This is a genomic window from Streptomyces sp. NPDC056161 (genome assembly GCF_042268025.1).
In the GTDB taxonomy this organism is placed as follows: Bacteria; Actinomycetota; Actinomycetes; order Streptomycetales; family Streptomycetaceae; genus Streptomyces.
In genome coordinates this window covers 1-47,304 of sequence record NZ_JBHJUV010000067.1, presented here as the reverse complement: position 1 = coordinate 47,304, position 47,304 = coordinate 1, and the positions used below count along the sequence as shown (strand labels likewise).

The window sequence follows — 47,304 nt, the reverse complement described above, 5'->3', positions numbered from 1 at the left end:
GCCGCCGATCCGCAGGGCGGCGGCACGGGCGGCGGTGACAGCGCCACGGGCGGCGGCACCGTGCTCGCGAAGACCTCCGAGATCCCGGAGGGCGGCGGCAAGATCTTCAAGGACCGGGGCGTGGTGGTCACGCAGCCGACGGCGGGGCGGTTCAAGGCGTTCTCGTCGCAGTGCACCCACCAGGGGTGCGCGGTGGGCAGCGTCTCCGCCGGCGCGATCGTCTGCCCGTGTCACGGCAGTGAGTTCTCCGTCACGGACGGCGCGGTGCGGCGCGGCCCCGCCACCCAGCCGCTGCCGGCCCAGGACATCACCGTGTCCGGGGACGAGATCACGCTCGCGTGAGGCTCAGCCGCCACGGCGCGGCCCTCTGAGGCAGCCGAGCACCTCGTCGGTGGTCACGACCGTGGCGACCAGCGCGAGGGTGTTGCGGATCATCGCGGGGGTGTAGTCGGCGGGCACCCCCGCGATCGCGTCGGCGGGCACGACGGCGGTGTAGCCGCGGTTCACCGCGTCGAACACCGCGTTGGGGATCGCGACGTTCGCCGAGACACCGGTGACGACCAGGGTGCGGCACCCCAGGTTGCGCAGCAGCGCGTCCACGTCGGTGCCCTGGACGGGCGAGAGGCCGTGCAGCCGTCGTACGACGATGTCCTGCTCGGCCACCTCGATCGGGGGCGCGACACGCACCGCGGTGGTACCGGACAGCTGCTGGACGGGGAGCCGTTCGGCCGCGCGGAACAGCCGGGCGTTGCGGCTGGCTCCCCGTCCGTCCGGGCGGCGTTCGGCGACGGCGTGGATCACCTGGACACCGCTGTCGTGCGCGGCGGCGACCAGCCGGGCGACGTTGCCGAGGGCACCCGACGAACGGGCCTGCGCGGCGAGTTCGGGCAGCGCGCTGCCGGGTCCCACGACGCCCTGCTGGCACTCCACGGTGAGCAGCACGGTGACCGTGGGATCGAGGAGTTCACGGAGCCGGTCGTGCGACGGCACGACGCCCCCTTTCGCTCGGGTGCGGGGCGGGCGAGACTAACCAGCATTGCCCGAGAGGGGAAGAAGGGGGCCGTATGACTGTCGCGCAGCGCCGGGGCCGGAGAATCATGATGACGCCCGGTGAACTGGACGGGTTCCTCGCCGGCCAGCGCACCTGCCGGGTCGCCACCGTCTCCGCGGACGGCGCACCGCATGTGAGCGTGCTCTGGTTCGCCTGGGACGGCACCTCGTTGTGGCTGTACTCGGTGGTGCGCAGCAAACGGTGGTCCGATCTGCGCCGCGATCCGCGGGTGGCGGTCGTGGTGGACGCGGGCGAGGAGTACGGGCAGCTGCGCGGCGTCGAGCTGTCCGGCACCGTGGAGTTCGTCGGCGAGGCCCCGCGCACCGGCGAGCTGTGCGCCGAACTCGACACCCCGGAAATCCTGTTCGCCCGCAAGAACTTCGGCCTCGACGAGATGCCGTACGACGGCCGGCACGCGTGGATGCGGCTGACCCCGCGGAAGATCGTCTCCTGGGACTTCCGCAAGATGGGCTCGGCGTAGGACCGGGCGGGGCGCCGGGCGCGTCATTCAGGTGCGGAAACCCGGTGCGGACAGCGGGTGCGTGGAATCGGGTGCGGTTCCCCGTGGGCCCTGAGGGGTTCAGCGTGCCGTCCGAGGGTTCACCGCACCGTCTCCGCCGCCGTGCGCAGCGCCTCCACCGCCGCCCGGATCGACGGCCGACGGTCGGCGTCGGCCCGCCAGACGACGTACACATGACGGCGTACGCGCTGCTTGAGCGGGATGGTGACGACCCCGGGCGGTACCGGGTGGCGGCCCAGGCGCGGCACGACGCACACGCCCAACCCGGCGGAAACCAGGCTCAGTTGGGTGTGCGTCTCGGCCGCACGGTGACCGAGGATCGGTTCGACACCGCGCGAGCGCAGCGTGAACATCAGCCACTCGTGGCAGAACTCGCCCGTGCCCCAGGTGATCCACTCGTCACCGGCGAACTCCCCGAGGTCCACCTCCGTGCGCCCCGCGTGCCGGTGTTCCGCGTGGACCGCGACATCGGCGGGGTCGTCCAGCAGGGGCGCCTTCACCAGCCCGTCCGGTAGCGGCATCGGCTTGTTGTACCAGTCGAGGACGACGGCCAGGTCGAGGTCGCCCCGCACCACCCCGGCGACGCCGCCCTCCGGTTCCAGCTCGCACGAGCGGATCCGCAGCGATGGGTGCCGGGCGCGCAGGGCCGCGAAGGCGGTGGGAAACAGACCGCGGGCGGCGGTCGGAAAGGCGGACAGCCGGAGTTCGCCGACCACCTGCCCGCGGTGCGCCTCCAGGTCGGACTGGGCCAGCTCCACCTGGGAGAGGATGCGTGCCGCGTGCTCGGTGAGCAGCCGCCCCGCGTCGGTGAGGCGCACGCCCCGCCCGTTCTTGGCGAGGAGTTGCTGCCCGACCTCCCGTTCCAGCTTGCCGAGTTGCTGGGAGACGGCGGACGTGGTGACGTGCAGCGCCTCGGCCGCCCCGCTGACCGAGCCGTGCCGGGCGAGGGCGTCGAGGGTGCGCAGGCGCTCCAGGTTCAACATGTAAGCAAGACTAAGAGGTATCTGGTGAGAAATCTCGATTGTGCTACGAGGTCGGGTACCGCATCGTTGCGTCCATGACCGCCGTCACCACCCAGCGCGCCGAGGCCCGGCCCGCCTCCGCCGCCCGTGCCCGCCTCGACTGGCGCCTCCGGTTCGGCGCCCTGTCACTGATCTGGGGCTTCAGCTTCCTGTTGATCAAGGTGGGCACGGACGGGTACGCGCCTTTCCAGGTCACGCTGGGCCGGCTGGTGTTCGGTACGGCGGTGCTCGTGGCGGCGATGGCGGTGAAGCGGGAGGGGCTGCCGCGCGGAGCGCGCGTCTGGGCGCATCTGACCGTCTCCGCGTTCCTGCTGAACGCCCTGCCCTTCTCCCTGTTCGCCTACGCGGAGCTGACCATTCCGTCCACCCTGGCGGGCATCTGCAACGCCACCTCGCCCCTGTGGGGCATGGCCCTGTCGCTGGTCGCGCTCTCCGAGGACCGCCCGACGCGGCTGCGGGTCGCGGGGCTCGGCCTCGGTTTCCTCGGCGTGCTGACGGTCCTCGGTGCCTGGCAGGGCTTCCACGGGCTCGACGCGACGGGCACGGCGCTGGCCCTGCTGGCCTCGCTCAGCTATCCCGTCGGCTGGATCCACGTCCGTCGCACGCTGGCCGGGACGGGCCACTCGCACCTGTCGATGACGGGCGCGCAGTTGTCCCTGGCCACCGTGCAACTGGCCGTCGTCACACCCCTGTTCACGTCCTTGCCCGGCCGCTTCCCGGTGGTCCCGCTGCTCGCCGTCGCCGCCCTGGGCGCGCTCGGCACGGGCCTGGCCGTCCTCCTCCAGTACGGCCTGGTCGCCGAGGTCGGCCCCACGACGGCCCAGATGGTCACCTACTTCATCCCGGTCATCGCGACCGCCGCGGGCGTGGCGGTCCTGGGCGAGTCGTTGAGCTGGACGACACCGGTGGGGGCGGTGATCGTACTGGCGGGCGCGGCCCTCACCCAGGCACGCCCGGGATCCCGCACCGTCCCTGATCCTTGAGCGCGCCCCTGATGGGCCTCGGGCCCGCCGCTTCCCGGGCCGTCCGGACGCGGCTTTCGGAGCGCTAGACGTAACTCCGGGAGGGCGCCGGTGCCAGGGCCGCCGCGACGGCGTCCGCCAGGGGGACGGTCTCCTCCGCGGTGAGGGTGGAGACGGTGATGCGGATGGCCGGCGGCGCGGCGAGGCGGAAGGGGGCGCCGGGAGCGACGGCCCAGCCCGCGTGCAGCAGCCGGGCGACCGCGCCGGTCTCGTCGGGGACGGGGATCCAGACGTTCATGCCGCTGCGCCCGTGGGCACGGATGCCGCGTTCCGCGAGGGCGCCGATCAGCGGGTCCCGGCGGGCCCGGTAGGCCGCCGCCACCGCGGGTCCGTCCACCGCGCCGTCCGTCCACAGCCGGACCACGGCCCGCTGCAACAGGCGGCTGACCCAGCCGGGCCCCAGCCGCTGCCTGCCCACCACCCGGTCGACGGTGACCGGGTCACCGGTGAGGACGGCGAGCCGCAGGTCCGGGCCGTACGCCTTGGCCACCGAGCGGACGAAGGCCCAGTGGTGGGTGCCGCCGGCGAGGGGGTGCGGCGGCAGATCGACGATGCCGTGGCCGTGGTCGTCCTCGATCAGCAGCGTCCGGGGGTGCGCGCGCAGCACGGAGCGCAGGGCACGCGCGCGTGCGGCGCTCACCGCGGCGCCGGTGGGGTTCTGCGCGCGGTCCGTGACGATCAGCGCACGCGCGCCGGACTCCAGGGCGTTGCGCAGGTCACCGACGAGCGGCCCGTCGTCGTCGACGCCCACGGGGACCGTGCGCAGGCCGAGCGCGGGCATCAGGTCCAGGGTCCGGCCCCAGCCGGGATCCTCCACGGCGACCGCGTCACCGGGTCTGAGGTGGGCGGCGAGGACCCGTTCGACGGCGTCCAGCGAACCGGACGCCACGGCGAGCGGGCCGTCGGGCACCCCGTCGGCGTCGAGTTCGCCGCGTGCGATCCGGGCCAGGGCGGGCTCCACCGGCTCGGCGCCGTACAGGACGGGATCCCCGTCCCCGGCCTCCGCCACCGCCGCCAGGGCGGGCGCGAGCGGCGGCAGCAGCGCGGGGTCGGGATTGCCGCTGGACAGGTCGCGCACTCCGGGCCCCACGGTGACGTGCAGTTGCTCACGCCCGGTCGTGGCCGGCTTGGGCCGGATCCGGCTGCCCCGGCGCCCGGCGGTCTCGATGACGCCGCGCTCGCGCAGGGTGCGGTAGGCGGCGGCCACCGTGTTCGGATTGACGCCCAGACGGACCGCCAACTCCCGCATGGGCGGCAGCAGTTGCCCCGGCTCCAGGCGGCCGTCCCCCACCGCGCGCTCGACGCTCGTCGCGATCTCCGCTGCGCCGCGGCCTTCGATCGGATATTCTCCTAGCACAAACAACATTATGCACTAGTGCAATGGAGACTGCTCATGCAGGGGCCCCAGCAGACACCGTCGCAACCCGCCGCCTACCCCTCGACCGAGCGCACCGTACCGACGCGTTCCGCGGACCGCGCGTCGTACGACCGCGACGTGGTGCACGCGATACTCGACGAGGGTTACGTCTGCCACCTCGGCTTCGTCCGTGACGGCGCGCCGGTGGTGCTGCCGACGCTGTACGCCAGGGTCGGTGAGCGGCTCTACGTCCACGGCTCCACCGGATCACGCCCGCTGCGGATGACCGGGCAGGCCGATCCCGGGCTTGAGGTCTGCCTGACGGTGACCCACGTGGACGGCCTGGTGCTGGCCCGGTCCGCCTTCCACCACTCGATCAACTACCGCTCCGTGGTGGTGCACGGCACCGCCCACGAGGTCACGGACCCCGAGGAGCGGCGCCTGGCCCTGGACGCGCTGGTCGACCACGTCGTCCCGGGCCGCGCCGCCGACTCCCGGCCCGCCAACAGGAAGGAACTGGCCGCCACCGCGGTGATCCGGCTCGACCTGGACGAGGTCTCCGCCAAGTTCCGCACCGGCGGCGCGAACGACGAGCCCGAGGACCTGGCCCTGCCGCACTGGGCGGGCGTCGTACCGCTGCGCAAGGGCTACGCCGCCCCGGTCCCCGACGCGGGCCTCGCCCCCGGCACGGAACTCCCCGGCTACCTCAAGGCCCTGTGATGCTGATCCACCCCTGGGACGCGCCGCACGACGACACCGAATGGCAGACCTGGCTGGCCACGCACGACTTCGGCCACCTGGCCGTCAACGGCCTGCCCGGCGAGCCGCCCGCCGTCCAGCCGCTGCACTTCGCCTACGACGCCGAGCGCGCCGAGGTCGTCACCCACCTCGCCCGCCCGAACCCCCTGTGGGCCGCGCTGGACGCCGATCCCCAGGTGCTGCTGAGCGTGGTCGACGACTATGTCTACGTCCCCGGCCCCTGGCAGGCCGCCCCGGGCACCGCGGCCGAGCACGGCGTCCCGACCAGCTTCTACGCAGCCGTCCAACTCCGCTGCACGGCCCATGTGGTGGACGATCCCGCCGAGAAGGCCGACCTCCTCAACCGCCAGCTCGCCCACTTCCAGCCCGCGGGCGGCTCGGCCCGTGCGACGCCGGCCGGGCCGCCGTACGGCAGGATGCTGCCCGGCATCCGCGGACTGCGGCTCGAAGTGACCGGCGTGCGGGCCAAGTTCAAGTACGCGGGCCAGAAACCCGAGGAGGTCCAGGAGCGGATCGCCTCGGGACTCGGGCAACGGCGCGGCCCGCGCGACGGGGCGGCACAGGAGCACCTGATGCGTCGGCGGAGCACCTGATGCGTCGGCGGAGCGGCTGAGCCCCGGCGGGAGACCGGCTTCCCGGGGGAGACCGTGCCGCCGCCGGCACCCGCGAACCCCGCGCGGGAAGCCGGCGAGGACGGGAGGACGGCGACTCGGCCTGGGCCGGAGAACGGGCGGGTGTCCGGGAGGGCCGCCGGGGACGTGGCGTGGAGGTGGTCCACACCCGGCCGCGGTCCGGGGCCCGGACACAGCCCCGGCGCACCGGGACGATCCGGCGGCCGGGACGGTCCCGCGGCCGGACCGACGCCCGGCACGGTCCACGGCTGACACGGACCGACGCCCGGCACGCCCTGCGCCCGGCACGGACCGACACCCGACACCCGACACCCGACACCCGACACCCGACACCCGACACCCGACACCCGACAGCGTCCGACGGCCGACAGCGTCCGACGGCCGGGGCAGGCCCGCGTCCGGGTGCACCCCGGCCCCGAGGCGTCCCGGCCGCTGGACACCACCCCGGCCCCGGAGCACGACGGCAAGAGGCTCAGGCCAACGCCGGTTCGCCCTCCGTGCGGCGGGCGCTCCGTGCCTCCGCCGCCGCGAGGCCGCCGACCGAGCCCAGCATCAGGAGGGTGCCCGCCACCGTGGCCGCCGTCAGGTGCTCGCCGAGCAGCGTGACCGCGAGGACCGCCGCGCTCACCGGCTCCAGCAGCATGATCACGGAGACGGTGGCCGACCGCACCACGGCGGCACCCGCGAAGTAGAGGGCGTACGCGAGCGCCGTGGGTATCGCCGCGATGTAGACCAGCAGCCACAGGACCCGCGTGGGATGCGCGGTGTGCGGGACCAGGCCGTCCGCCAGGGCGAACGGCAGCAGGCACAGACTGGTGACCGCGAACGCCCACACGGTCGTACCGGAGGTGTCCGCGCCGCCGTGGCGGCCCCACCAGCGGGTGAGCAGGGTCATGGCGGAGTAGCCCGCCGCCGAGGCCAGCGCGAACAGCACCCCCGAGGGGCGTACGGTCGCGCCGGTGCTGCCGATCGTGAGCACGGTCAGCCCGGCGAGCGCCCCGACGACGGCGGCGGCCCCGGCGCGGCCCAGCCGCTCCCCCAGCGCGAACCGGGCGCCGAGGGCGATGAGGACGGGCCCGGCGCCCAGCGTGACGACGGTCGCCACGGCGAGCCCGGTGGCGGCCACGGCCGCGAAGTACGCAGTCTGGAAGACGGCCAGGCCGAGGCCGGTCGCGACCGCTTTCACGGCCTTGCGGCCGAGCGGTTCGGCGGCGGCCGGACGACGGGCGCCGCGGCGCAGCAGCCGCCCGGCGAGCAGCAGCACGAGACCGACCGCGCAGCGCCAGAAGGACAGGGTGACGGCGCCCATGTCACTGGTCCGGTAGACCAGGGAGGCGGCGGCACCCGCGGTGCCCCAGGCGGCACCGGCGACGGTCAGGTAGAGCAGGCCACGCCCGACGGGCAGGCCGAAGGAAGGGTTCGACACGAATCTTCTCCGCAGAGGTGCAGAAGTACGGGAGGCGACCCGCTCAGGCGGGGCGCGCGGACTTCATCTGCGGGCAGCACCGTCCGGCCCGGCGTGGTGCCGGGCCTGGTCCCGGAGGCCCGCCTCAGGCGGCCGGAGGCGGAAGGACGAGTGCGTTCGTCTGCATGTGCGGCACCCTACGCGGCCGTTCGCCGGACGGACAACTCGCGTTCCCCGCCCCCGCCCGCCACGGGCTCGGCGACGCCCCTGGCGGGCGTCGACGACTGCGCGATGAACGCGCCGACCAGCACGACCGAGCCACCGGCCAACTGCGGCAGCGACAGGTGCTCACCGAGCAGCACCCAGGCGAGCACGGTCGCGACGACCGCTTCGAGACAGGCCACGACCCCGGCGATCGGCGGGGAGAGCCGGCGCACGGACAGCACACCGGTGATGTACGCGACGACCGTGGCGACCAGGACGATCCAGGCGAGCAGCGCGATCGCCGGCACCGTGCCGCCGTTCATCCGCGCGCTGCCGGTGAGCACCGACCAGTGAATGGTCCAGGGGCGGGCGACCGCGGTGAGGACGACGGCGCCGACGAGGAGGCCGTACGCGATGACGCCGAGTGGATCCGGCGCCTCGGTGCCCGCGTCGCTGCCCTGGTCGGACAGGACGAAGTAGCCGACCTGGCAGCAGGCGGCGCCCAGGGCCAGCAGCAGTCCGAGGGCGTCGAAGCTCAGGCCCGACCACACCTCGACCACGCAGGCGAGGCCGACGGCCGCGAGGACCACCCCGAGCGCGGCGGCCCGGGTAACCGGCCGCCGCTGCACGAACCGCACCCAGCCGAGCACCAGGGCGGGGGCGAGGTACTCGATGAGCAGCGCGACACCGACCGGGATACGGGAGAGCGCGGCGAAGTAGCAAGCCTGGACACCGGCCACGGCGAGCAGCCCGAATCCCGCGAGCAGTCCCGGGCGGCGGCGCAGCAGCGCGCGATGGCGCACGGCGAGCGGCAGCATCACGGCGGCGGCACCGGCCACCCGCAGCCACACCACGTGCAGTGGATCGAGTCCCGCCTCGATCAGCGGCTTCGCCGCGACACCCGACCCGCCGAAGGCGAGCGCCGAACCGAGCGCGAGGCCGAGGCCGACGCCCTTCCCATGACCGCCCGGTCCGCTCTCAGAGGTACGCACCGGGCCATGATGACAGGCGGCGACATGACCGTCACCCCCGTTGACACCTGTCTCACCGAGTGGACGGAGTCAGTAGCGCCGCACAGGTCGCCACCGCCCGCTCCGCGCGCGGCGCGCGTCCCCTACCTTCGTGATTCGACAGTCCCGCACGCCCTGGCCGCCCGCCCGGCGTGCGCCGCCCGCCCCGTGCGCCCGGCGGGTCGCCCAGGCTCAGCAGGGCGTCCCGCCGCCGGCCGCGTACCTCCCCGAGCGGCCGTCGATCCGCGCGAACAGGCCGGGCACGTCGACCCCGGCGCGGCCGAGCACCTCGACGGCCCGGGACTGCGGGTCCGCGACGATGGCCGCGAGCAGGTCGGTGCAGTCGGCCCGGCCGGCGCCCCGGAGGACTGCGCGGGCGACGGCGGACCGCATGGCGGCCGCGGCCAGCGGCGACCAGCCGGCCGCCTCCTTCGCGTCGACACCTCTCAGCTCCTGGCCGTGCAGGTCCGGGCCCTTGAGGTCCCTTCCGGTCAGTTCCGGACCCGTCAGTTCCGCGGCGCGCACCACGGCGATCGGGCCCGAGTCCTCCACGGAGTTCTGCCAGCGCAGGCCGTAGCCGATGCTGCGCTGCACGAGGTAGCCGAACAGGCGGGCGTTCTGCGGGACGTCGCCGACGACGGCGCGCACGTCCGGGTCGGACTCCAGCAGCGAGTGCAGCAGATGGGCGGTGTCGACCTGCCGGTCCCCGTCCCGGACGGCTCTCCGGCGGGCACCGGCGACCACCGCCGCCAGTTCGGCACTGAGTCCGGCATCGCCGCCCGCGCGGTCTGCGCCCTGGTCGTGGGCGGGCTGGCGGGGAACACGGGGTTGCACATCCCCTACCCCATCAGTCCCGTGGGCCCGGGGCATCCCCGGTGGGGAGCATTTCTGCGTCCCACACAAAGTGGACGCCGTCGGCCGGAATCTCCTCCTTACGGAGGAGATCAGGCCGTTTTACCCGCGGGGGCGCGCGTCGCCTTGCCCCGCGCCCGGAAGGAAACCGCCGGCGCGCCGCGGCACGTCCACAGGAACGTGGAGAGCGGGTGCTGGCTGGTGGCCCTGCCGGCGATCGACGGCAGGCAGTACGTCTACCGGGTGTACGCCCCGGCGGACGCGCTGCCCGCCGACCTGTTCTGGGACGCGTGGCACTGCCACGACGAGAGCAGGTTTCCGCGCGCGTGGGACCTGTTCGACGCGGCGGTGATACGGCGGGTGGGCTGACCGGGGGGCCGATGCCGACCCGGACCAGCCCAGCCACCCTGGGCTCCGTAGGCCCAGGTTTTCCTTGGGCCCCTTGGACTTCCTTGGCTCCTTGGACTTCCTTGGGCCCCTTGGTCCCCTGGGCCCCTTGGTGGCCTCCTGGGCGGGGGCACGGCCTCCGCATTTCCTGACGGTTCATCAGTATTGAATGTTTGCGGCCCTGCGGCTACGTTCCGCGACACCGTAGCCCGACACGAAGGGGTGGTCGCATGGCCGAAGTCAGCGCGGAGGCACGCATCCAGGCACCGGCCGAAAAGGTGTGGGCCCGGCTCACGGACTGGCCGGCCTACGGAGAGTGGAACGCCACCCACACCAACTTCCCCAAGGGCGGCCCCGCGCCCCTGACGGTGGGCGGGACCTTCCAGGAGAACATGAAGCTGATGGGCTTCCCGGCGGAGGTCGAGTGGACCATCGAGGAACTGGAACCGGCCCGGGTGCTCGCCATCCGCGGCAAGGGCCCGATGGCGGTGACCGTCGCGACCCGCTACACGCTCACCCCCGAGGGCGAGGCCACGACGGTCCGCATCGACGGCGAGTTCACCGGCGCCGCCGTCTCACTGATGGCCGGCAAGCTGAAGGATTCGGCGACCGCCGCCCTGAACGAGTCGCTGCGCAAGCTGGAGGGACTGCTGAACTGAGCGGCCGGGCGAACGCGCGGAAGGCGCCCCGCGGAGTGTTCCGCGAGGCGCCTTCCCGGCTGTCCGGAGCGCACACCCGAGCCTTCCGGCCGCGAGCGCCGCACGCCCGCGGCGGCTCACCGCCCCGGACCTCGGACCGCCCCGGCGCTCAGCGCCCAGCGCCCGGCACTCGGCGCCCGCCGGTGCCCGGCGCTCAGCGCTCGTCCTCGTCGGCGAGGATCAGGTACAGCCGCTTGCGGGTCTCGTTGATGAGGGACAGCGCCTTCTCGCGCTGCTCCTTGCTGCCGGACCTCCACACCTGGCCGAACGCCTCCATCAGCCCGAAGCCGGCCTGCCGGATCTCACCGAGCGCCTCCCAGTCGACTCCGCGCGACGCCTCCTCCCAGGGGGCGTCGGGCCCCTCGTCGGCCGCGGCGCGACCGGTCCCGGTGAGCGAGAACAGCTTCTTGCCACCCTCGCTCTCGCTGGTGATCAGCCCCTCGTCCTCCAGCAACTGAAGGGTGGGGTAGACCGAACCGGGGCTCGGCTTCCAGGCCCCGCCGCTGCGCTCGGCGATCTCCTGGATCATCTCGTATCCATGCATCGGCCGATCCTTGAGCAGGGCCAGGATCGAGGCCCGTACGTCGCCGCGCCGGGCCCTGCCGCGCGGTCCGCCACGCCCTCGTGGGTCCCAGGGCCCAGGTCCGAAACCGGGTCCGCCGGGCCCGAAGGGGCCGAAGGCCGCCCGCCGCCCGTCGAAGCCGCCCCAGCGGTGCCGGGAAGGGCCGTCCTGCCGATGTCCGCGCTCGAATCCGTGGGTACGCATCGCCCACACTCCATTCCATCATTGATCTGTCGCGATACCTCAACGATATATCGCTACAGTCGCTACGGCAACCCTTCTTCGGCCTCGCCGCCATCCGCCGGTCCGGGATCGGGATCGGGATCGGGTCCGGGATCGGGTCCGGGATCGGGATCGGGGCCAGGAATCGCGGATTGGCCTTGGCCCACCGGGCGCCCGAGCCCCTAGCGTCGGCGCATGCGCATCCGAATCGTCGACGCCTTCACCGACCGCCCCTTCGCGGGCAACCCGGCCGGAGTCATGCTCCTCGACGCCTTCCCCGGGGACGACCGGCTCCAGGACATCGCCAGGGAGGTCAATCACGCCGAAACGGCCTTCGCCCACCGGCTGCCCGAGGGCGGCCCGGCCGACTGGGCCCTGCGCTGGTTCACCCCGGTCACCGAGGTCGCGCTGTGCGGCCACGCCACGCTCGCCACTGCCCACGTCCTGCAGACCACCGGCGCCCACGACGGACCGGTGCGCTTCGAGACCCGCAGCGGCGTGCTCGTCGCGACGCCCGGCGCTGACGGTTCGATCACCCTGGACTTCCCGACCGCCCCGCTGACGCCCGTCTCGGTACCGGCCGGGGTGGCCGCGGCACTGGGTGCCGAGCCGGTCGCGGCGTTCGACACCGGTCCGCAGGTCGGCGACCTGCTGCTGGAGCTGGCCGACGAGCAGACCGTCCGGGGCCTCTCCCCCGACCACAAGGCGCTGGCCGCCCATGCGGCGCGGGGCATCATCGCCACGGCGCGCGCCGCGGATCCGGCCCCCGGCTACGACTTCGTCTCCCGCGGCTTCTTCCCGAACGTGGGCATCGACGAGGACCCGGTCACCGGCAGCGCGCACACCGCCCTCGCCCCCCACTGGTCGGCACGCCTGGGCCGCCCCGACCTCACCGGCCTCCAGGCATCCCGGCGCTCCGGGACGGTCCGTACCGGGCTGCGCGGCGAACGCACGCTGCTCACCGGTCGCGCGGTCACCGTCATCGACGGCGAGCTGCTGGTCTGAGGTCCGCGCACGGGGGCGTACGAGGCGGGATACGCCCCCATCCGGACCGGTTCACGCCGTGGGCAGCCACCCCACCTTGCCCGCGAGCAGCGCGTATCCCACGAACGCTCCGATGTCGAGCAGGGAGTGCGCCACCACCAGGGGCCCGACCCGGCCCCAGCGCCGGTACAGCCAGACGAAGACCACGCCCATCACCATGTTCCCGATGAAGCCGCCGACGCCCTGGTAGAGGTGGTAGGACCCGCGCAGTACGGAGCTGGCCAGCAGCGCGGCGCCCGGGGTCCAGCCCAACTGGCCGAGCCTGCGCAGCAGATAGCCGACGACGATCACTTCTTCGAGGATCGCGTTCTGCAACGCGGAGAGGATCAGGACGGGGTACTTCCACCACACGTCGGGCAGCGCCTCGGGCACCACGGTGAGGTTGAATCCGAGGCCGCGGGCGGCCAGGTAGAAGGCGATCCCGGTGCTGCCGATCACGGCCGCGACCCCGGCTCCGCGGGCCAGGTCGGGCAGCCGGCGGGTGCGGTCGAAGCCGAGGGTGCGCAGGCTCTCGCCCTCGCGCAGGAGGAGGTGCGCGACGAGCGCGACGGGGATGAGCGCCGTCGCGATGCCGAACAGCTGCCAGGCGAGGTCCAACCAGGGACGGCCCGGCGCGGCCGAGGCGTTCAGGGTCGCGGCCTGGTCCTTGAGGCCACCCGGTTTCGTGACCGATCCGATGAAGCTGATCAGCGCGGACACTCCGCTCGCACCGAGCGAAAGCCCCAGTACGAGCAGCGTCTCGTCCCGGAGAACCCGCCGCGGGGACCGCCTCCCCGGCACAGAACCGGCCTCCGGGTCCGCCTCCACCTGCACACCTGCCTCCAGCTGAGTAGTCCCGCTCCACGCATATCTTCGCCCAGCCAGGGTCCCGGCAGAAGTCACGAAGATCGTGCGCGACAGGCCGCCCCGGGTGGCGGACGCCGTACGGGGCGTGTCCACCCCGGGCACGACCCGCGGCCGGATCCCGGGCCGAGGTCCGCCGAGGCGGGTGCCTCCGGGCCTGGGACGTCACAGCTTGCCCGATGCGCATCGGGCGCGCGCGGGCGGCCCCCTCCCCGTTTCGACGGCCGCTGGGCGCGTGCCCGGCGCAGGTGTCCCGCGCAGGTCACCGCCAGAGGCGCCGTCGGAGGTCACCGGCCGGACAGTCGGCGGCCCCCGCCGGCGCGGGACGGCTGCCTGCGGTTCCAGCCGGGGTGCCGTCCCTGGCCCCTTCCTTCCCTTCCTTCTTTCCTTCCTTCCCCGCCCCGCGCCCCGTGGTCCGTGATCCGTGATCCGTGGTCCGGCGCGTCACTTCCTCCCGCGCCTGCCTGTCGGGCGAGGCTCCCGTACCTGCTCGGACGAGGCACCCCTCACCCCTCGCCCCAGGCCCGGCGCCCGATGGTCTCGCCGAAGGGCCCGGCGCGGCACCCTCCGTCGGCCTGCCGACCGGTGACCGCCCGCGGCCCCGCTCAGCCGAGCGGGGCCGGCTGCGGCAGTCCCACCGGCCAGCTGTGGACCGGCTCGCCGACGTGCATCAACTGGGCGTAGCGGCGGGTCGTGGCCGCCAGGGCCGCGTCGCGGGACATGCCCTGGGCCAGTGCCTGGTGGAAGGTCGCCGCCTGCCAGGAGGCGCCGTTGACCCGGCGCCGGCAGCGCTCCTCGATGACACCCAGATAGAGGTCCCGGTCGGCGGCCTCGACGCCCCATGCGTCCAGGCCGGCCGCGGCCAGCGGCAGCAGTTCGTCGCGGACGAGGGTGACCGCGTCGACCTCTCCGGGACCGCCGTAGCGGCCCCGCCGCGGCCAGACGAAGCGGGCGTCGATGCCGTACCGGCAGGCGGCGTCGAAGTTGGCCTCGGCCGTCTCGAAGGACATCCGGGTCCACACCGGCCGCTGCTCCTCGGCGAGGGCGCGCACCAGACCGTAGTAAAAGGCCGCGTTGGCGATGACGTCGGTGATCGTCGGGCCCGCGGGCAGGACGCGGTTCTCCACCCGCAGGTGGGGTACGCCGTCCGCGATGCCGTAGACCGGGCGGTTCCAGCGGTAGACCGTGCCGTTGTGCAGGACGAGTTCGGCGAGCCGGGGCACGCCTCCGGCGTCGAGCACCGCCAGCGGGTCCTCGTCGTCGCACATCGGCAGCAGCGCCGGGAAGAAGCGCAGGTTCTCCTCGAACAGGTCGTACGCCGAGGAGATCCACCGCTCGCCGAACCAGGTGCGCGGCCGTACCCCCTGGGCCTGGAGTTCGGGCGGGCGGGTGTCGGTGGACTGCTGGAACAGCGGCGGCCGGGACTCACGCCACAGTTCGTGGCCGAACAGGAAAGGCGAGTTGGCGCCCACGGCGATCTGGGCGGCGCAGGCCGCCTGCGCGGCGTTCCAGACGTCGGCGAAGCGCGCCGGGGTGACCTGGAGGTGCAGTTGTACGGAGGTGCAGGCCGCCTCGGGCACGATCGACTTCGAGGTGCAGACGAGGTGCTCCACCCCCGCGATGTCGAGGAGGAAGTCCTCGCCGCGCGCGGCCACGATCTGGTCGTTGAGCAGCGCGTAGCGATCGGCCTCGGAGAGGTTGGAGGAGACGAGGTCGTCGCGGCCGAGGGTGGGCAGAATACCGATCATCACGATGCCGGCATCGACCTCTCCCGCCTTCCGGTCGGCGTAGGCGAGCGAGGTACGGAGTTCTTCGGCGAGCCGGTCGAATACCCGGCCACCCAATCGGTGTGGAGCTATGTTGACTTCCAGATTGAACATGGCGAGTTCTGTTTGGAAATCGCGGCTCGCGATACGTTCAAGCACTTGTCCATTCAGCATTTTGGGCATGCCGTCCGGCCCGGCGAGATTCAACTCGATCTCTACGCCCATGAGGTTCTTCGGGCGGTCGAACCGCTTCTCGACCAGCAGTCGCTCCAGTCCCGTCAGGCACCGGGCGAGCTTTTCTCGGTGGCGCCGGCGCTCGGACAGGTCGAACTGCCCCGCCACGACCTTCTCCCCCATCGAAGCGTCCCTCCTCGGATGGGCGGGCCGAGCATACGGCCGCCGGTGGTACCGGGTCAGGTTGGATGATGCCCAGCCGAAGCGATCGATAACGTCCCGCGCGGCGCCGGAGCCCGCTAGTCTGTCGTTTGTGGCCTGCGGCACATTCACGGGGCATGAAGGAGCCCGCCGCTCCGAGTGCCCCGCGGACCTCGTGAAAAATGCCGACGGCATTCGGCCGACCGCAGGGGGAGCGTATTCCGAGGTCAGCAGGGGCGGACCGGGCAAGAAATCGGCATGAATACCGCGAATCGGCGACCGATTAACGCCTTGCTCTATTCACACGCAACGGTTAGCTGAAACATCGGCTGAACATTTGTCGTATAAACTCCACCGACAGGCAGAAGGCTGGCGCCCACGGTCCCGATTCCTGCCGTCAGGTGACGTGCGGCAGGTCCTCGCCCGCGCCGCGCTCACCGGCCCGGGCCCCCGCCTCTCTGACCTCCACCGAGCTGACAGTGTCGTCCGCCCCCGCCCTCGCGCCCTCGCGCCTGTCGAACGAGAGAGGCGACCCACCATGCCGCTGCAAGTACCCCCTGCCCCCGCACCCGCACTGCGCTCCGTCCTCACGGCCCTCGGTTCCCCCACCGCCGTCCGCGAGGCCCCGACGCCCTCCCTGCGCAACGCGGAGCAACCCACCACCGCGGAACTCCCGCTGCCCGTACACGTGCTGGACAGGATCACCGCGGAGGGCGCGTCGGCCACCCGGCTGACCGGCTGGCGATTCCTGATTCGCTCCGGTGGCCGTTCGGTGGCCGCGGCGGAGACCATGCTGACCGCGGACGGCTGGGCGTTCTCGCGCTTCTTCGAGGGTCCGTACATCGCGTCCACCGAACGCGCACTGCGTCAGGCCGAGGCGCTGCCCGAGACGTACCAGCCGCGTCTGCTGTCCGTACCGGGCCTGTACATGCTCACACTGTGGCTGCACGGGGACTGCACGGCGGACGGCGCCGAGGGCCATCCGGTCGCAACGGACCTGCTGGTGCCGCTGGCACCGGCACCGCCCGGGATCGCGGCCCACCGCCCGCACCGGGTGGCCGAGTTGCTGCCGGTCCTCACTCTCCGGGTGACCCCCGCGCCCCTGCTCGGCTCACCCGCCTGACCCGCCCCGTCCCCACCCGCGCCCCGCCTCCGCCACCCGGAGGCGGGGCGCGCCTCCCCCTTCCGGTGTTCCGGTCGGGCCGCTGAGCAGGCCGGACGACGTACGCCACGGCAGCGGCGACACCCAAGGGAGGAGAACCGCGTGCCGGCGGCGCGGACGACGGGCGGCGCGGCCCCTTCCGGCACCGCGCTCAGCTCCGCAGGCCAGGACCAACCCGCCGCAGGAGCCCTCCGGTTGCCGCCCGCGCGCGTTGAACCATACGCGTGCGCGATGCGTCATCAACCTGTGAAGAAGCGGTGCGGTGAAATCCCTGCGGATCGACGCCCAGACGGGAAAACTGGATTCCGACCGACTCATCATCACGGGGGACAGCCATGACCACGACACAGCGAAAGATCCCACTCATGTGCCAGCACCAACCACCGTGTCCGACCGCCGAGTCCGCCGACCGGGAGTCCGCCCGCCTCGTGGCGCACCACCCGGAGCAGGGCTGGAGCCTGCTGTGCAACGGCGTTCTCCTCTTCGAGGACACCGGTGAACTCCTGCCCGACGGCCAGGTCATCGCACCGCACCGCCAGGCGTTGACGGCCGCCTGACAGGTCGGATCCTCAGCTCTGCCCGGCCAGTTCCCTGACCGCGATGTTGAGCCGGAGCACGTTCACCCTGGGCTCGCCGATGAACCCGAGGGTGCGACCGGAGGTGTGCTCCTCGACGAGCCTCTCCACCTGGGCGGTAGACAGGTGGTTACGGTCCGCGACCCGGTGCACCTGGAGTCGCGCGTAGGCCGGGGAGATGTCCGGGTCCAGGCCGGAACCGGACGAGGTCACCGCGTCCGCGGGCACCTGGGAGGGCCGCACCTCGTAGCCCGGCGTGGAGTTGTCCCTGACGATCTTGGCCTTGGCCTGCTCGACCGAGGCGACGAGCTTGGGGTTGTCGGCCGCGAGATTCGTGGCGCCGGACACCAACAGCTTGTACTGCTTGTTGACCGTGTTGGTGCTCAGCCCGTTCGCCGGGCGCGGCTGGAAATAGTCGAGGGCGTAGTCCTGCTGCCCGATCAGGGCGGAGCCGACGACCCTGCCGTGCGCCTTGATCTCGGAGCCGTTCGCCTTGTTGTTGAACAGTCCCTGGGCGATACCGGTGATCACCAGCGGATAGACGACGCCCGTCACCACGGTCAGCACGATCAAGGCCCGCAGCCCCGCACCCAGCAGACGTGCGGTCTTGCCCATGGACAAGTTCATGATGCGTCACCCGATTCCGGGGATGAGGGAGATGAGCAGGTCGATGATCTTGATGCCGATGAAGGGCGCGATCAGGCCGCCGATGCCGTAGATCCCGAGGTTGCGGCGGAGCAGCTTGTCGGCGCTGACCGGCCGGTACTGCACCCCGCGCAGGGACAGCGGCACCAGCGCGATGATGATCAGCGCGTTGAAGATCACCGCGGACAGGATCGCGGAGTCCGGCGAGGACAGCCGCATGATGTTCAGCTTGTCCAGGCCCGGGTAGACCGCCGCGAACAGCGCCGGGATGATCGCGAAGTACTTCGCGACGTCGTTGGCGATGGAGAACGTCGTCAGCGCACCCCTGGTGATCAGGAGCTGCTTGCCGATCTCCACGATCTCGATGAGCTTGGTCGGGTTGGAGTCGAGGTCGACCATGTTGCCGGCCTCCTTGGCGGCCGACGTCCCCGTGTTCATCGCCACACCCACGTCCGCCTGCGCGAGGGCCGGCGCGTCATTGGTGCCGTCACCCGTCATCGCGACCAGCTTGCCGCCCGCCTGCTCCCGCTTGATCAACGCCATCTTGTCCTCGGGCGTCGCCTCCGCCAGGAAGTCGTCGACACCCGCCTCCTCGGCGATCGCCCTGGCGGTCAGCGGATTGTCACCCGTGATCATGACGGTCTTGATGCCCATGCGGCGCAGTTCCCCGAACCGCTCCCGCATGCCGTCCTTGACGACGTCCTTGAGGTGGATGACGCCCAGGACCCGGGCGCCGTGCTCGTCCTTCACGGCGACCAGCAGCGGAGTGCCGCCGGCCGCGGAGATGCGGCTCGCCGTGCTGTCCGCGTCCTCGGCGACCGTGCCGCCCTCGTCACGGACCCAGGCGATCACCGAGGCCGACGCGCCCTTGCGGACCTTGCGGCCGTCGACGTCGACACCCGACATGCGGGTCTGCGCGGTGAAGGCGATCCACTCGGCGTTCACCAGCTCACCCTGATGCCGCTCCCGCAGCCCGTACCGCTCCTTCGCCAGCACCACGACCGACCGGCCCTCCGGCGTCTCGTCGGCCAGCGACGACAACTGCGCCGCGTCCGCGACCTCCGCCTCCGTCGTCCCCCGCACCGGCAAGAACTCCGCCGCCTGCCGGTTGCCCAGCGTGATCGTCCCCGTCTTGTCCAGCAGCAGCGTCGAGACATCCCCCGCCGCCTCCACCGCACGCCCCGACATCGCCAGCACATTGCGCTGCACCAGCCGGTCCATCCCCGCGATACCGATCGCCGACAGCAGCGCACCGATCGTCGTCGGGATCAGACACACCAAAAGCGCCACCAGCACGACCATCGTCAGATGCGTACCCGCGAAGTCCGCGAACGGCGGCAGCGTCGCACACGCCAGCAGGAACACGATCGTCAACGACGCCAGCAGGATGTTCAGCGCGATCTCGTTCGGCGTCTTCTGCCGCGCCGCACCCTCCACCAGCCCGATCATCCGGTCGATGAACGTCTCACCCGGCCTCGTCGTGATCTTCACGACGATCCGGTCGGACAGCACCTTCGTCCCACCCGTCACCGCCGACCGGTCACCACCCGACTCCCGGATCACCGGCGCCGACTCACCCGTGATCGCCGACTCGTCGACACTCGCCACGCCCTCGACGACATCACCGTCACCCGGAATCACCTCACCCGCCTCACAGACCACCAGATCACCGATCCGCAGCTCGGTACCCGGCACCTGCTCCTCCGCACCACCCACGACACGGCGGGCCACGGTGTCCGTCTTGGCCTTGCGCAGCGTGTCCGCCTGCGCCTTGCCACGACCCTCCGCCACCGCCTCCGCCAGGTTCGCGAAGACCACCGTCAACCACAGCCAGGCACTGATCGCCCAGCCGAACCAGTCACCCGGATCCTTGAAGGAGAAGACCGTGGTCAGCAGGGAGCCGACCCACACCACGAACATCACGGGCGACTTGATCATCACCCGCGGGTCGAGCTTGCGGAACGCCTCCGGCAGCGACTTGACCAGTTGCCGGGGATCGAACAGACCCGCTCCTACCCGTCCCCCGACAGGCTTGTGCCCGGTGGGTACGTCGCTGTGCGGCGCCCTGGTGGGAGTGGAGGAGGTGGACGCCGAAGCCTCTTGCCCGAGCCCCTCCTGCTTCGGGCCGTCGTCCGGTACCTGAGCCGTCATCACGCCAGCCCCTCAGCCAGCGGACCCAGCGCCAGCGCAGGGAAGTACGTCAGACCGGTGATGACCAGAACCGCGCCCGCCAGCAGCCCCGTGAACAACGGCTTCTCCGTGCGCAGGGTGCCCGCAGTCACCGGAACCGGCTTCTGCCCGGCGAGTGAACCCGCGAGCGCCAGCACGAACACCATCGGCAGGAAACGGCCCAGCAGCATCACCAGGCCCGTCGTCGTGTTGAACCAGTCCGTATTCGCATTCAGCCCCGCGAACGCCGAACCGTTGTTGTTCGCCGCCGACGTATATGCATACAGCGCCTCCGAGAACCCATGGGCGCCCGGATTCAGCATCGAATGCCGCGGGGTGGGCAACGCCATCGCCAGCGCCGCGAAAACCAGCACCAACGCGGGGGTGATCAGGATGTAGCAGGCGGCGAGCTTGATCTCCCGGGAACCGATCTTCTTGCCCAGGTATTCAGGCGTACGCCCCACCATCAGGCCGGCGATGAACACCGCGATCACCGCGATGATCAGAATCCCGTACAGTCCGGACCCGGTACCGCCCGGTGCGACTTCGCCCAACATCATCCCGAGCATGGCGATCCCGCCACCGAGCCCCGTGAACGACGAGAAGAAGGAATTGACCGCGCCCGTCGACGTCACCGTCGCCGACACCCCGAAGACCGACGACGCGCCGACCCCGAAACGGACCTCCTGGCCCTCCGACGAGGCCCCCGCGGCCTCCAGGGCCGGACCCTGATGCGCGAACTCGGTCCACATCATCAGCGCCACGAAACCCACCCAGATCACGGCCATCGTCCCGAGGATCGCGTAGCCCTGCCGGACCGAGCCGACCAGCAAACCGAAGGTACGGGTCATCGCGACGGGAATCACCAGCAACAAGAAAATCTCGAAAAGGTCCGAGAACGGCGTCGGATTCTCGTAGGGATGCGCGCTGTTGGCATTGAAATACCCGCCGCCGTTCGTCCCCAGCTCCTTGATCGCCTCCTGGGAGGCGACCGCACCCCCGCCCCACTGCTGCGATCCCCCGGTGAACTGTCCGACCTCATGAATACCGGAGAAATTCTGGATCGCCCCGCACGCCACCAGCACCACCGCGGCAACCACCGCCAATGGCAAGAGAATCCGCAGGGTGCTCCGGACCAGATCGGCCCAGAAATTCCCCAGATCGCCGGTGCGCACACGGGCGAAACCACGTACCAGTGCCACCGCGACCGCCATACCCACGGCCGCGGAGAGGAAGTTCTGCACCGCCAGACCCACCGTCTGGACGACATGGCCCATGGTCTGCTCGCCGTAATAGGACTGCCAGTTCGTGTTCGTCACGAACGACACAGCCGTATTGAACGACTGCGCCGGATCCACGGACGAGAAACCCAGCGAACCCGGCAGCACACCCTGCACCCGCTGCACCACGTACAGGAACAGCACACCGACCGTGGAAAATGCCAGCACGCCACGCAGATACGCGGGCCAGTGCATCTGCGTATCCGGATTCACCCCGATCGCCCGGTAGACCCACCGCTCCACCCGCCAGTGCCGGTCGGCGGAATACACCCGGGCCATATAGGAACCGAGCGGAACATGGACGAGCGACAGCGCGCCCAGCAGGGCGAGCGACTGCAGCACACCGGCCGGCACGGGACCCATATCGGCACTCAGAACCTCTCCGGGAAGATCAGGGCGAGGACGAGATAAACCAGCAGGAGAACGGCGACGACCAGACCGACGACGTTCTCGACGGTCACAGCTTCGCCACCCCCTTGGCGACGACGGCCACCAGCGCGAACAGCACGATCGTGGTGACGACGAAAGCGACATCTGCCATCACGAACTCCCGGAACGATGCGAAGGGGAACAGGTACGGAACAAGGGCGGACTCCCTGCGGGAGGAGGTCGCTCCCGCTGACGGATTCCATACGGCGCCGCGGATCTCCTTTGACGGGGCCTTGACGATGTCGTCGAGCATGCCGGAGCGGAGCGGCCCCCGCCTCCGGTCGTCCCCGTCACCGGTTCCTCGCGGCGCCTGCGCACCACCCCACGGACCGGTCGGCGAGCGTGCTCCGGCGCAGGACGGGGCGGCCGAGCGGGGTACGGAGGCACGGCTGGGCATCCGCCCCGCGCGCGACGGCCGGCTTCCGCCATACAGCCCAACACGCGACCGCCGGGACCCACCCCGACCCGCGCGGTGCCGACGCCGCCCGCCAGGTGTTTCTTAACGCAAGCTTGATGTCCCGGACCTGCTGATCCACAGGCTCACGCGTCACTCTCTGCTTACGCTGGTGCAGCCGTCCGGATGATGGCCGAAAACCAGGGCTCAGCAGCACGTCAGGAGCACCCCCGATGGCCACGACCGAACACCCTCCTACCGGGCGGCTGCGCGCTTGGATGCTGGAGGGCCTGTCCGACATGGGCAGGAAGGGCGGTCTGACCGGACCCGACGCCGAACCGGCGCCCGCCCACAAGGGGCAACGGTGGTGGCGGGTGATGTGCCTGACCGGCGTGGACTACTTCTCGACCCTCGGTTATCAGCCAGGCATCGCCGCGCTGGCGGCCGGTCTGCTCTCCCCCGTGGCGACGATCGTGCTGGTGATCGTCACGCTGGCCGGCGCCCTGCCGGTGTACCGGCGCGTGGCCGAGGAGAGCCCGCACGGCCAGGGCTCGATCGCGATGCTGGAGCGGCTGCTGCCGTTCTGGAAGGGCAAGCTGTTCGTCCTGACGCTGCTGGGCTTCGCGGCCACCGACTTCCTGATCACCATCACCCTGTCGGCCGCCGACGCCTCCACCCACCTGATCGAGAACCCGCATCTGCACAGCGTCCTGCACGACCGGCAGATGCTGATCACCCTGATCCTGGTGGCCCTGCTCGGCGCGGTGTTCCTCAAGGGCTTCCTGGAGGCGATCGGGGTCGCCGTCGCGCTGGTCGGCATCTACCTCGTGCTGAACCTCGTCGTCGTGGTCGACGGCCTGTGGCACGTCGCCACGGCCGGCCACGTCATCACCGACTGGTCCGGCGCCCTGACCGCGCAGCACGGCAATGTCTTCGTCATGATCGGGCTGGCCCTGATCGTGTTCCCCAAGCTCGCCCTCGGCCTCTCCGGCTTCGAGACCGGGGTCGCCGTCATGCCGCACGTCCAGGGCGACCCCGCCGACACCGAGGAGCGCCCCACCGGCCGGATCAGGGACACCAAGAAGCTGCTGACCACCGCGGCCCTGATCATGAGCTGCTTCCTGATCGCCACCAGCTTCATCACCACGCTGCTGATCCCGGCGGCCCAGTTCAAGTCCGGCGGCCAGGCCAACGGGCGCGCGCTCGCCTACCTCGCGCACGAGTACCTGGGCAACACCTTCGGCACGGTGTACGACGTCTCGACCATCGCGATCCTGTGGTTCGCCGGTGCCTCCGCGATGGCGGGTCTGCTCAATCTCATGCCGCGCTACCTCCCCCGCTACGGCATGGCCCCGCACTGGGCGCGCGCGGTGCGCCCGATGGTCATCGTCTTCACCCTCATCGCGTTCCTGGTGACCTGGATCTTCAACGCCGACGTCGACGCGCAGGGCGGCGCCTACGCCACCGGTGTGCTGGTGCTGATCAGTTCCGCGGCGATCGCGGTGACCATCGCCTCGCGCAAGGCGGGACAGCGCAAGTGGGCCATCGCGTTCACCGTCGTCTCGGCCGTCTTCCTCTATACGACCGTCACCAACGTCATCGAGCGCCCGGACGGTGTGAAGATCGGTGCCTGCTTCATCGCCGGCATCATCCTGGTCTCGCTGCTGTCCCGGCTGGCCAGGGCCTTCGAACTGCGCGTGACGAGCGTGACCCTGGACGACATGGCGGCTCGGTTCGTCCGGGACATGGCCAGTCGGAAGATACGTTTCATCGCCAATGAGCCCGACCGGCGCGACAAGGCCGAGTACCGCGACAAGGTCGAGCAGATCCGCACGGACAACGATTTCCCCGAGCAGGAGGACTTCGTCTTCGTCGAGGTGACGGTCACCGACCCGTCCGAGTTCGAGGCGGGTCTGACGGTGCACGGCGAGGTCCTGCACAACCGCTACCGCGTCCTGACCCTGGAGTCCGCCTCCATCCCCAACGCCCTCGCCGCGCTCCTGCTCCACGTCCGGGACGTCACGGGATGCACCCCGCACATCTACTTCGAGTGGACCGAGGGCAACCCCTTCGCCAACTTCCTGCGCTTCTTCATGTTCGGCCAGGGGGAGGTCGCCCCGGTCACCCGCGAGGTGCTGCGCGAGGCGGAGCCGGACCGCGGCCGGCGCCCGCGCGTCCACACCGGCTGACGGGAACGCCCACGTCAGAGGGCCGTCAAGAAGCGCCCGGCCGGCGTCAGAACCCCATCAGCACGAGATGTCGCGGCAGCCCGAGCGGCCTAGATTCGGCTACATGGAACGCGGCGCATCCCCTGCCCCGGCCGGCGACCGCCACTGGCGCGGCAGCGCCCGGCTGGCAGTTGTCTGCGCGGTCGCCTTCGGTGCCCTGACCGTCCTCACCGACTGCGCGGCGGGCACCTTCACACCGGTGCGCGCGGTGCTGTGGCTCGCGTTGTCCGCCGCCATCGGGCTGCTCCTGCTGCCGCCCCGGGTCGCCGCCGGCCGTGGCTGGCTGTCCGTGCGCGGTCCGCTGTCCCGGCGGACGGTCCGCACGGACGCGCTGGTGGGGGTCCGCCAGTACGAGGGCGCCGCCTCGCAGTTGATCTTCCGCGACGTCCATGGCGGGCGCCTCGAACTCGACACCCGGGTCCTCGCCACCAATCCGTTCCTCTGGCACGAGGTCGACACCGGACTGCGCCACTCGCTGCGGAACGGCACCCTGCTCCAGGGCGCGGACGTACTGCACCGGCTGGAGCGGGCGATCGACGACGAGGGGGCCAGGGCCGTGCTCAAGGCGTCCGGAATGTCCTGACCCGCCGACGCGGCCGGAGCGACCCGCCACCGCCCGGCCGTGAACACGGATGCCCCGGTTCCCGCGCCGGCCGGACACCGCCGCCTCTGGACGGGGTTCCGCGCCCGTGCGCCGATGCCCGGTACTCCGATGTATCGCGTTGTACCCGACAGCCCGCCCCAACTGCGCCGATCCCGGCTCGTAGCCCTATCGTGACCGGCATGCAGTCCTACACGATCGGCCAGGCGGCGCGGCTGCTCGGCGTGAGCCCCGACACCGCCCGCCGCTGGGCCGACGCGGGTCGGGTGACGACCCATCGCGACGAAGCCGGGCGGCGGCTCATCGACGGCAGGGATCTCGCCGCGTTCTCGGTCGAGCTGGCCAGGACGGCGGGCACGGGCGACGAGGACGCCTCGTACACGTCGGTCCGCAACGCCTTCCCGGGGATCGTCACCGCGATCAAGCTCGGTGACGTCGCCGCCCAGGTCGAGATCCAGGCGGGCCCGCACCGGCTGGTCTCGCTGCTGACCCGGGAGGCCGTCGAGGAACTCGGTCTGGAGGTCGGCATGGAGGCCACCGCCCGGGTGAAGTCGACGAACGTGCACATCGACCGCGTGTGAGCGGCGGCCTCCACCGGCCACAGCCGCCCACCGAACAGGACAGCCTCCACCTGCCTCAGCCGCCCACCGAACAGGACGGCGTCCGGCAGCCTCAGCCGCCCACCGAGTAGGAGTGCGCCCCGGCCCCGGCCAGCGCACCGCCGTCCACGATCAGGTACTCCTCACGGATCGGCCGGCCCGCGAACCAGGACTCCAGGATCTCCCGCGTACCGGCCGCGTACCGGGCCTGCGCGGACAGTGAGGACCCGGAGATGTGCGGGGTCATGCCGTGGTGCGGCATCGTCCGCCAGGGATGGTCGGCCGGAGCGGGCTGCGGGAACCACACATCACCGGCGTAACCGGCCAACCGCCCGTCACGCAGCGCCCGGTCGACGGCGTCCCGGTCGACGATGCGGGCCCGCGCGGTGTTGATGAGGTACGCGCCGCGCTTCATCGTGTCGAGCAGTTCGTCGCCGAACAGCCCCTCCGTCTCGGGGTGCAGCGGTGCGTTGATGGTGACCACGTCGCAGTGCGGCGCCATGTCGGCGGCGCTCTCGTGGAAGGTCAGCCCCAGTTCCTCCTCCACCTCGCGCGGCAGCCGGTGCCGGTCCGTGTAGTGCAGCGCGACGTCGAAGGGCGCGAGCCGGCGCAGTACGGCGAGCCCGATCCGCCCGGCGGCCACCGTGCCGACGTGCATGCCCTCCAGGTCGTAGGAACGGGCCACGCAGTCCGCGATGTTCCAGCCGCCCTCGACCGCCACCCGGTGCGACGGCAGGTAGTTGCGGACCAGCGCGAGGATCGACATCACGACGTGCTCGGCGACGCTGATGCTGTTGCAGTACGTCACCTCGGCCACCGTCACCCCGTGCGCGATCGCGGCATCCAGGTCGACGTGGTCGGAACCGATGCCCGCGGTGACCGCCAGCTTGAGGTTCTTGGACGCCTCGATGCGCTCCGCGGTCAGGTAGGCGGGCCAGAACGGCTGGGAGATGACGATGTCAGCGTCGGGCAGTTCACGGTCGAAGACCGAACCGGCGCCCTCCTTGTCGGAGGTGACGACGAGGGTGTGTCCGGCCGCCTCCAGGTAGCGGCGCAGGCCGAGTTCGCCGGAGACGCTGCCGAGGAGGTGGCCCGGAGTGAAGTCGACCGCCTCGGGGGTGGGGGTGGTCTGGCCGCCCGGGTAGCGGTCGATCACCGGGAGGCCGTCCCGGGCGTAAGAGGTCGGGTATCCGCCGGTCGGGTCGTCGTACAGGACACAGAGCACCTTGGCCATGGTCGCGGCTCCTCAACTCCGTTGCGGGAAGGTGCACTTCACGATCCCCGCGGCGAACGCCCTGGTCAAAGCGAACTTCGCTATACCCGGATAGCTCCCGGCTATCGGTCGCGGCCGCCGAGGTAGGTGCGCAGCAGTTCGTCCAGCGCGTCCTGCACCCTGGTCTCCCGGGCGACCTTCACCAGCGCCTCGGCGAGCACGGACTGGGGTTCGCTGCGGGCGACGACCAGTCCGACCCGCGGCCCGTGCGCGGGCCCTTCGAGGGCCACCACACGCATCCCCTCGGGTACGCCGAACATGTGCAGCCAGGTGTGGGAGATCACGCTGGACCAACGGCCCCCGCGCAGATGGGAGTACAGCCCGGCCACGCTGTCCGATTCGATGGCGGGGGCCACGGTGACGCCGTCGGCCGCGAAGAACTCGTCCATGATCCGGCGGTTGCGCATCCGCCCCACCAGCAGGCACAGCGGCAGCGCGCCGGCCTGCGCCCAACGGGCCGTGGCGACCTGGCCGAGCGGGCCGTCGAGCGGGGTGAGCAGGACGTACTGCTCCTCGTACAGCGGATGACGGCGTACGTGCCGCAGGGTGTCGTCGTCGAGGTACGTCATCGCGGCGTCCAGTTCGAACTCGGTGAGTCCGTGGGTGATGTCGGCCGACGACAGCGACTCGATCGTGACCCGGGCGCGCGGATGCCGCTCGCAGAACGGGGTGGTCAGCAGGGAGGCGACGGGCAGCGCGGTCGGAATGACGCCGAGCCGCAGCGTGCCGGTGAGCCCGCCGCGCAGCGCCGACAGCTCCTGCCGCAGCGCGTCCCGCTCGGCGAGGATCCGCTGCGCCCAGGCGAGCACCACCTCGCCCTCGGGGGTCAGCCCCTCGTACCGCCGGCCGCGCCGCACGATCGGCACGTCCAGCTCGTGCTCCAGGCGGCGGATCGCGGCCGACAGCGAGGGCTGCGAGACGAAGCAGGCGGCTGCCGCGCGGGCGAAGTGGCGCTCCCTGGCGAGCGCGACGAGATATTCCAGCTGACGCAGCAGCATGCATGGCCTCCATCGGGAGACTACACGGCGGCTGCGGGCTCCGCGGCGCGGTGGTAGTGGCCGTCCACGCATATCCCGTTGATGCCGCTGATGTGCCGCGCCCCGCAGCGGTCCTGCGGCAGCACGAGCTGGGGTCCGTGCCGGTCGAGCGGGGTGTCGTCGATGCTGACGGCGAGCAGCACCGGCTCATGGGCGAAGTCGGGGTCGATCTCGGCCCAGGACAGCAGGGCGTGGTGCCCGTCCGCGCCGTTGACCGCGATGAGGAAGCGCAGCCGGTCCTTGCGCCGCACGGGATCGAAGCCGGGCCCCGCGTCGGACAGGACGTCGTAGAGCAGCGGACCGGTGAACCGGTGGTGCTGCATTCCGCTGGTGGCGCACTCGAAGCTGACCCGCACCCGGTGCTGCGGCCAGCCGAGCAGATCCGGCACCGTGAGGCGGACCGGCCGGGCCAGGTCGCCGGTCAGGGTGAGTTCGGCGAGCGTCACGAGCGACCACCTCCTGGATGACGGTACCCGCGACGCGGTCCCGTACAAACGCACATGCATACTTTGGTTCGGCATTGTCCCAGCTCATGCGATGCGACAGAAGACTTACGCCTCGCAGATGCGGCAGTATCATCGCGGCACGGCAGCAGTAGGGCCGCTGCTGGGCGCGACAGTTGTCCGAGCACCCAAGAGGAGTGGAACCGTGATGACCCGTTCGAAGCGCCGGACCCGTCGGTTGGTGCAGGTGGCCGGCGTGGGGGCCGCCGTCCTGATGGCGCTGAGCGCCTGCTCGTCCTCGGACGACTCGTCGTCCTCCACGTCGGGCTCGTCGTCCTCCGCGTCGGGCTCCTCGTCGGCGTCGCCGAAGCTGTCCGGCACGGTGACCGTGTTCGCCGCGGCCTCGCTGCAGGAGAGCTTCACCGAACTGGGCAAGGAGTTCGAGAAGCAGCACCCCGGCACCAAGGTCAGCTTCAACTTCGGGGGCAGCGACACGCTCGCCGCGAGCATCACGGGCGGCGCCCCGGCCGATGTCTTCGCCGCCGCCAGCGCCAAGACGATGGCGACCGTGACGGACAAGAACGACGCGGCCGGGACCCCGGCCACCTTCGTCCGCAACCAGTTGGAGATCGCCACCCTGCCGGGCAACCCCGACAAGATCTCCTCCCTGAAGGACCTCACCAAGTCCGGTCTGAAGGTCGTCCTGTGCGACAAGACCGTCCCGTGCGGCGCCGCCGCCCAGAAGGCCCTGGACGCCAGCAAGCTCAAGCTCACCCCGGTCTCCTACGAACAGGACGTCAAGAGCGCCCTGACCAAGGTGGAGCTGAAGGAGGCCGACGCGGCGGTCGTCTACCAGACCGATGTGAAGGCGGCGGGTGACAAGGTGGAGGGCGTGAACTTCCCCGAGTCGGCCAAGGCCGTCAACGACTACCCGATCGTCCTGCTGAAGAACGCGCCCAACGCCGAGGCGGCCAAGGCGTTCATCGCGCTCGTGCAGTCCACCGAGGGCCAGCAGGTACTGAGCGAGGCCGGGTTCCTCAAGCCGTGACCCCCCTCGACGCATCCGGCGCCGCGGCCCGCGCTCCCGAGAGCGGACCGCGGCGTCGAGGCGCCCGCCCGCCGGGCCGGCGCGGGGTGCCGCTGCCGCTCCTGGTCCCCGGCGTCGTGGCCCTGGTCTTCCTGCTGCTGCCCCTGATCGCCCTGCTCGTCCGGGCCCCGTGGGGCAACCTGCCTCAACTGCTGAGCAGCACCGAGGTGTGGCAGGCGCTGCAACTCTCCCTGATCACCGCGACCGCGGCGACCGCGGTGAGCCTGGTCGTGGGCGTGCCCCTGGCCTGGCTGCTGGCCCGCACGGACTTCCCCGGCCGCGGTCTGGTGCGCGCCCTGGTCACCCTGCCGCTCGTGCTCCCGCCGGTGGTCGGCGGTGTGGCCCTGCTCCTCGCCCTCGGCCGCAACGGCGTGGTCGGGCAGTGGCTGGACTCCTGGTTCGGCATCACGCTGCCGTTCACCACGACGGGCGTCGTGATCGCCGAAGCCTTCGTCGCGATGCCGTTCCTCGTGATCAGCGTCGAGGGCACGCTGCGCGCCGCGGACCCGCGCTTCGAAGAGGCGGCCACCACCCTGGGCGCGTCCCGGTTCACCGCGTTCCGTCGGGTCACCCTGCCGCTGATCGCCCCCGGTATCGCGGCGGGCGCGGTCCTGGCCTGGGCACGGGCGCTCGGCGAGTTCGGCGCGACCATCACGTTCGCCGGCAACTTCCCCGGCCGTACCCAGACCATGCCCCTCGCGGTCTACCTCGCCCTCCAGAACGACCCCGACGCGGCCATCGCCCTCAGCCTGGTCCTGCTGGCGGTCTCGATCGCGGTGCTGGCGGGCCTGCGGGACCGCTGGCTGACGACACCATGAGGAGACCGGCCCGCCCGTCGCCGCCCGCCCGGCCGCCTCGCACGGCCCCGGCCTGCACAGCCCCGGCTAGCACGGCTCCGGCTAGCACGGCTCCGGCTTGTGCGGCCGCGGCTTGTGCGGCGGGCGGGACACGGTCCGCGGGACCGTACCGACAGCGGGCCCGGGAAGACGTACGGGCCAGGAACGTACGGAGACAGGGCGCGCGAGGGCTTGCGGGCTCACAGCCCGGGGACCTGCTGGAACAAGGCGCGCGAGGGCGCACGGGCCGGGACCGTACGGCGGGAGAGCGTACGGTCCCGAGGCCCGCAGCCGTACGATCGCCGGTACGAGCCGCATCCGACACCGACCGCGTCCGAGCAGCCGCTTCGGCCACCGACCGGCCCGGCGGCGCCCGGCCGGCGGCCGGGCCCGCGGAACCCGCCGGTCCGGCCCCGTCCGGTACGCAGACCCATCCCGCCCCGCCCGACTCCTGGAAGTGCACCCCATGACGGACATCGACGACACCACGGCCGGCCTCGTCGCCGAAGGCACCCGCGGTGACGGGCTCGACGCCCGGCTCGTCGTCGACCGCGGTTCCTTCCGCCTCGACATCGCCCTGCGGGCCGCGCCCGGCGACGTCGTCGCCCTGCTGGGCCCCAACGGTGCCGGCAAGACCACGGCCCTGCGCGCCCTCGCCGGGCTGGATCCGCTCACCGGCGGCCATCTGCACCTGGACGGCGTCGCCCTCGACCGCACCGCCCCGGAGTCGCGTCCCGTCGGTGTCGTCTTCCAGGACTACCTGCTCTTCCCGCATCTGTCCGCCCTGGACAATGTGGCCTTCGGCCCGCGCTGCCAGGGCGCGGGCAAGGCCGCGGCGCGCGCGCTGGCCGCCGACTGGCTGGAGCGCATGGGTCTGGCGGAGCACGCGGCGGCCAAGCCCCGCAGGCTGTCCGGCGGCCAGGCCCAGCGGGTCGCGGTGGCCCGGGCCCTGGCCACCAGCCCCCGGCTGCTGCTCCTCGACGAACCGCTGGCCGCCCTCGACGCCCGCACCCGGCTGGAGGTGCGCGCCCAACTCCGCCGCCACCTGGCTGAGTTCGAGGCGGTCGCGGTCCTGGTGACGCACGACCCGCTGGACGCCATGGTGCTGGCCGACCGGCTCGTCGTGGTCGAGCACGGCCGTCTGGTCCAGGAGGGCTCGCCCACCGAGATCGCCCGCCGTCCGCGCACGGACTACATCGCGCATCTGGTCGGCCTCAACCTCTACCGGGGGCGAGCGGACGGCCACACGGTACGGCTGGACGACGGCCCGGCGATCACCACGACCGAGGACCTGTCGGGCCCGGTATTCGTGGCCTTCCCGCCGAGCGCCGTCACCCTCCACCGGGACCGCCCCACCGGCTCCAGCGCCCGCAACCTCTGGCGCTGCGAGGTGGTCGGCCTGGAGACGCACGGCGACCAGATCCGCGCCGATCTCGGCGGTGAGCTGTCCGTCGCCGCCGACCTCACCACGGTCGCCGCCGCGGAACTCGGCCTGCAGCCCGGCACGCCGGTCTGGGCGACGGTCAAGGCGGCGCAGACCCACGCCTACCCGGCCTGAGGCACCGGCTGCGGCTACGGTGGGGACCATCAGGGGTCCATAACCCCCCAATCCCCCACATTCTGCGAGGCCGTCCCATGAGCCTGAGCATCCGCAACCAGCTCCCCGGCACCGTCACCGCCGTCACCCCGGGCGAGGCGATGGCCACGGTGAAGGTCCGTCTGACCGGCGGTCAGGACCTGACCGCCGCGATCACCCTGGAGGCCGCCGAGGACCTCGGCCTGACCACGGGCTCCACGGTGCGCGCCCTGGTGAAGTCGACGGAGGTCGCCCTGGCCACCGCACCCGTCGAGCGCGTCTCGATCCGCAACCAGCTGTCCGGGACCGTCACCGGTATCGCCACCGGCGGAGCGATGGCCGCGGTGAAGATCGCGGTCGAAGGCGGTGAACTGACCTCGGCCATCACCGAGGAGTCCGTCACCGACCTGGGCCTGGCGGCCGGCTCGCCCGTCTTCGCCCTGATCAAGTCGACCGAGGTGTCCTTGGCGACGGCCTGAGAACGCCGTCCGGCCGCCCTTCTTCCGCCGCCGATGGCGTCGCAGACCGGTCTCGCACGCGTCCGGGCTCCCGGTCTCGCACAGGTCCGGGCTCCCGATCCCGCACGCCTGCGGGCTCCCGTCCCGGCCTCGGACGGGAGCCCGTCACACGCTGACGCTGACGCGCCCGCCCGGTTCAGTCCGCGTACGCGTCCAGCGGCGGGCAGGAGCAGACCAGGTTCCGGTCGCCGAACGCCTGGTCGATCCGGCGCACCGGCGGCCAGTACTTGTCGGCGGCCGAGACACCGGCGGGGAAGACGGCCTCCGCACGGCTGTAGGCGTGCGCCCAGTCGCCGCCGAGCGCGGCCGCGGTGTGCGGGGCGTTGCGCAGCGGGTTGTCGTCCGCGGGCCACTCACCGGCACCGACCTTGTCGATCTCCGTACGGATCGCGATCATCGCCTCACAGAACCGGTCGAGCTCGATCAGGTCTTCCGATTCGGTCGGTTCGATCATCAGCGTGCCGGCCACCGGGAACGACATCGTCGGCGCGTGGAAGCCGTAGTCGATCAGCCGCTTGGCCACGTCGTCCACGCTCACACCGGTCGCCTTGGTCAGCGGCCGCAGGTCGATGATGCACTCGTGCGCGACCAGGCCGCCGGGACCCGTGTAGAGCACCGGGTAGTGGGGCTCAAGCCGCTTGGCGATGTAGTTGGCGGCCAGCACGGCCACCTGCGTGGCCCGCTTCAGCCCCGCGCCGCCCATGAGCCGGACGTACGCCCAGGAGATGGGCAGTATCCCCGCCGAACCCCACGGAGCGGCCGAGATCGGGCCGACGCCCGTCTCCGGACCTGCGGCGGGCTGGAGCGGGTGGTTCGGCAGGTACGGCGCCAGGTGCGAGCGGACGCCCACGGGGCCCACGCCGGGACCGCCGCCGCCGTGCGGGATGCAGAACGTCTTGTGCAGGTTGAGGTGCGAGACGTCACCGCCGAAGTGGCCCGGCTTGGCGAGCCCGACGAGGGCGTTGAGGTTGGCGCCATCCACGTACACCTGGCCGCCGGCCTCGTGCACCTGGGCGCAGATGTCGGCGACGTGCTCCTCGAAGACGCCGTGCGTCGACGGATACGTGATCATCAGCACCGCCAGCTCGTCGCGGTACTGCTCGATCTTCGCCCGCAGGTCCGCGACGTCGATCTCGCCGTCCTCGGCGGTCTTCACGACGACGACCTTCATCCCGGCCATCACCGCGCTGGCGGCGTTGGTGCCGTGCGCGGAGGACGGGATGAGGCAGACGACGCGCTGGTCGTCGCCGTTGGCCCGGTGATAGCCGCGCACGGTCAGCAGACCGGCCAGCTCGCCCTGCGAACCGGCGTTGGGCTGGAGCGAGACCTTGTCGTACCCGGTGACCTCGGCGAGCCGCTCCTCCAGCTCGTGGATGAGCGTGAGGTAGCCCTGCACCTGCTCGGCGGGCGCGAACGGGTGCAGCTGGCCGAACTCGGGCCAGGTGACCGGTTCCATCTCGGTGGTCGCGTTGAGCTTCATCGTGCAGGAGCCCAGCGGGATCATGCCGCGGTCCAGCGCGTAGTCCCGATCGGCCAGCTTGCGCAGGTAACGCAGCATCGCGGTCTCGGAGCGGTGCTGCTGGAAGACCGGATGGGTCAGGAACTCGTCGGTGCGCAGCAGCGCCTGCGGCAGCGCGTCCTCGGTGGCCGCGTCCAGCGCCTCGACGTCACCCCGCACGCCGAAGGCGGCCCACACGGCACCGAGCCGGGCCCGGGTGGTCGTCTCGTCGCACGCGATGGAGACGTGGTCGGGATCGACGAGGTGCAGGTTGACGCCGTTCTCCCGCGCGGTGGCGACGATCTGCTCGGCGCGGCCCGCGGCTTCGACCGTCAGCGTGTCGAAGTAGGCACCGTGGACGGTCCTGAAACCGCCGCCGGCCAGGCCCGCCGCGAGGATCGCCGCGTAGCGGTGGGTGCGTCGCGCGATGGCACGCAGCCCCTCAGGACCGTGGTAGACGGCGTACATGCCGGCCATCACCGCGAGCAGCACCTGCGCGGTGCAGATGTTGCTGGTGGCCTTCTCCCGCCGGATGTGCTGTTCCCGGGTCTGCAGGGCGAGCCGGTAGGCCCGGTGCCCGTCGGCGTCGACGGAGACGCCCACGAGGCGGCCCGGCAGGCTGCGCGCGAACTTCTCGTGCACGGCCATGTAGCCGGCGTGCGGCCCGCCGAAGCCCATCGGCACACCGAAGCGCTGGGTCGTACCGACGGCGATGTCCGCACCCAGTTCGCCCGGCGACTTCAGCAGCGTGAGAGCGAGCAGGTCGGCGGCGACGGTGACGAGCGCGCCGAGCTCGTGCGCCCGCTCGATGACCGGCTGGATGTCGCGTACGGCGCCGGAGGCACCCGGGTACTGGATCAGTACGCCGTTGATCTCCCGCTCGGCGATCCCGGCGGGGATGCCCTCTTGCAGGTCGGCGACCACGACCTCCACGCCGGTCGGTTCGGCGCGGGTGCGGATCACGGCGACGGTCTGCGGCAGTGTGTCCGCGTCGACCAGGAAGAGGCCCTTCTTGTTCCTGCCCATGCGCCGGGACAGGGCCATCGCCTCGGCCGCGGCCGTGCCCTCGTCGAGCAGGGAGGCACCGGACGTGGGCAGTCCGGTGAGGTCGGCGACCATGGTCTGGAAGTTCAGCAGGGCTTCGAGCCGGCCCTGGGAGATCTCCGGCTGGTAGGGCGTGTAGGCCGTGTACCAGGCCGGGTTCTCCATGACGTTGCGCAGGATGACGGGCGGCGTGAAGGTGCCGTAGTAGCCGAGCCCGATCATCGAACCGACGACCTGGTTGCGGTCCGCGAGGGAACGCAGCTCGGCCAGCACCTCGGCCTCGGTGCGGGCGTCGGGCAGATCGAGCGCGTCGGCGTTCTTGATCACGTCCGGCACCGCGGCGGCGGTCAGCTCGTCGAGCGAGCCGTAACCGACCTGCGCGAGCATCTTCTCCCGCGCCTCCTGGTCGGGCCCGATGTGCCGCTGCTCGAAGGGGGTGCCCTGTTCGAGCTCGGAGAGCGGAGTGCGGTGGGCGGTCATTGCGGAGGCCTCCTGGTCTGACGACCTTCGAGGGGCGCCCCGGCGCGGGCACCCCGACGGCCTCCCCCTCTGTCATCTCGACCTGAGAGCTTCACCGTGCCACCCGAGGCGTCACGGCTTTCCCCGTCGGTGAGAGCGGGAACCGTCAGCACCCGCCCTGCTTTCCAGAGTGACCTCGCCCGTGCGGTACGTGTGCCTGAGAGATTCCGGGGAGGATTTGCTCCTTCGGCGCCTCGGACGATGTCCGGAGGACTCTCCCGCACGGGATCAGCAGCCAATTGCCAGCCTACCAGCGGCGCCATCGGCAGGACCTTCGAGTGGCCGCCGCCTCGTTTCTGCTCTTTTGTAGTGCTTACGCATGATTGCGACCAATGAGGAGGGCCCGTGCAGACCGACATCGATCCGCGCAACCTGATCGGCCGCAAGGCGTTCGACCGCAACGGCACCAAGATCGGCACCATCGACGAGGTGTACCTCGACGACGCCACGGGAGTGCCGGAGTGGGCGGCCATACGGACGGGCCTGTTCTCCAGGGACGCCTTCGTCCCCCTTGAGCCGAGCGAGCTGATCGAGGGCAGTCTGCGCGTCCCCTTCGACCGCGCCCTCATCAAGGACGCCCCCGACTTCGGCGTGGGCCGCCATCTCTCCCCTGAGCAGGAACTCCAGCTCTACCACCACTACGGCCTGGACGTGGCGGCACCGTCACCGCAACCCGACCACGACTTCGGCAAGCTGGCGGGCCAGGACGAGACCTGACGCCGCCCCGGGGCCCCTTCCCCCTCGGCCTCACCCCTGTACGGCCCAACGCCCCGCTGCCTTCCCCGCTCCCTTCCTCGTCCCCCGTCGTCCGTCCTCGGCCTCGCCCTTCGGCACGTCCCACCCCACCGGGGACGTCGCCCACTGGATCCGTCGCATCGTGCCCCTCCCAGCACACCGCCGTCTCCGCCCGCCTCGACCCCGGGCAGAGACGGCGGTGCGACCGCCCACGCGGAGTGCCCCTGCTGTCTCCCCCTGGCATGGATAACCCCGCCCCTGCCCTGCCTGCCCCGTCGACCACCGTCTGGCGCGCGCCGGACCCCATGCCGGCACGCTCGGACGGCCCGACGGCTCGCCCCTCGTTCCTCGGTCCCCTTCCCCCTCGGTCCCCTTCTCCCTCAGCCCTCCTCCCTGCCCCTTTCCGCCCCGCTCCGCTCGCCGGGGCCCGTTCAGCCGCGCTCACCCCGCGGCCCTGCCCGGCTCCACGTCAACCGGTCCCCCGCGACGACGGCGACGGCGTCCCCACCACCGGTCCGCCCTCATCCCCCTCAGCCCCCTCCGCTCCCCCGGACAGCAACGGCAACGGATCCGCGGGCTCCAGACCGGGATCGTCGACCCGGAACGTCCGCACCCGGCCCGGCTGCGAGGCGGGTGTCTCGAAGCGCACCGTGACCCGCCCGAGACCGCTGCCCTGCACCCACCCGTGCCCGTACTCGGTGTGCCGCACGTCGTGCCCCGCGGCCCAGTGCCGTTCGGCCGCCGCCGGCCGCTCCTCGACGGGCTCGGCCGCCGTCTCCTCCGATGCCGCGTCGGCCGCCTCCTCCGCCGCCTGGGCGAACAGGTCCTCCTGGGTGTAGTCGGCGAGACCGGAGACGCCCACGCCGAGCAGCCGCACCCCGCCCGTCGTGTCCACGGACTCCAGCAGCCGCATCGCCGCCTCCCGCACCACCACTGGATCGTCCGTGGGCCCCCGCAGCGTCTCCGACCTGGTCAGCGTGGAGAAGTCGTACCGCCGCACCTTCAGCACGATGGTCCGCCCCGACAGCCCCGCCGCGCGCAGCCGCCGCACGCACCGGCCGGCCAACCGCTGCACCTCCAGGCCGACCCGGAGACGATCGTGGATGTCGACGTCGTACGTGTCCTCGACGGACACCGACTTCGTCTCCCGCTCGGCCACCACCGGCCGCTCGTCATGCGCCAGCGCCATGGCGTACAGGGCGTGACCGTGGGCCTTGCCCAGCAGCCGCACCAACTCGTCCTCACCGGCCTCGGCGAGATCCTCGACCGTCGAGATCCCGGCCCGCCGCAGGTGGTCACCGGTGGCCGGTCCCACCCCCGGCAGGGTCCGCACCGGCAGCGGGGAGAGCAGCGCGCGCTCGGTGCCCGGTTCGATCAGCAGCAGGCCGTCGGGCTTGGCCTGCTCCGAGGCGATCTTCGCGAGCATCTTCGAGGCGGCGAGCCCCACCGAACCGGTGAGTCCGGTGCCCGTCCGTATGTCCGCGCGCAGCTTCACCCCGGCCAGCCTGGCCGACTCCGCGTCCCAGGCCGTCCCCCCGGCCTCCAGGTCCACGAACGCCTCGTCCAGGCTCAGCGGCTCCACCAGCGGGGACAGCTCCCGCAGCAACGCCATCACCTGCTCGCTGACCGACCGGTACAGTCCGAAGCGCGGCACGAGGTAGGCGGCATGGGGGGCCAGCCGGCGCGCCTGGGCCATGGGCATCGCCGAGCGGACCCCGAAGGTCCGTGCCTCGTACGAGGCGGTGGCGACCACCCCGCGCGGCCCGAGTCCGCCCACGACGACGGCCTTCCCACGCAGGCTCGGCTTGGACGCCTGCTCCACCGAGGCGAAGAAGGCATCCATGTCGAGATGCAGGATCGTGGGCACGTTTCGCACATCTCCGATGCTGCACCACGGCACTGACATCGTCCCGCCGCCGGAGGGCGACACGGCCCCGGATCCCCTGAGTAAGGCCGCTCGGACCGCCGCGGTCATGCTGTCAAGCCGCCCGGTCGGGCAGCTCAGACCGCCCGGTTGCGCCGCCTGGCCAGCTCGTCCGCGGGATTGTGCCCGACCAGGGTCTCCCCGGTGTCGATGCGCTCCCCGTGCAGTTGGGAAAGCGCACTCTCCACGTCCCGCCAGACCACGCCCACGGCGATCCCGAAGACGCCCTGACCGCCCTGGAGCAGGGCGTGGACCTCGTCCGGCGAAGTGCACTCGTAGACCGTGGCACCGTCGCTCATCAGCGTCAGGCGCTCCAGGTCACGGAAACCGCGTTCCCTGAGGTGCCGGACGGCGCCGCGGATGTTCTGCAACGACACGCCGGTGTCCAGGAACCGCTTGACGATCTTCAGGACGACGACGTCCCGGAAGCTGTAGAGGCGCTGCGTACCCGATCCGTAGGCGGGTCGCACACTGGGCTCGACGAGACCCGTGCGGGCCCAGTAGTCGAGTTGCCGATAGGTGATGCCGGCCGCCGCGCAGGCCGTGGGCCCCCGGTAACCGATCTGTTCGGACGTCATGGCCGCCGCCCCTCCACCACTGAGTACGGCCGTCGGCCGTTGCGCGGCGTGATCGGCCGCACCGCTGCCGGGAGGGGTGGGCTCCCCGCTGGAACGGAGCCGTGAGTTCGAGGGAGCGAACGGACCGCTCTCCCCGAAACCGTGTCCGGGGGCACCCCCAGCCGTACCGTCGCCGCTGCTTCTCACGCCGACCTCCGTCCTTGACCTGCCTTCACGACGGTAGGCAGTCACCAGGGGTGCGTCAACGATCGCCACACTCGGCACGCCGAGTGATAATCACCCTAGGAGTGGTTTCCCGTACCCCACCGCGGGGAAAGGCTAGCCGAATGCGCTCGCGGGGGTTCGAAGGACGCTCTCAAAGGCCCCTGGCAATTGCCCCGGCAACGGCTCGTCACGGGCCGTGAACCGGCCCGGCGCCGGCCCCGAAGGGGCGGCTCACTGGCTGCTGGTACCGAAGTCCTCGGGCGAGATCTGGTCGAGGAACTCACGGAACTTCTCCACCTCGTCCTCCTGCTCGTCCGGAATGGCGATGCCCGCGTCGTCGAGCACCGTGTCACTGCCGTAGATCGGCGTTCCCGTGCGCAGGGCCAGCGCTATGGCATCGGACGGGCGGGCACTGACCTCCACGCCGCTGGCGAACACCAGCTCCGCGTAGAAGACGCCCTCACGCAGATCCGTGATGCGCACTTCGGTGAGCTCCTGGCCGACGGCTTCCAGCACGTCCTTGAACAGGTCGTGGGTCAGCGGCCGTGCGGGAGCCATCCCCTGCTGGGCGAAGGCGATCGCGGTCGCCTCCCCCGGCCCGATCCAGATGGGGAGGTACCGGTCGCCGCCCACTTCACGCAGGAGCACGATCGGTTGGTTGGAGGGCATCTCGACCCGGACACCTACGACATCGAGCTCGTTCACACAGCAACCCTAGGCCGTGCCCGGGACGTTTGGGTAGTCGGGCAGAGAACGGGTGCACGATCCGGCCGACGGAACGCCGTGCCGTTCGCCGTCGGAACGCCGTGCCGCTCAGGGCAGCCGGACGCCCAGCGCGATCTTCACCAGCGCCGTGTGCAGCCTGACGGTGAGCGCCGCCAGCTCCTTCGTACGGGCCTCGGCGTGGGCTCTGGTCTGCGGGTTCCGATGGCGCTTCAGTGGGGCCACCACCTGGTCGACGAGGCCCGCCTCGCGGTCGGCGGCGGCCTTCATCACCCGAAGGTGACGCGGCTCGATACCGAACCGTCCCAACTCGGAGACAAGGGAGGCCACGGTGACCGCCTCCGCGTCGTACGTCCCGTCCTCCAGTGGAGCGACGAGCCCGTACGATTCCCATTCCTTGAGATCGTTCTCGTCGATCTCCGCCGCCGCGAGCAGTTCGGCGCGTCCGATCCGGGCCGGCACGGGCGCCTCGGCGGGCTCCAGGACGTCCTCACCGTCCCGCTGGCGCCCCACCACGGGAAGCTGTACGGCCTCGCCGCGCTCCATGGCGTCGAGGTGCTCCCGGATCACCTTGAGCGGCAGGTAGTGGTCCCGCTGCATCCGCAGGACATGGCCCAGACGCTCGACGTCCCCCGCGCTGAACTTGCGGTACCCCGAGGGGGTCCGCTGCGGCTCGACGAGGCCCTCCGACTCCAGGAAGCGGATCTTGGAGACGGTGACCTCGGGGAACTCGCCACGCAGCGCGTTCAGCACCGCGCCGATGCTCATCAGCCCGCTGTCCCTGGCGGCGGTACCGTGCCCGGCACCGCCGCGCGGTGATTGAAGCATGGACCTTCCCTGGAGTTCCCCCGGACCCGGTCCGGGGGAACGGTCAGATGCCGTGCCGGCTCGCGTAGAAGACCAACCGGTACTTACCGATCTGCACCTCGTCACCGTTGGACAGACCGACCTGGTCGATCCGCTCCCGGTTGACGTACGTGCCGTTCAGGCTGCCCACGTCCGCCACCGTGAACGAACCGTCGGCTCCGCGCCGGAACTCCACGTGACGGCGCGAGACCGTCACGTCGTCCAGGAAGATGTCGCTCTGCGGGTGACGGCCGGCCGTGGTCAGGTCCCCGTCCAGCAGGAAGCGGCTGCCCGAGTTCGGGCCGCGGCGGACCACCAGGAGCGCCGAGCCGACCGGCAGCGCGTCGACGGCCGCCTGCGCCTCCGGAGAGAGCGACGGCATCTGCGTCTGCCCGGTGACCTCGGCGTCGTACGCCTCCAGACCGGAGATGGAGATCGTGGACGTCGTCTCCGACGACCGCTCGGGGACGGCGCCCGCACGCAAGGGTGCACCACAATTGGAACAGAACCGGGCGTTCTCCGCGTTCCGGTTACCGCACCTCGTACATACCAGGATCGACATGGACGGATCCTCCTGCCGCGGCTGCCCCACCGGGGCGTTGGACGCGTACGGGCCGGGAGTAAACCCTCCACCCGTACTTGAGGTTGACGGTTGCCCGAAACCTATGCCGCCGGACTGGGCAGGGTCAACAGACGGCGCGCCCTGACCTCCGGAAATGTCACCGCCCGGGCCAGCCACCTGGTCCCGGAACATCGGGCGCTGGCCCTCTGCGTCAGGCTGTGCACGATGGCGAGCGGTCGCGCTGCCGCTGCCCTCTCGCGCGCTCTTGCCGAACAACTTCGCAAACAACTTCACGGGCGATTCCCCTTGACCGAAACAGACCCGCCCGTGGGGCAGGACGAACCCTGATTCCATACACCGGTCGACCCGGACATCCTCACAACGTCCGTATCCACCAAACAGTTTCCATCACGCACCAAGCCTTCGATGCGCCGACCCCCCGCAACCTCATGCCCCTGCCGGACCTCCCGCATGCACCATCGATTCACTGGGAGGACGACCGAGCGTAGTCAGGCTCCTTCGCCGGTCGCAAGGCGTCAACAATGATCTTGTCCGAACGCTCGACCGCCACGGTGGCCTGCTCCTTCTCAAGAGTCTGCACCACACCTCCGGGGATGTTGAGCGCCGGTTCGAGATCCTGCGGCTTGCCGATGACCTTGAAACGATAGGGAGCGTTGATCTTGTTCCCGTCGACGCTCACGCCGTCGCCGGAGTCCGAGAGATAGCTGCCGGCGACAATGCGTACGGCGTTGACCTGGACCGCCTCCGCGCCGGCCGCGCGCAACTCCTGGATCGCGTCGAGCAGCATGTCTGCCTTGACCGTCCCTTTCGTGTCGCTGATCGTCATCGTGATGCCGGGGCCCTGCGCCGCCACGGTGCCCGCCAGAATGCCGAGTTGCCGCTCCTTCTCGGCCGTCTGCCTGCGTGCCTCCTCGGCCTGGTCCGAGCTGTTCTCCAGCTCCTGACGCTGCTGTTCGAGTCCCGTCTTCTCGTCTTCAAGACGCTGAGTTCGGTTGTCCAGTTCATCGAGGATGCGTACGAGATCTTCCTGGCGGGCGCCGCGCAGCGCACTGTCGGTGTCACTGTTCGACGCCACCTGGACGGCCAGGCCGAAGCCCAGGCCGAACAGCAGCAGGGCAACGATGAGTTGGGCCCGGGAGACCCGCGGCGGCCAGAGGCCGTCGACAAGGCGCTGACGGCCGGTCAGCTCGGGCCTGCTCTTCTCGTGCCGTGGCTCTCCCGCCTCGGGCCCCGGTGCGGGCACCTCGTCGGGGAGCGCCCGGCGCAGCCTGTACTCCGGCCGTTCGTTCGGATCGGTCATCGGCCTCACGCCCGGAACACGTGCCGCCGGATGGCCGCGGCGTTGGAGAAAATACGGATCCCGAGGACCACGACGACGCCCGTGGAGAGCTGCGCGCCCACCCCCAACTTGTCGCCCAGGAACACGATCAGGGCGGCCACCACCACGTTCGACAGGAACGACACCACGAAGACCTTGTCGTCGAAGATGCCGTCCAGCATGGCCCGGAGTCCGCCGAAGACGGCGTCCAGCGCCGCGACCACGGCGATCGGCAGATAAGGCTCGACGACCGCCGGAACCTCCGGACGAACCAACAGGCCGGCCACGACTCCCACGACGAGGCCCAGTACCGCGATCACGATGTGCCCTTCTCAGTGCTCGGCTGTGCTGTACGTACGATCACACTCGGTGCGGCGGGCAGCTGGAGGTCGTTCACCACCGAGATGTCGGCCCGAACGCCGAAGTTTTCCTCAAGGGCGTGCAGATACAGCCCGTCGGCGCCGTTCTGGAACCTGGTGCCGAGCCGGTCCCCGTCCCCCACCGCCAGCACCGTGTAGGGCGGCACCAGCGGTTTGTTGTCGACCAGTATCGCGTCGCCGGCCGCTCTGATCGCGGACAGGGCGGTCAGCCGCTGCCCGTTGACGGAGACGGCCTCGGCACCGGCCGCCCACAGTCCGTTGACGACGCGCTGCATGTCACGGTCGCGCACCCGGCCGGTGTCCGAGAATCCAGCGGTCGTGCGGGGATTTCCGTCGCCGCCCGTGCTGGCTTCCTTGGCGTCGTTCACGACGAGCTGCACTCCGGGGCCGTGCACCGCGGTGGCGCCCGACAGGATCCCCACCAGATCCGCCGTCTCGCTGCCGCCGCTCTGCCTCAGGGCCGCCCGCTGCCGGGTGCTCACGTCGCCACGGAGTCGGTCGACGCTGCCCTCCAGCTTGTCCGCGCTCTCCGTCTCCCGGTCGATCCGGTCGATGAGCTCCTGCCGCTCCTTGGCGACCACGGGTGCCGCCACCCGCGCCTGTGCGGCTCCGACGGTCACGACCAGCGCGGCGAGCACCAGACCGCCGGCCAGGCCGAGCTTCGCCCGGAGGGTCTTCGGCATGCCGCCCGCCGCACCCTGGGACTTCCTGCGCTCGGCGGCCTCGGCGTACCCGTCGTCGAGGCTGTGGTCCATGACGTTGGTGATCAACGACATGGAGGCGTCCGGGCGCACGGGCCGCACGGCCGGTGTGCTCCGAACGGGGGGTTGCTGCGGCATGCCGCACATCGTCGCACGTCGGGAGCAGTTCCTCCGAATGGCCCCACCGGCGTGCCGGACAGGCCCCCTTGGGGGACACTTGTCCGGCACGCGCGCGTACTGGGGGTTTTACCGTCCGGCGCTGTCCACGACGGCCGACCACTCGTCGAGCAGGGCCTGGGCGGACTGGTCGTCCGGCCCCTCCGCCCACAGGTGGGTGACCGCCTCGGCCGGATCGGGCAGGACCATCACCCAGCGTCCGTCCGTCTCCACGACCCGGACCCCGTCCGTGGTGTCGACGAAGCGCTCTCCCGCCTCCTCGACGACCCGCCGCATCACCAGGCCCTTGACGGCCCACGGGGTGGCCAGATCGCGCTTGAGGACGTGTGCCCGCGGGATCCGCGCGTCGATCTGGCTGAGCGTGAGCTGCGTCCGGGCCACCAGCCCGATCAGCCGTACGAAGGCCGCCGTACCGTCGTAGACGCCGCTGAACTCCGGAACGATGAAGCCGCCCTTGCCGTCACCGCCGAAGATCGTTCCTTCTTCACGCCCCACGCGCGTGAGGTCGTCGGGGGACGTCGTGGTCCACTCGACCTGTGTGCCGTGGTACGCGGCCACCTGCTCCGCGATCCGGGTCGTGGTCACCGGCAACGCCACCCGGCCGCTGCGCCGCTCAGCGGCCACCAGGTCGAGCATCACGAGCAGCGCCCGGTCGTCCTCGATGATGCGGCCCTTCTCGTCGACGAGGGACAGCCGCTCGCCCACGGGGTCGAACCGGACACCGAACGCGGCTCCGGAGGACGCCACGATCTCGCCCAACCGCACCAGCCCCGCCCTGCGCATGTCACCGGTCTCCGTGGGCCGGGCCTCGTCCAGACCGGGATTGATGGTCAGCGAGTCCACTCGGAGCTTGCCGAGCAGGCTGGGCAGCACCAGGCCCGCACTGCCGTTGGAGGCGTCCACGACGACCTTGAGCCCGGATTCGGCGATCCCTGTCGTGTCGACGTTCCGCAGCAGCGACCCGGTGTACGAGTCGAAGACGCTGGCCGGGAAGTGCAGGTCACCGATCTCCCCGGGGAACGCCCGCCGGTACTCCTGCCGGGCGAACACCCGGTCGAGCTTCCGCTGGCTCCCCTGCGACAGGTCGGCACCCTGGCCGTCGAAGAACATGATGTCGACGGAGTCCGGCACCCCCGGCGTGGTCCGGATCATGATCCCGCCGGCGCTGCCCCGCGCGGTCTGCTGCCGCGCCACCGGCAGCGGCACGTTCTCCAGGTCCCGTACGTCGATGGCGCTGGCCTGGAGTGCTGAGATCACCGCACGCTTGAGGGCACGCGCACCACGCGAGTGGTCGCGGGCCGTGGTGACGGTCGCCCCCTTCTTGAGGGTCGTCGCGTACGCGCCGGCCAGCCGAACGGCGAGTTCCGGCGTGATCTCCACGTTGAGGATCCCGGACACACCCCGGGCACCGAAAAGATGCGCCTGCCCGCGGGACTCCCAGATCACGGACGTGTTGACGAAGGCGCCCGCCTCGATGGTCTTGAACGGGTAGACCCGCACATTGCCCTGAACGATCGATTCTTCACCGATCAGGCACTCGTCACCGATGACCGCGCCGTCCTCGATCCGGGCCGCACGCATGATGTCGGTGTTCTTGCCGACGACGCAGCCACGCAGGTTGCTGTGCTGTCCGACGTAGACGTTGTCGTGCACGACGGCCCGGTGCAGGAACGCCCCGCTCTTCACCACGACATTGGATCCGACGACCGTGTGCTCCCGAATTTCCGCGCCGGCCTCCACCTTGGCGTAGTCGCCGATGTAGAGCGGCCCGCGCAGCACGGCGTCCGCATGCACCTCCGCGCCCTCGGCGACCCACACCCCCGGGGAGATCTCGAATCCGTCGATCTCCACGTCGACCTTGCCTTCGAGGACGTCGGCCTGCGCCTTCACGTACGACTCGTGAGTGCCGACGTCCTCCCAGTAGCCCTCGGCGACGTATCCGAAGACCGGCTTGCCCTCCTTCATCAGCTGCGGGAAGACATCACCGGACCAGTCGACGGGAACGTCGGGCTCCACGTAGTCGAAGACCTCGGGCTCCATGACGTAGATGCCCGTGTTCACCGTGTCGGAGAAGACCTGCCCCCAGGTCGGCTTCTCCAGGAATCTCTCGACCTTGCCCTCTTCGTCGACGATGGTGATCCCGAACTCCAGCGGATTGGGCACCCTCGTCAGACACACCGTGACGAGCGCACCCTTTTCCTTGTGGAAGTTGATCAGGTCGGTGAGGTTGAAGTCGGTCAGGGCGTCGCCTGAGATGACCAGGAAAGCATCGTCCTTCAACGCCTCTTCGGCGTTCTTGACGCTTCCGGCGGTACCGAGTGGCTTCTCCTCATTGGCGTACGTGAGCTCCATTCCGAGCTCTTCACCGTCACCGAAATAGTTCTTGACGAGCGAGGCCAGGAACTGCACGGTGACGACGGTCTCGGTGAGCCCATGCCTTTTGAGCAGCCGCAGAACGTGCTCCATGATCGGGCGGTTCACCACGGGCAGGAGCGGTTTGGGCATGCTTGAGGTCATCGGGCGAAGACGAGTGCCTTCACCACCGGCCATCACGACGGCCTTCATGTCGGAAGCGTCCTCCTCCAAGAGACGACGGTCTAGCCGACTTCACCCGTCAAGATTGTCCCGCACTTTGCCGTCACGGGCCATCGAGCCACTACGTCGGGGCAATCGTCGAGCTCAATCGGCCATGGCGTCCGCGCGGACCAGACGGCGGACTTGAACCACGTAGAGCACTCCTGCCCACCAGTACAGCGTTGTACCCCATCCTGCGAACGCCCATCCGAAAATAGCAGCGAGTGACGAGATCCAACCACTTCCGTCACTGAGCAGGAGCAGCGGGAAGGCGTACATCAGATTGAAGGTCGCGGCCTTGCCCAGGAAGTTCACCTGGGGCGGAGGGTAACCATGACGCCGGAGGATGCCCACCATCACCAGGAGGACCAACTCTCTCGCCACTAGTACGGCCGTCAACCAGATGGGCAGGATCTCACGCCAGGTGAGGCCGGCCAGGGTCGACAGAATGTAGAGCCGGTCGGCGGCCGGGTCGAGAAGCCGACCCAGGCTGCTGATCTGGTTCCAGCGCCGCGCGAGCTTGCCGTCGAGGTAATCACTGACCCCGCTCAGTGCGAGCACCAACAGCGCCCAGCCGTCGCTCTTGGGCCCCCCGAACTCGGGCCTGAGGATCAACCACAGGAAGAGGGGTACGCCGAGGAGGCGCGCCATGCTGAGGATGTTCGGGATGGTGAGAACCCGGTCAGTCTGGATACGGGTCTCCTGGACCTCCACCCGGGGGCCTCCTGTGGGAAATGAACCAACGATGCTCCCTGACCCTACCTCAACGCAAAAAAGCTCTGGCTCTCGGGCTGCCTGCCCAAGAGCCAGAGCTTCAAAGGAAGTTCGGCGGCGTCCTACTCTCCCACAGGGTCCCCCCTGCAGTACCATCGGCGCTGTAAGGCTTAGCTTCCGGGTTCGGAATGTAACCGGGCGTT

General features: G+C 71.0%; 46 protein-coding genes, 1 rRNA gene and 1 riboswitch. Of the genes, 18 read left to right on the top strand and 29 right to left on the bottom strand.

Annotated elements, in window-relative coordinates; genetic code table 11:
- Positions 1–342 (top strand): Rieske (2Fe-2S) protein (locus ACFC09_RS39555; protein WP_376536816.1); only part of this gene is annotated, 342 nt, incomplete at its 5' end.
- Positions 343–345: 3 nt separating this feature from the next.
- Here the strand turns inward: ACFC09_RS39555 and ACFC09_RS39550 are convergent.
- The gene (locus tag ACFC09_RS39550) at positions 346–990 is read right to left on the bottom strand and encodes a cysteine hydrolase (protein ID WP_376536814.1); all 645 of its coding nucleotides are present in this window, start codon (positions 988–990) and stop codon (positions 346–348) included.
- Positions 991–1,064: 74 nt separating this feature from the next.
- On the opposite strand from ACFC09_RS39550, the gene ACFC09_RS39545 reads away from it, so the two are divergent.
- Positions 1,065–1,532 carry a pyridoxamine 5'-phosphate oxidase family protein gene (locus ACFC09_RS39545; RefSeq protein ID WP_376536812.1) on the top strand — a complete coding sequence of 156 codons (468 nt, stop codon included), beginning with the start codon at positions 1,065–1,067 and terminating at the stop codon, positions 1,530–1,532.
- 119 nt (positions 1,533–1,651) lie between these two features.
- On the opposite strand, the gene ACFC09_RS39540 is transcribed toward ACFC09_RS39545, so the two are convergent.
- A complete protein-coding gene (locus tag ACFC09_RS39540) occupies positions 1,652–2,554 on the bottom strand; it encodes a LysR family transcriptional regulator (protein ID WP_376536810.1) in 903 nt (300 codons plus the stop codon).
- A 74-nt stretch (positions 2,555–2,628) separates the two neighbouring features.
- On the opposite strand from ACFC09_RS39540, the gene ACFC09_RS39535 reads away from it, so the two are divergent.
- Positions 2,629–3,576, top strand: a complete 948-nt coding sequence (locus ACFC09_RS39535; RefSeq protein ID WP_376536808.1) for a DMT family transporter — start codon at positions 2,629–2,631, stop codon at positions 3,574–3,576.
- A 64-nt stretch (positions 3,577–3,640) separates the two neighbouring features.
- Here the strand turns inward: ACFC09_RS39535 and ACFC09_RS39530 are convergent, their stop codons facing one another.
- A complete protein-coding gene (locus ACFC09_RS39530; RefSeq protein ID WP_376536806.1) occupies positions 3,641–4,972 on the bottom strand; it encodes an aminotransferase class I/II-fold pyridoxal phosphate-dependent enzyme in 1,332 nt (443 codons plus the stop codon).
- 36 nt (positions 4,973–5,008) lie between these two features.
- Between ACFC09_RS39530 and ACFC09_RS39525 the strand changes: the two genes are divergently transcribed.
- Together ACFC09_RS39525 and ACFC09_RS39520 are read left to right on the top strand one after the other, a co-directional pair.
- Positions 5,009–5,692, top strand: a complete 684-nt coding sequence (locus tag ACFC09_RS39525) for a pyridoxamine 5'-phosphate oxidase family protein (RefSeq protein WP_376536804.1) — start codon at positions 5,009–5,011, stop codon at positions 5,690–5,692.
- Positions 5,692–6,324, top strand: a complete 633-nt coding sequence (locus ACFC09_RS39520) for an FMN-binding negative transcriptional regulator (RefSeq protein ID WP_376536802.1) — start codon at positions 5,692–5,694, stop codon at positions 6,322–6,324. The genes ACFC09_RS39525 and ACFC09_RS39520 overlap by 1 nt, the downstream gene beginning before the upstream one ends.
- Positions 6,325–6,835: 511 nt before the next feature.
- Here ACFC09_RS39520 and ACFC09_RS39515 read toward each other — a convergent pair.
- The 3 genes from ACFC09_RS39515 to ACFC09_RS39505 all read right to left on the bottom strand — a co-directional run bounded on the left by ACFC09_RS39515 (position 6,836) and on the right by ACFC09_RS39505 (position 9,816).
- Positions 6,836–7,789 carry a DMT family transporter gene (locus tag ACFC09_RS39515; protein WP_376536800.1) on the bottom strand — a complete coding sequence of 318 codons (954 nt, stop codon included), beginning with the start codon at positions 7,787–7,789 and terminating at the stop codon, positions 6,836–6,838.
- A 176-nt stretch (positions 7,790–7,965) separates the two neighbouring features.
- Positions 7,966–8,964 (bottom strand): DMT family transporter, encoded by a 999-nt coding sequence (locus ACFC09_RS39510; RefSeq protein WP_376536798.1) that lies wholly within the window; start codon positions 8,962–8,964, stop codon positions 7,966–7,968.
- 210 nt (positions 8,965–9,174) lie between these two features.
- Entirely contained in the window at positions 9,175–9,816 is a 642-nt protein-coding gene (locus ACFC09_RS39505; protein WP_376536796.1) for a Clp protease N-terminal domain-containing protein, read from the bottom strand.
- A 198-nt stretch (positions 9,817–10,014) separates the two neighbouring features.
- Between ACFC09_RS39505 and ACFC09_RS39500 the strand changes: the two genes are divergently transcribed.
- Both ACFC09_RS39500 and ACFC09_RS39495 read left to right on the top strand, forming a co-directional pair.
- A complete protein-coding gene (locus tag ACFC09_RS39500) occupies positions 10,015–10,203 on the top strand; it encodes a hypothetical protein (RefSeq protein WP_376536822.1) in 189 nt (62 codons plus the stop codon).
- A gap of 248 nt (positions 10,204–10,451) precedes the next feature.
- Complete coding sequence (locus ACFC09_RS39495; RefSeq protein WP_376536794.1) at positions 10,452–10,880, top strand: SRPBCC family protein; 429 nt, start codon at positions 10,452–10,454, stop codon at positions 10,878–10,880.
- Positions 10,881–11,073: 193 nt separating this feature from the next.
- On the opposite strand, the gene ACFC09_RS39490 is transcribed toward ACFC09_RS39495, so the two are convergent.
- Positions 11,074–11,685: a PadR family transcriptional regulator gene (locus tag ACFC09_RS39490; RefSeq protein ID WP_376536792.1), complete on the bottom strand. Its 612-nt coding sequence runs from the start codon at positions 11,683–11,685 to the stop codon at positions 11,074–11,076.
- A 213-nt stretch (positions 11,686–11,898) separates the two neighbouring features.
- Between ACFC09_RS39490 and ACFC09_RS39485 the strand changes: the two genes are divergently transcribed.
- Positions 11,899–12,708, top strand: coding sequence for a PhzF family phenazine biosynthesis protein (locus ACFC09_RS39485; protein WP_376536790.1), 810 nt, complete (start codon positions 11,899–11,901; stop codon positions 12,706–12,708).
- A 51-nt stretch (positions 12,709–12,759) separates the two neighbouring features.
- On the opposite strand, the gene ACFC09_RS39480 is transcribed toward ACFC09_RS39485, so the two are convergent.
- Positions 12,760–13,560, bottom strand: a complete 801-nt coding sequence (locus tag ACFC09_RS39480) for a CPBP family intramembrane glutamic endopeptidase (protein ID WP_376536788.1) — start codon at positions 13,558–13,560, stop codon at positions 12,760–12,762.
- A 635-nt stretch (positions 13,561–14,195) separates the two neighbouring features.
- On the bottom strand, positions 14,196–15,713 hold the full coding sequence (locus tag ACFC09_RS39475) for a glutamate--cysteine ligase (protein WP_376536786.1): 1,518 nt from the start codon (positions 15,711–15,713) through the stop codon (positions 14,196–14,198).
- Between the two features lie 556 nt (positions 15,714–16,269).
- Here ACFC09_RS39475 and ACFC09_RS39470 point away from each other — a divergent pair.
- Both ACFC09_RS39470 and ACFC09_RS39465 read left to right on the top strand, forming a co-directional pair.
- Entirely contained in the window at positions 16,270–16,854 is a 585-nt protein-coding gene (locus tag ACFC09_RS39470) for a hypothetical protein (RefSeq protein ID WP_376536784.1), read from the top strand.
- Positions 16,855–17,258: 404 nt separating this feature from the next.
- On the top strand, positions 17,259–17,450 hold the full coding sequence (locus ACFC09_RS39465) for a DUF5999 family protein (RefSeq protein ID WP_376536820.1): 192 nt from the start codon (positions 17,259–17,261) through the stop codon (positions 17,448–17,450).
- Between the two features lie 12 nt (positions 17,451–17,462).
- Here the strand turns inward: ACFC09_RS39465 and ACFC09_RS39460 are convergent, their stop codons facing one another.
- Genes ACFC09_RS39460 through ACFC09_RS39440 form a run of 5 tightly spaced genes read right to left on the bottom strand, consistent with a single transcriptional unit; the run spans position 17,463 to position 22,244 of the window.
- Entirely contained in the window at positions 17,463–18,095 is a 633-nt protein-coding gene (locus ACFC09_RS39460; RefSeq protein ID WP_376536783.1) for a potassium-transporting ATPase subunit C, read from the bottom strand.
- A 6-nt stretch (positions 18,096–18,101) separates the two neighbouring features.
- Complete coding sequence (gene kdpB / locus ACFC09_RS39455) at positions 18,102–20,264, bottom strand: potassium-transporting ATPase subunit KdpB (protein ID WP_376536781.1); 2,163 nt, start codon at positions 20,262–20,264, stop codon at positions 18,102–18,104.
- Positions 20,264–21,925 carry a potassium-transporting ATPase subunit KdpA gene (gene kdpA / locus ACFC09_RS39450; protein ID WP_376536779.1) on the bottom strand — a complete coding sequence of 554 codons (1,662 nt, stop codon included), beginning with the start codon at positions 21,923–21,925 and terminating at the stop codon, positions 20,264–20,266. Before kdpA ends, kdpB begins: the two co-directional genes overlap by 1 nt.
- A gap of 8 nt (positions 21,926–21,933) precedes the next feature.
- Positions 21,934–22,023 (bottom strand): K(+)-transporting ATPase subunit F, encoded by a 90-nt coding sequence (gene kdpF / locus ACFC09_RS39445; RefSeq protein WP_376536777.1) that lies wholly within the window; start codon positions 22,021–22,023, stop codon positions 21,934–21,936.
- Entirely contained in the window at positions 22,020–22,244 is a 225-nt protein-coding gene (locus ACFC09_RS39440) for a hypothetical protein (protein WP_376536775.1), read from the bottom strand. The genes kdpF and ACFC09_RS39440 overlap by 4 nt, the downstream gene beginning before the upstream one ends.
- Before the next feature lie 374 nt (positions 22,245–22,618).
- On the opposite strand from ACFC09_RS39440, the gene ACFC09_RS39435 reads away from it, so the two are divergent.
- From ACFC09_RS39435 to ACFC09_RS39425, 3 genes are all read left to right on the top strand, one after another.
- Positions 22,619–24,574, top strand: coding sequence for an amino acid transporter (locus ACFC09_RS39435; protein WP_376536773.1), 1,956 nt, complete (start codon positions 22,619–22,621; stop codon positions 24,572–24,574).
- A 103-nt stretch (positions 24,575–24,677) separates the two neighbouring features.
- On the top strand, positions 24,678–25,196 hold the full coding sequence (locus ACFC09_RS39430; protein ID WP_376536771.1) for a hypothetical protein: 519 nt from the start codon (positions 24,678–24,680) through the stop codon (positions 25,194–25,196).
- A 200-nt stretch (positions 25,197–25,396) separates the two neighbouring features.
- Complete coding sequence (locus tag ACFC09_RS39425; protein ID WP_376536770.1) at positions 25,397–25,795, top strand: molybdopterin-binding protein; 399 nt, start codon at positions 25,397–25,399, stop codon at positions 25,793–25,795.
- Between the two features lie 91 nt (positions 25,796–25,886).
- Here ACFC09_RS39425 and ACFC09_RS39420 read toward each other — a convergent pair whose 3' ends face one another.
- The 3 genes from ACFC09_RS39420 to ACFC09_RS39410 all read right to left on the bottom strand — a co-directional run bounded on the left by ACFC09_RS39420 (position 25,887) and on the right by ACFC09_RS39410 (position 28,569).
- The gene (locus tag ACFC09_RS39420) at positions 25,887–27,047 is read right to left on the bottom strand and encodes an NAD-dependent formate dehydrogenase (protein WP_376536768.1); all 1,161 of its coding nucleotides are present in this window, start codon (positions 27,045–27,047) and stop codon (positions 25,887–25,889) included.
- 101 nt (positions 27,048–27,148) lie between these two features.
- Positions 27,149–28,084: a LysR substrate-binding domain-containing protein gene (locus ACFC09_RS39415; RefSeq protein WP_376536766.1), complete on the bottom strand. Its 936-nt coding sequence runs from the start codon at positions 28,082–28,084 to the stop codon at positions 27,149–27,151.
- Positions 28,085–28,104: 20 nt separating this feature from the next.
- Positions 28,105–28,569 (bottom strand): molybdopterin-dependent oxidoreductase, encoded by a 465-nt coding sequence (locus ACFC09_RS39410; protein WP_376536764.1) that lies wholly within the window; start codon positions 28,567–28,569, stop codon positions 28,105–28,107.
- 205 nt (positions 28,570–28,774) lie between these two features.
- On the opposite strand from ACFC09_RS39410, the gene modA reads away from it, so the two are divergent.
- The 4 genes from modA (at position 28,775) to ACFC09_RS39390 (ending at position 32,544) form a co-directional block, all read left to right on the top strand.
- Positions 28,775–29,614 carry a molybdate ABC transporter substrate-binding protein gene (gene modA / locus ACFC09_RS39405; RefSeq protein WP_376536762.1) on the top strand — a complete coding sequence of 280 codons (840 nt, stop codon included), beginning with the start codon at positions 28,775–28,777 and terminating at the stop codon, positions 29,612–29,614.
- Positions 29,611–30,471 (top strand): molybdate ABC transporter permease subunit, encoded by an 861-nt coding sequence (gene modB / locus ACFC09_RS39400; RefSeq protein ID WP_376536760.1) that lies wholly within the window; start codon positions 29,611–29,613, stop codon positions 30,469–30,471. Before modA ends, modB begins: the two co-directional genes overlap by 4 nt.
- Before the next feature lie 484 nt (positions 30,472–30,955).
- Positions 30,956–32,047: an ABC transporter ATP-binding protein gene (locus ACFC09_RS39395; protein WP_376536758.1), complete on the top strand. Its 1,092-nt coding sequence runs from the start codon at positions 30,956–30,958 to the stop codon at positions 32,045–32,047.
- Between the two features lie 77 nt (positions 32,048–32,124).
- On the top strand, positions 32,125–32,544 hold the full coding sequence (locus ACFC09_RS39390) for a molybdopterin-binding protein (RefSeq protein WP_376536756.1): 420 nt from the start codon (positions 32,125–32,127) through the stop codon (positions 32,542–32,544).
- Positions 32,545–32,719: 175 nt separating this feature from the next.
- Here ACFC09_RS39390 and gcvP read toward each other — a convergent pair whose 3' ends face one another.
- Complete coding sequence (gcvP, locus tag ACFC09_RS39385; RefSeq protein WP_376536754.1) at positions 32,720–35,605, bottom strand: aminomethyl-transferring glycine dehydrogenase; 2,886 nt, start codon at positions 35,603–35,605, stop codon at positions 32,720–32,722.
- Positions 35,606–35,779: 174 nt separating this feature from the next.
- A riboswitch (glycine riboswitch) is annotated at positions 35,780–35,875 on the bottom strand.
- A gap of 114 nt (positions 35,876–35,989) precedes the next feature.
- Between gcvP and ACFC09_RS39380 the strand changes: the two genes are divergently transcribed.
- Entirely contained in the window at positions 35,990–36,361 is a 372-nt protein-coding gene (locus ACFC09_RS39380; RefSeq protein WP_376536752.1) for a PRC-barrel domain-containing protein, read from the top strand.
- 487 nt (positions 36,362–36,848) lie between these two features.
- Here ACFC09_RS39380 and ACFC09_RS39375 read toward each other — a convergent pair whose 3' ends face one another.
- The 11 genes from ACFC09_RS39375 to rrf all read right to left on the bottom strand — a co-directional run.
- The gene (locus ACFC09_RS39375) at positions 36,849–38,255 is read right to left on the bottom strand and encodes a DNA polymerase IV (RefSeq protein WP_376536750.1); all 1,407 of its coding nucleotides are present in this window, start codon (positions 38,253–38,255) and stop codon (positions 36,849–36,851) included.
- A 125-nt stretch (positions 38,256–38,380) separates the two neighbouring features.
- Positions 38,381–39,067: a MerR family transcriptional regulator gene (locus ACFC09_RS39370; RefSeq protein WP_376536748.1), complete on the bottom strand. Its 687-nt coding sequence runs from the start codon at positions 39,065–39,067 to the stop codon at positions 38,381–38,383.
- A gap of 249 nt (positions 39,068–39,316) precedes the next feature.
- A complete protein-coding gene (locus tag ACFC09_RS39365) occupies positions 39,317–39,790 on the bottom strand; it encodes a bifunctional nuclease family protein (protein ID WP_026253112.1) in 474 nt (157 codons plus the stop codon).
- Between the two features lie 108 nt (positions 39,791–39,898).
- Positions 39,899–40,636, bottom strand: a complete 738-nt coding sequence (locus ACFC09_RS39360) for a MerR family transcriptional regulator (RefSeq protein ID WP_376536745.1) — start codon at positions 40,634–40,636, stop codon at positions 39,899–39,901.
- 43 nt (positions 40,637–40,679) lie between these two features.
- Positions 40,680–41,570, bottom strand: a complete 891-nt coding sequence (locus ACFC09_RS39355; RefSeq protein ID WP_376536743.1) for an FHA domain-containing protein — start codon at positions 41,568–41,570, stop codon at positions 40,680–40,682.
- 130 nt (positions 41,571–41,700) lie between these two features.
- Positions 41,701–42,537 carry a DUF881 domain-containing protein gene (locus ACFC09_RS39350; RefSeq protein WP_376536741.1) on the bottom strand — a complete coding sequence of 279 codons (837 nt, stop codon included), beginning with the start codon at positions 42,535–42,537 and terminating at the stop codon, positions 41,701–41,703.
- 5 nt (positions 42,538–42,542) lie between these two features.
- Positions 42,543–42,875 (bottom strand): small basic family protein, encoded by a 333-nt coding sequence (locus tag ACFC09_RS39345; protein ID WP_003988855.1) that lies wholly within the window; start codon positions 42,873–42,875, stop codon positions 42,543–42,545.
- Positions 42,872–43,711 (bottom strand): DUF881 domain-containing protein, encoded by an 840-nt coding sequence (locus ACFC09_RS39340; RefSeq protein WP_376536818.1) that lies wholly within the window; start codon positions 43,709–43,711, stop codon positions 42,872–42,874. The genes ACFC09_RS39345 and ACFC09_RS39340 overlap by 4 nt, the downstream gene beginning before the upstream one ends.
- Before the next feature lie 171 nt (positions 43,712–43,882).
- On the bottom strand, positions 43,883–46,378 hold the full coding sequence (locus tag ACFC09_RS39335) for a sugar phosphate nucleotidyltransferase (protein ID WP_376536739.1): 2,496 nt from the start codon (positions 46,376–46,378) through the stop codon (positions 43,883–43,885).
- 114 nt (positions 46,379–46,492) lie between these two features.
- Entirely contained in the window at positions 46,493–47,101 is a 609-nt protein-coding gene (locus tag ACFC09_RS39330; protein WP_376536737.1) for a CDP-alcohol phosphatidyltransferase family protein, read from the bottom strand.
- Positions 47,102–47,210: 109 nt separating this feature from the next.
- Positions 47,211–47,304 (bottom strand): 5S ribosomal RNA (rrf, locus tag ACFC09_RS39325); the annotation flags it as partial.

Excerpts from the sequence above, each read along its gene's own strand:
- ACFC09_RS39545 (WP_376536812.1), top strand. The coding sequence starts at position 1,065 with ATGACTGTCGCGCAGCGCCGGGGCCGGAGAATCATGATGACGCCCGGT.
- ACFC09_RS39540 (WP_376536810.1), bottom strand. The coding sequence starts at position 2,554 with ATGTTGAACCTGGAGCGCCTGCGCACCCTCGACGCCCTCGCCCGGCAC.
- ACFC09_RS39535 (WP_376536808.1), top strand. The coding sequence starts at position 2,629 with ATGACCGCCGTCACCACCCAGCGCGCCGAGGCCCGGCCCGCCTCCGCC.
- ACFC09_RS39525 (WP_376536804.1), top strand. The coding sequence starts at position 5,009 with ATGCAGGGGCCCCAGCAGACACCGTCGCAACCCGCCGCCTACCCCTCG.
- ACFC09_RS39520 (WP_376536802.1), top strand. The coding sequence starts at position 5,692 with ATGCTGATCCACCCCTGGGACGCGCCGCACGACGACACCGAATGGCAG.
- ACFC09_RS39495 (WP_376536794.1), top strand. The coding sequence starts at position 10,452 with ATGGCCGAAGTCAGCGCGGAGGCACGCATCCAGGCACCGGCCGAAAAG.
- ACFC09_RS39490 (WP_376536792.1), bottom strand. The coding sequence starts at position 11,685 with ATGCGTACCCACGGATTCGAGCGCGGACATCGGCAGGACGGCCCTTCC.
- ACFC09_RS39485 (WP_376536790.1), top strand. The coding sequence starts at position 11,899 with ATGCGCATCCGAATCGTCGACGCCTTCACCGACCGCCCCTTCGCGGGC.
- ACFC09_RS39475 (WP_376536786.1), bottom strand. The coding sequence starts at position 15,713 with ATGGGGGAGAAGGTCGTGGCGGGGCAGTTCGACCTGTCCGAGCGCCGG.
- ACFC09_RS39470 (WP_376536784.1), top strand. The coding sequence starts at position 16,270 with ATGCCGCTGCAAGTACCCCCTGCCCCCGCACCCGCACTGCGCTCCGTC.
- ACFC09_RS39465 (WP_376536820.1), top strand. The coding sequence starts at position 17,259 with ATGTGCCAGCACCAACCACCGTGTCCGACCGCCGAGTCCGCCGACCGG.
- ACFC09_RS39460 (WP_376536783.1), bottom strand. The coding sequence starts at position 18,095 with ATGAACTTGTCCATGGGCAAGACCGCACGTCTGCTGGGTGCGGGGCTG.
- kdpB (WP_376536781.1), bottom strand. The coding sequence starts at position 20,264 with ATGACGGCTCAGGTACCGGACGACGGCCCGAAGCAGGAGGGGCTCGGG.
- kdpA (WP_376536779.1), bottom strand. The coding sequence starts at position 21,925 with ATGGGTCCCGTGCCGGCCGGTGTGCTGCAGTCGCTCGCCCTGCTGGGC.
- ACFC09_RS39440 (WP_376536775.1), bottom strand. The coding sequence starts at position 22,244 with ATGCTCGACGACATCGTCAAGGCCCCGTCAAAGGAGATCCGCGGCGCC.
- ACFC09_RS39435 (WP_376536773.1), top strand. The coding sequence starts at position 22,619 with ATGGCCACGACCGAACACCCTCCTACCGGGCGGCTGCGCGCTTGGATG.
- ACFC09_RS39430 (WP_376536771.1), top strand. The coding sequence starts at position 24,678 with ATGGAACGCGGCGCATCCCCTGCCCCGGCCGGCGACCGCCACTGGCGC.
- ACFC09_RS39425 (WP_376536770.1), top strand. The coding sequence starts at position 25,397 with ATGCAGTCCTACACGATCGGCCAGGCGGCGCGGCTGCTCGGCGTGAGC.
- ACFC09_RS39420 (WP_376536768.1), bottom strand. The coding sequence starts at position 27,047 with ATGGCCAAGGTGCTCTGTGTCCTGTACGACGACCCGACCGGCGGATAC.
- ACFC09_RS39415 (WP_376536766.1), bottom strand. The coding sequence starts at position 28,084 with ATGCTGCTGCGTCAGCTGGAATATCTCGTCGCGCTCGCCAGGGAGCGC.
- modA (WP_376536762.1), top strand. The coding sequence starts at position 28,775 with ATGACCCGTTCGAAGCGCCGGACCCGTCGGTTGGTGCAGGTGGCCGGC.
- ACFC09_RS39395 (WP_376536758.1), top strand. The coding sequence starts at position 30,956 with ATGACGGACATCGACGACACCACGGCCGGCCTCGTCGCCGAAGGCACC.
- ACFC09_RS39390 (WP_376536756.1), top strand. The coding sequence starts at position 32,125 with ATGAGCCTGAGCATCCGCAACCAGCTCCCCGGCACCGTCACCGCCGTC.
- gcvP (WP_376536754.1), bottom strand. The coding sequence starts at position 35,605 with ATGACCGCCCACCGCACTCCGCTCTCCGAGCTCGAACAGGGCACCCCC.
- ACFC09_RS39360 (WP_376536745.1), bottom strand. The coding sequence starts at position 40,636 with ATGCTTCAATCACCGCGCGGCGGTGCCGGGCACGGTACCGCCGCCAGG.
- ACFC09_RS39355 (WP_376536743.1), bottom strand. The coding sequence starts at position 41,570 with ATGGAATCAGGGTTCGTCCTGCCCCACGGGCGGGTCTGTTTCGGTCAA.
- ACFC09_RS39350 (WP_376536741.1), bottom strand. The coding sequence starts at position 42,537 with ATGACCGATCCGAACGAACGGCCGGAGTACAGGCTGCGCCGGGCGCTC.
- ACFC09_RS39340 (WP_376536818.1), bottom strand. The coding sequence starts at position 43,711 with ATGTCGTTGATCACCAACGTCATGGACCACAGCCTCGACGACGGGTAC.
- ACFC09_RS39335 (WP_376536739.1), bottom strand. The coding sequence starts at position 46,378 with ATGAAGGCCGTCGTGATGGCCGGTGGTGAAGGCACTCGTCTTCGCCCG.